This is a genomic window from Streptosporangium sp. LJ11 (genome assembly GCF_051918945.1).
Lineage (GTDB): Bacteria > Actinomycetota > Actinomycetes > Streptosporangiales > Streptosporangiaceae > Streptosporangium.
This window is the reverse complement of the sequence record NZ_JBPXMB010000046.1, coordinates 1-49,920: the sequence shown is the minus strand read 5'-3', so window position 1 is coordinate 49,920 and position 49,920 is coordinate 1. Positions and strand designations below refer to the sequence as shown.

Below are 49,920 nucleotides of genomic sequence, written 5' to 3'. Positions count from 1 at the left end.
GGACCCGCAGGACCTGAAGGACCGGCAGGACCGGCAGGCGCCGACGGCGCACCCGGACCTGAAGGACCCGCAGGACCCGCAGGCGCCGACGGCGCACCCGGACCCGAGGGACCCGCAGGACCTGAAGGACCCGAGGGGCCCGAAGGACCCGCAGGACCTGAAGGACCCGAGGGGCCCGAAGGACCCGAGGGGCCCGAAGGACCCGCAGGACCTGAAGGACCGGCAGGACCGGCAGGCGCCGACGGCGCACCCGGACCCGAGGGACCCGCAGGACCTGAAGGACCGGCAGGACCGGCAGGCGCCGACGGCGCACCCGGACCCGAGGGACCCGCAGGACCTGAAGGACCCGCAGGACCGGCAGGACCGGCAGGACCGGCAGGACCCATAGGACCTCAAGGCCCGGTCGGACCGCAGGGTCCCATCGGACCGCAAGGCCCTAGTGGGGGGACGACAGCCGGTACCCAGGTCGTCAGTTACCCGGTCGTCTCCGCCCACATTGTCAGGGCGCCGATTGTCAGGGCGCCGATTGTTGTCAGCGCCCCGTTCACCTGGGCTACTCCTCCGGGTATCTGCACGGCGGTGAGGGCCTGCTGAGGTTTTCCAGGGGCCTCGTGGAAACAGGTCGATTGACGCGCCCCGGCCCGGCGGTTTACTCCGAAGGTCCATAGGACCGGGAAAGTAAAACTCGGGAACGGCCGTGCGGGGCAGGTGGCCGTCAACTGAAATACGGAGAGGTGCGGGGCATTACGCCCCGCACCTCTTCGCCTGTCCCAGGCTCTCTGTCCGAGGCTCTCTGTCCGAAATCTTCTAATACGGATTTCACGACCACGCGAGCCGCCTCTCGCGTTCACCGGCCCGCGAAACGGTGAAACCGAGCAGCCGGACGCGCGCCTCCCCATCCATACCTCCGTCCATATCTCTGCCCCCAACCTCCGTCCACGCCGGTCACGCAACATGACCCCTGGACAACAGAAAGTTTTCCTACATGATTAGTTGGATACCGGTTCCGGCTACGAGTTCAGGAGTTCACCGTGGCGCTCATCCAGCCTGACCCCACCTTCTACCCGTCGGCCCGCGAGGCCATGGCTGCCCCGAAGGAGGAGCTCGCCTACGTCGCGTTGCTCGCCACGACCGGTGACGACCGGCCCGACGGGCTCGCCACGATCGACCTGTCGAACGGGTCGATCGCCGACGTGCACGACATGTCCGTCCCCGGCGACGAGCTCCACCACTTCGGCTGGAACGTGTGCAGCGCGGCACTGTGCCCGTACGCGCCACATCCACACGTGGAGCGGCGCTACCTGGTCCTTCCCGGTCTGAGGTCCAGCAGGATCTACATTTTCGACGTCAAGGACGATCCCTGGTCCCCCAAGCTCGTCAAGACGATCGAGCCAGAGACGATCTTCGAGAAGACCGGGTACAGCCGCCCGCACACCGTCCACTGCGGCACCGACGCCATCTACGTCAGCGCGCTCGGCAACGTGGACGGCGACGCGCCCGGCGGTGTGTTCACGCTCGACCACGACACCTTCGAACCCAAGGGCCGCTGGGAGGCCGACCGGGGTTCGCAGCGGCTGCACTACGACTTCTGGTGGCACCTCGGACACGACACGATGATCACCAGCGAGTGGGGAACGCCCAACCAGATCGAGCCGGGGCCCTCGCTGGAGCTTCTGGTCGGCCGGCAGTACGGTCACAAACTGCACGTCTGGGACCTGGCCAAGCGCAGGCACCTCCAGGAGATCGACCTGGGCGACCAGCACCAGATGGCCCTGGAGCTCCGGCCCGCCCACGACCCGACCAAGACCTACGGCTTCGTCAACAGCGTGATCAACGTCGAGGACCTGTCGGCCAACATCTTCACCTGGTACCTGGAGAACGGCGTCTGGAAGGCCCGTAAGACGATCACGATCCCGGCCGAGCCCGCCGACCCCGACCTGCTGCCCGAGCCGCTCAAGCAGTTCGGCGCGGTACCGCCGCTGGTCAGCGACATCTCGCTGACCCTCGACGACCGGATCCTGCTCGTCTCCGCCTGGGGCACCGGCGAGCTCAAGGCGTACGACGTCTCCGACCCGTTCGCGCCGCGCGAGACCGGCTCGGTCCGGATCGGCGGGATCGCCGGACGCGGCGGTCACCCGGCCGCTCCGGGCCGGACGCTGAACGGGGGGCCGCAGATGGTCGAGGCCAGCAGGGACGGACGGCGCGTCTATTTCACCAACTCGCTCTACCGCTCCTGGGACGACGTCTTCTACCCCGACGGCATCTCGGGCTGGATGGCGAAGGTGGACGTCGCCGACGACGGTTCGATCGCCCTCGATCCGGGTTTCTTCGTCGACTTCGCCTCCGACGGCCGGCGCGCGCACCAGGTCCGCCTGCAGGGCGGCGACTCCTCCTCCGACTCCTACTGCTTCCCGTGACCCCGGCCGAGGGCCCACCGGCCACCGCCACCTTCCCACTCTTCCCAAGGTGTGCCCGATGGATCTGATGCCCCTGCTCATCCTGGCCGGGCTCGGTGCCTTCCACGGCCTGAACCCGGCCATGGGCTGGCTCTTCGCGGTCGCGCTCGGACTGCAGGAGCGCTCGCGCGACGGGGTGCTGCGCGCGCTGCCGCCCATCGTGCTCGGCCACGCGGGCTCGGTGCTGGTCACGCTCGGGCTGGTGTCGGTGGCCCGGCTGGCCGCCCCGCCCAAAGCGGTCTCGTACGGCGTGGCGGCCGTGGTGTGCGGGTTCGGCCTCTGGCGGCTGCTGAGGCGGCGCCATCCCCGCTGGGTCGGCATGAAGGTGACGAAGTGGCAGCTGGCCGGGTGGTCGTTCCTGATGGCCACCGCCCACGGAGCCGGGCTGATGGTGCTCCCGGTCACCCTGCACGGCGGGCACGGCGGGCACGGCGGACATGGGAGCCACGGTGGCCACGACGCCGCCGCGCTGGCCTCGCAGAGCCTGCTGGCGACCGGGGTGCACACGATGGCCATGCTGGTGACGACCACCGTGCTGGCCCTGGTCGTCTACGAGCGGCTGGGCGTGGCGGTGCTCCGCAAGGCGTGGTTCAACCTCGATCTCGCCTGGGCCGTCGCCCTCATCGGGGCGGGCGCCTTCGCCGCGCTCACCTGATGCCGCCCGTCGGGCGAACCGGACGCCGCGCGAACCGGGTGAACCGCCCGGTGGCGGCGTACGTCTCAGGAGCATGCGCCGACTGTTACCCGCACTGCTGGCCGTCGCCGCCCTTTCGGCGTGTGCCATGACCGAGTCCAGCGCGATCACCGCGAAGGGGGTGAAGCGGGAGGTCCCGAAGGACCCCCCGGTCGCGGAGACCGTACGCGGTCTGACCTCCTTCGGGCACGCCCTGTTCGCCGCGACCGCGAAACCCGGGGCCAACACCGTCCTGTCGCCTCTGAGCATCGGTTACGCCTTCGGCCTGGCGAGGGCGGGGGCCACCGGAGCCACCGCCACCGAACTCGACGCGGTCTTCGGCTTCCCCTCCGAGGGGCCGCACACCTCTCTCAACACGCTCACCCGGCAGATCGTCACGACCGACGACCCGCCTCCCCGCACCGAGCCGGACGCGGAACGGGACGCCCAGGAGCGCACCCCCGAGCCGCCGACCGTGGGCATCGCCAACGAGTTGTTCACCCAGGAGGGACTGAGCGTCAAGCCCGAGTTCCTCCGTACGCTCGCGGCGCAGTACGGCACGGGCGTGCGCCAGGTGGACTTCGCCGGGAACGCCACCGAGGTCATCGACGCCTGGGCCGAGGAACGGACGGCCGGGCGGATCAGGAAGGTGTTCGACAACCTGCCCGCGAGGACCAAACTGGTCATCGCCAACGCCGTCTACCTCAAGGCCGACTGGACGACGCCGTTCACCGACCCGCCGGAGGAGGGCGCCACCTTCACCCGCGCCGACGGTACGACGACACGCACGGCCCTGATGCGCCACGACGGTTTCCTCCCCTACGCGGCGGGGTCCGGCTGGCAGGCCGTGGAGCTGCACTACGCCGGAGACGAGCTGGCCATGTGGGTCCTCGTACCGCGAGCGGGCGGCTCCCCCGCCGACCTGCTCTCCCCCGCCGTGATGGCGGAGGTGGCCACCGGGCTCGCGGAGCGGCCGGTGCGGCTCGCCATGCCCCGATGGGACTTCTCCACGAGCCTGGACCTGGCCGAACCGCTCGCGAAGCTGGGGCTGCGGGGGAACGACTACTCGGGGATCACCGACGGGGCCCGTCTCGACCAGGCGATCCATCGCGCCAACATCGCCGTGGACGAGTGGGGTACCGAGGCCGCCGCCGTCACCGGCCTCGCGTTCACCGTGTCGGGCCCGCCCCCGCCGGAGGCCGAGGTCCGCGCCGACCACCCGTTCGCCTTCGCGATCGTCCACCGGCCGACGCTGACCCCGCTGTTCATCGGCCAGGTCGGCGACCCGTCCACGAGGAACTGAGCCGGGCCGCCCGGCGAGAGGTGACCGCGAAGGCCCGGCCGCCCGGCGAAGGCCGCGAAGACCCCGGTCCCGGCGGGCTCAGCCGGAGAGGGTGAGCAGGCCGTTGTCCACCACGGCCCGGCCGAAGGTGCGCGCGAGCTCGGCCAGGCGGGCCAGCTCGTCGTCGGAGAGCGCGGCGTACGCGGGCAGCGCCAGCTCGTCGGTGCGGTCCTCGATCCGCTGCCTGAGCGCCGCGCCCTCCTCGGTGAGCCCGTCACCGGACAGCAGGCCGCGCCCGCGCAGCCTCTCCTCGGCCGCGGTCCACTCCTCCTCGGGCCAGTCGCGGCTGAACTTGAGGAACACCGTGGGGACGTGCCCGGTCGCGGCGTGCAGGACCAGCGCGTCCAGCGGGCCGACGCCCTCGGTGAGCAGCGTCGCGACGTGCCCGTCACCCCGGAACTCGCGAAGCAGCGTCTGGGCGTGCCAGAGCCGCAGGAGCGGCTCCGAGGGCCAGGGCAGCGCGGCGTGCGCGGCGAACAGCGGGCGCCCCTGGGGGTGCTCGCAGGCCCTCTCCGCGGCGCGGACGGCCAGTTCCGTCGTCTCGGCGAGGGTGTCGATCTCGTGGATACCGGCCCGGCGCAGGGCTGCTCCGGCGGCTTCGAGACGGGCCGCGAGCAGCTTCTCCGGCGTCGTGACCTGCCACGCGGCGGGAAGCGCGCGCCGTACGAGGGCGGGGTGGAAGTTGTAGAAGGTCGCGATGACCAGCTCGGCGGAGGCCGTGCCGAAGGCCGCGGCGCGGGAGGCGAAGTAGCCCGCCCGGCTGTCGAGGCCGAGCGCGGCGTAGCGCTCGGTGGCCTCGGGCACGAAGTAGATCATTCCGTGGACGGGCTCCAGGCGGCGCCAGGATTGACGGGCCAGCTGGACGTCGGTCATCACGCCTCCGGGGAGTCAACGGAACGGCCGGCGGCCGGGGTCTCCGGTCTCGCGCCGGGCGAAGCCGATGTTCCCTTCGAACCGACCAGTTGGTATCTGAAAACCTATTCCTACCCGCCAGTAGCAGTCAACGACGACACCTGGTCGCGGTGACGGGACGGATGTTCGTCACGGGGCGCGAGCCGGAGCGCACGGGGGTGACCCGGCGGAGGCGAGGTCCGGAGGTTGCGGCTGACACGGTGTCAGCCCCTATACCTGGAAGCACCATGTTCAGTATCGGAGAGTTCTCCCAGCTCGGCCAGGTGTCGGTGCGCATGTTGCGCCACTACGACGCGATCGGCCTGCTCAGGCCCGCCCATGTCGACCCGGCCAGCGGACACCGCTTCTACCGGGCCGACCAGTTGTCGCGACTCAACCGCGTCATCGCCCTGAAGGACCTCGGTCTCACCCTGCGCCAGATCGGTTCGATCCTGGACGAGCGGGTCGACGCCGCGGAGCTGTACGGGATGCTGCGGCTGCGTCGTGCCGAGCTGGAGGAACGGATCGCGGCGGACACGGCCCGGCTCGTCCGGGTGGAGGTACGGCTCACGACGATCACCAAGGAAGGCCACATGCACCCCGAAGAGGTTCTTCTCAAGTCGATCCCCTCGACGCGCGTGGCGGAGCTCACCGCCGTCGCGGCCAGCTACGACGGCGAGGACATCGGCCCCGTCATCCAGCCGCTCTTCGCCGACCTGTGCCGGCGCGTCGACGCCGCCGGGGTGAAGATCACCGGATACGGCATCGCCCGCTACGAGGCCGAGGCCGACGGCCGGGTGACCGTGCGCGCCGGGCTGGAGGTCGCCGCGGAGACGAGCGACGGGTACGACTTCGCGGTCGTGGACCTGCCGAAGGTCGAGCAGGCCGCCACGATCATCCACCGCGGTCCGATGGAGCAGGTGGGACCGACGTTCCAGACGCTGGCCCACTGGATCGACGAGCACGGCTACCGCGGTGTCGGGCTGGCCAGGGAGGTCTCCATCGACTGTCCCGAGGGCGACCACGACAACTGGGTGACCGAACTGCAGATGACGGTCACGCGGGTGTGACGACCAGGCGGGCGAAGACGCCACGGGCCGCGTCCGCACGAACGCGCTCGCCGCGGTGACCACGAACGACGAACGCGGGGGCGGTCACCACCCGCGGACGACGTCACGCGTCCGTGGTGACCAGGTCGCCGAGGCGGCGGACGTTCTGCTGGAGCCTGCGCCTGAGCATGCGTTCGAGCATGGGAGCGCGCAGGCGCAGCAGGCCGGGGAGCTTGAGCCGGAACCACACGGTCACCCGGCACCGGTCGTCGCTCAGGGGCACGACCGACCTGCCGCCCCCGACGTCTATCCCCGACGTCCCCTGCCAGAGGAACTCCCTGCCGGGCACCACCGAGGTCACCAGGCCGCTGATGTAGAAGCCGCGTCCGGCGAAACGCATGGCCTCGTCGGTGGTGGTGCCCGGGACGACGAGACCCGGCGGGTCGGGCGCCATCGTGGTCACACCCGCACGCCACCGGGGATCCTGACCGAAGTCGGCGACGATCCGCCATATCTCGGCCGCGGGACGGTCTATGTCGATCGACGCCCTCACCTCGATCACCGGCCGTACACGATCCCTGTCAGCCGCTCGAACCTCGCCCGCGGGCGGGCCTGGACGGCGGGCGCCCGGGCGGTCTCCGGACCGGGACCGGTGCCGGCGCCGATGGCGGGCACGCCCCGCCGCGACCGGCCGGGAACGTCGGCCTCGGTCCAGCGATCACCGGCCATCGACCTGCTCTTTTCTATCAAGCGAAATTAGTCGACAAACCATATCCAATCCATATTTGTCACGAATGTTAACTAAAAGGGGTTTTCGTGGTCGGCCCGGCGGCCGTGCCCGCACCCGGCGTACCGGCCGTGCGCGGTGACCCGCGATCACGGCCGGCCAGAGCCGGCGGGCCGGGATCACGCCTGGTCGGAGCCGGTGGCGTCGGGAACACGAATGGTGATGCCGCCGGGCACGACCTTGGCCTTGAGTTCGGTGACGGTGCCCTTGGCGCCGCCGTCCAGTTCGTAGGTCATGGGGGTGGCGAACGTGGCGCTCACCTTGCGCGCCCGGGACATCCGGACGAACGGCGACTCGTCGGACCGTCCCACGCTCATCCGGCCGAGCACGCGGGCCCACTGGATCGGCCCCTCGGCGGTGGTCACGCCGATCTCCAGCCACCCGTCGTCGGGACGCGCGTCGTCGAACGCCTCGATGCCACCGGTGATGGTGCCGACGTTGCCCAGCAGCAGGCAGCTCGCCTCACCCTCGAACCACGTCACACCGTCGATCTTGACCTCCATCTGCACGAGCTCCCCCCGGACGTGGCGCAGCCCCGTCCAGACGTACGCCACGCGCCCCAGGCGGTCCTTCAGCCCCCGGTCGGCGTCCTCGATCATCGCCGCGTCGAATCCGACCCCGGCCATGACGGCGAAGTGCTCCCCGTTGACCTTGCCGAGGTCCAGCTTCCGGCTCTCGCCGTGGAAGGCGATGTGCACAGCCTTGGGCAGATCCTCGGGAATGCCTAGATTCTGCGCGAAGAGGTTCGCCGTCCCCGCGGGAAGGATGCCGACCGTGACACCGGAGCCCGCGAGCGTGTCCACGCAGCGCTGCACCATGCCGTCGCCACCCCACACCAGAACCAGGTCCGCCCCTTCCTCCAGCGCCTTCTTCGCCTTCTTCGGCGCCTTCTTGCTCTTGGGCACCTCGTACCAGAGCAGCTTGCCGACCCCCTCGTCGGCGAGGAGCCTGCGCAGCTCGTCCAGCCCTCCGCCGAACGTCTTCTTCTGGTGGGCGATCACCGCGACCGTGCCGACCTTCTGCTTCCGGGGCAGCATCTGACCTCCTGTAACACCGCGTCGGATACGTCGAACAGCACCGCGTCGGATACCTCGACGGCTGCCCTCACCCCGGAGCGGCAAACGTCGCACCCCCGCTCCGGGAACGGGGGTCCGCACCGCGCGCGCCCAGCTCGCGCCCCGTTTCCTCCGTTTACCGAGCGCTCTCCCAGTTCGGCCAATCGGTGAGGAACAGATCCCAGGAGTCACTATCGTCACAACTATGGAGCAACTGGCGTTCGCCTCGACCACCCTGGTCAACTTCAAGGACGGGACCTACCGCTGGGTGGATGTGAAGCACTTCCGCCTCGCCACCCCGCAGGACGACGAACCGCTGCTCACCGAGCTGCTCTCCCACCAGCTGTACCGGGACGACTACCTGGGATCCGACTCGTGGAAGGACGGCGGGCCGGTGCACGGCCCCTACCGCCTCGACGCGCTCTCCGCCGCCTCGTTCGAGGAGGTCGACCAGGAGTCCGCCTGCGCCACGATCCGCACCTGGGCAGGCAGGTACGCCGACCTCCCCGAGACGATCGCCCACGACCTGGAGGCCGAGGTCTACCCGCTGATCCGCGCGGCCACCTCCCGCTACCGCCTCCGCGACCTCGACGAGGCGGCCCGCGACGACGACCTGGGATGGATTCTCGGCGAGTTCCACGAACTCGTCCTGATCGACCGGGACGAGGACTCCCTGACCGTCATCGTCGCCTCCGACGACTGACCCGACCCCCGGGCGGTGGATCCTGCCCACCGCTCCGCCCTGTACCGGCAGGATCACCGTCCGGCCGGATCGCTCCAGACGGATGAGATGCCTGTCGGCGGTTCTGTCACCCGTGAGATACGGGACACGGCCGACGTACTGGATTCACGATCCAGGAGATCGCAGGGTTCCGAAGCCGCCCAACCGGCGAGACCAAGCCCCTGAGCGAAGCGAAGCGGGGGGCGTGGGGGCGAAGCCCCCACACCGGGGGGCCCGGGGGGTCGCCCCCCCGTGTGAACGACGAAGGGGCCCGCGGGAAGCAGGCTATGCCTGCGAACAGCGGACCCCAGTCACCGAAGTGGAGCTATGGGGATTCGAACCCCAGACCTCCTCCATGCCATGGAGGCGCGCTACCAGCTGCGCCATAGCCCCTTGCGATGCAGATGAAATCCTAACCGACTCGGGACAGTCCTCGCGCCTTCATTCCGGTCACGAGCGCGACGGCGGCGGAGCCCACGGCGCTCGCGGTGATGACGCCGAAGGAGATCACGTACGCGTCGCGGGAGGGGACGGAGGTCCCGGCGATGGTGACGGAGGTGAGGAGGGCCGAGGTCGCGGCCCCGGAGACGCTGCCGCCGATGGAGCGGACCAGGGAGTTGATGCCGCTGGCGATGCCGCTCTGGTCCATGGGCACGTGCTGCACGGCGAGCGCCCCCAGCGCGGCGTAGCCGATGCCGAATCCCAGTCCCTGCACGGCGTTGGAGCCGATCAGATGGAGCACCGAGTCGTTGAAGACGGTGAACCAGCCGAATCCGGCCGCGCACAGGCCCGCGCCGAGGGCGAGGGAGTAGGCGGGGCCGAGCCGGGTGGAGAGGCGGCCCGCCATGAAGGAGGCGAGCAGCATGGTCACGGTGCTGGGCAGGGCGTAGATGCCGACGTCGAGGACCGACCCGCCGAAGCCGTACCCGGCGGACGGAGGCGTCTGGATGAAGCTGGAGATCAGGGTGAAGGAGCCGAACATGGCGAAGCCCAGGAGCATCGAGGCCAGGTTGGCCGGCAGGGACCGGCGGCCGACGAGCAGGTGCAGCCGGATCATCGGCGCCCGGAGCCGCATCTGGCTGAAGACCCACGCGGCGCAGAACAGGATCGCGCCCGCGAACAGCCCGACGACGGTTCCCGAGCCCCAGCCCCAGTCGTTGCCCTTGGAGATCGCCAGCAGCAGGCAGACGAGCCAGACCGACAGCAGCGCCGCGCCGACGAGGTCGGGGCGGCCGCCGGCGCCGACCCCGCCGTCGTGGGCGCTGAGCGCGATGAGGACGACCGCGGACGCCGCGAGTCCCGCGGTGATCCAGAAGACCGGGTGGTGGCTGGGGGTGCGGTCGGCGATCAGGCCGGTGACGATCATGCCGAGGCTGCCGCCGACGCCCATGGTGGCGCTGACCACCCCGATGGCCGTCATCACCCTGGCGGGCGGGAAACCGTCCTTGATCATGCCGATGGCCAGCGGGATCAGCGCGGCCGACGCCCCCTGCAGAGCTCGCCCGGCGATCAGCACGGGGAGGGTGTCGGACAGCGCGCAGACCACCGAGCCCAGGACGAGCAGGCCGACGGTGAACAGGATCATCCGCTTCTTGCCGTACATGTCGCCGAGGCGCGACAGCAGTGGCGTGGCCACCGCGGCGGCGAGCAGCGAGGCGGTGAAGACCCAGGTGACCTCGGCCACCGACGCGCCGAAGGTGACCATCAGCCGGGGCAGCAGCGGGATGACCACGGTCTGCTGGACGGACACGACCATCCCGGCCATGGAGAGCGCCACCAGGGTCAGCCAGAGGCTCCTGCCCTGCCGCGTGGCGCCCGGTTCGGCGAGGGTCGTTCCCGTCACTGCCCGCTCCTCCGCTGTCGACTTCCGCCCTCGCATGGTAGAGGGTCGCTGTAAACAACCGTTTACCGGGTCGTGTCACATCGGGGTGCCGTGATACGTCTGTCTCCCTATGGCCGTTGAGCGTTTCGAAGAGCACCGCGACCTGCTCACCGGGGTCGCCTACCGGATCCTGGGCAGCGTGACCGACGCCGAGGACGTCGTCCAGGAGGCGTGGCTGCGCTGGTCGGCGGTGGACGTCTCCCGGGTGGAGGACGACCGGGCGTACCTGGTCAAGGTCGTGACGCGACTCTCCATCGACCGGCTGCGGCGGGTGAGGGCCCGGCGTGAGGCCTACGTCGGGTCGTGGCTGCCGGAGCTGATCGTCACCCCGGACGTGGCCGAGCACGCCGAGCTGGCCGACTCGGTGGAGCTGGCGCTCCTCGTGGTGCTGGAGACCCTGTCCCCGCTGGAGCGCGCGGTGTTCGTGCTACGGGAGGCGTTCGGCATGCCGTACGCGGAGATCGGCGAGATGATCGAGCGCAGCGAGGCGGCGACCCGGCAGCTCGCCCGGCGCGGCAGGGAGCACGTCCAGGAGGGCAGACCGAGGTTCGAGGTGGACCGGGGGCTGCGGCGCAGGCTCACCGAGCGGTTCGCCGAGGCGGCCGCGGGCGGTGACCTGGGGGCGCTGACCGCGATGCTCGCCGAGGACGTGTCGCTGGTCAGCGACAGCGGCGGCAGGGCGAAGGCCCCGCTGCGGACCATCGTCGGCGCGGGCAGGGTGGCGCGTTTCCTGTCCTCGATCACGTCCGGGGGCCGCCCGCGGGCCTTCATGGAGAGCATCGGCGCCGAACCGGTCTCCGGCTTCGGCGTGGAGGTCGCGGAGGTGAACGGCGGGCCGGCCGTGGTGGTGACCGCGGACGGCCGGCCGGTCACGGTGTTCTCCCTGGTCGTCGAGGACGGCCTGATCAGGACCATCTTCCTGGTGACGAACCCGGAGAAGCTCTCCCATCTCTGACGTTCCCCTCGGGGAAGACCGGGCGGGGATGTCACGAACGGCGTTCTTCGATCCGTCGTACGGGCATGACACGAGAGACGCGACAGATCAGCATCGTCGGCGGCGGGCTCGCCGGCCTCACCGCGGCCATCGCGTGCGCCGAGGGCGGCGCACGGGTCACCCTCCGCGAGGCGCACCGGGAGCCGGGCGGCCGGGCCCGCAGCACCACCGCGCCGTACGTCGCCAACGAGGGCACCCACGTCTTCTACTCCGACGGCGAGCCATGGCGCTGGCTGGCGGCCAGAGGGCTGGTCCGGCCGTACACCAGGCTCACGCCGGGCATGCTCGCCAGGAGCAGGTTCCGCCACGGCGGCCGGCTGTCGGGCATGCCGCCCTGGTCGCTGGCGAAGGCGCTCGCCAGGCGGCGGCTGCGGGCACCGGTGGACGAGGACTTCGGAACCTGGGCCACCCGCCATCTCGGCGAGGAGGGCATGCGGGCCGCCGCCGGGCTGGTCGGGGTGATCACCTATGACGCGGACCCCGGGCGGCTGTCGGCGGCGTTCGTCTGGGAGCGGGTGCTGCGGGCGACCGCGCCGAGGTATCCGGCCCCGCGCTACGTCACCGGCGGCTGGGGGCAGGTGATCGACCGGATGGCCGTCCACGCGCGCGGCCTGGGCGTGCGGATCGAGACCGGTTCGCGGGTGGACCGCCTGCCCGAGGGCGCCCCCGTGATCGTGGCGACCTCGCTGGACGCCGCCAGGACACTGCTCGGCGACGAGTCGCTGCGCTGGGAGAGCGGTAAGGCCGTCCTGCTCGACCTCGGCGTCCGCGCGAGCGCCGGCGACCTCTTCCTCGTCTCCGACCTGGACGAGGGAGGCTTCATGGAGCGGTACAGCCTGCCGGACCCCTCGCTCGCCCCGGACGGGCACAGCCTCTGCCAGCTGCAGATGCCGGTCAGGCCGGGTGAGACGAAGGCGGAGGCGATCTCCAGGGCGGAGCGGGTGGCCGATCTCGGGCTTCCCGGCTGGCGGGAGCGGACGACCTGGCGGCGGGAGGCCATGTGCAACGGCCGCACCGGCGCCCTGGACCTGCCGGGGGCCACCTGGCGGGATCGGCCCGCGATCGACCGGGGGGACGGCGTCTGGCTGATCGGTGACGCGGTGGCGGCTCCCGGCCTGCTCAGCGAGGTCTCCTCGCACAGCGCCCTGATCGCGGCGGAGGCCGCCCTGCGGGCCGTCTCCGGGGCGGGCCGCTCGAAGCCGCGCCTGACCGCGTGACCGCGTGACCGGCCGGTCGGCCGACCGGCCGTTCACCGGGAACGGTGAGAGCGGTGAGAGCGGCCGCCCGATGCCCCGTGTCCTAAGGACTACGAACCGCCGGCGTACGGACCGGCGGTGGTGCGCATGGTCAGCTCGGAGCCGTCGGCGGACAGGTCCAGGGCCACGGCGATCGTGCCGAGCTCGGCGGTGCTCGACAGGTGCGTCCCCCCGCACGGGATGGAGACCTCGGCCTCGGGCAGGGCGCAGTGCCAGGTGCGCCGGGCGGTCAGCTCCGGACCCGGGGTGTCGATCCTGACGGCGGCGTCGGCCGCGATCCACGCCGTGAGCCGGTCGCCGACCAGGCGGGCGATCTCCGGGAGCTCCTCGGCCAGCCCCTCGGTGCCGAAACCCTTGCGGCGCAGCGACCTGCCCAGCCGGTAGACGTCGTGGCTGCCGCCGGGAAGGATCCGCGAGGAGGCGATGGCCGTCTGGTCGAAGTCGGGGTGGCCCAGCCCGTCGGCGGGCACCTCCTTGCGCCACCGTCCGGCCAGCGCCGCGTTGAGCGCGAGCGCGGCGAGGTGGCAGGCGGTGTGCCCCGCCGAGAGCGCGCGGCGGCCCGCGGCGTCGACCACCAGCTCGACCTCACCGCCGGGCCCGGCGCCGCCGGACCCGGGGGCTGTGAAACCGTCGCCGGCGAGCTCGCCGTCCGCGACGGGTTCGGCGGTGACGTGGACGACCAGCCAGTGCCAGCCGGGGGTACCCCGGCGCACCGGGATGTCCGCGCCCAGATGGACGGTCTCCTCGCCCTCGGCCACGGCTCCGGTGACGCAGCCGGTCACCGCGAGCCCGCCGATGGTGCCCGCGTCGGCCGGCTGGTCGGGCCAGGTGTGGTCCAGCGGGTGGAAAGGGGTCTCGGCCACGATGGTCCCGTACCCGTCCCCGACCGGCACGGTGGCGACGACGGCCGAACGCCCCCTGACCGCTCCGCCCGGGTAGGTGACCCGCGTCGAGTCCGTGATGGGCATCGCCCCATTATGCCGGTACGGCTTGCGCCGCCCCCGCAGGGGCGCAAGCCGTACCGGTCCACGGTGGATCAGCGCGCGAAGGACGGCTCGTCCTCCAGGTAGCCCGGACGGCCCGCGTACCAGCCGGCCACGAACTGGGCGGCGACCACCGCGAACAGCAGCAGGAACGGCAGCGTCCAGCCACCGGTCGACTCGTGCATGACGCCGACGACCAGGGGCCCGGCACCCGCGATGAGGTACCCGGTGCTCTGCCCGAAGGCCGACAGCGCGGCCGTCGCCTCGGAGGTGCGGGTGCGCATGGCGAGCATGGTCAGCGCGAGCGGGAACGATCCCATGCCGATGCCGACCAGGCTGGCGAAGGCCCAGGCCAGAGCGGAGGGCCCGAGCCAGAGGCCGAGGAAACCGGCTGCGTAGAAGAGGACGAAGACGGCCACCGCGGGCCTCTGGTCGGAGAACCTCGACGTGATCGAGGGCACGACGAGCGAGACCGGGATGCCGATCGCGGTGAAGACGCCCAGCACCAGACCCGCCTGCGCGGTGGTGTAGCCGCCGTCGGTGAGCATCTTCGGCAGGAAGCCGAACATGATGTAGGCGACCATGCTCTGGGTGCCGAAGTAGGCGGCGACCGCCCAGGCCAGCCTGCTGCGGAGCAGGGCGCGGGCACCCGTTCCCGCGCTCGCGCCGTGCCGCTCCGGCTCACTGCGCGAGAGCGCAAGCCACGGAATGGCGGCGACGGCGGCGAACGCCCCCCACACCCCCAGGGCAACGTGCCAGTTGCCGTCGGTGGCCCGCTGGATGGGCACGGTCGCGGCGGCCGCGAGCATCGTGCCCACCGCCAGGGCGGTGGTGTAGACGGTGGTCATGGCCCCGGCCCGGCCCGGGAAGTGACGCTTGATCAGGCTGGGGATGAGCACGTTGCCCACCGCGCCGCCCGACAGCGCGAGGGCGCTGCTGTAGAGGAAGACCTCGGCCGAGCCCACCATCGATCGGACGAGCAGGCCCGCGCCGAGGACGATGAGGGCGAAGAGCAGCAGGCGGTGCTCTCCGACCTTCCTGGCCAGCGCGGGGGTGACCGCGCCGACCGAGGCGAAGATGAGCACGGGGAGCGTTGTGAGCAGCCCGGCTCCGACGGCGGTCATGCCGAGACCAGAGGTGATCTGGTCGAGAACCGGCCCGACGCTCGTGACGGCGGTACGCAGGTTCAGCGCCGCGAGAACGATTCCCAGCACGAGCAACCAGGCGAGAGAGCCTGTCGTTCCACCGGTGCGGCCCCTGGTCTGATGGGTGAGCACGCTCATGCTGGTTCCAGTCCTCCTCAGTAATTTCATCCAATCGTAGGATGATTGGCTGACCCCGACTGTAACAGGAGCGAAACCTTGATTTGTTCCTGACCGCATGCACCGGATCCGAACGGGCGCGAATCGCTGACAACATGAAAGCCGGGCCACGTCCCTGTTTACAGAACGTGACCCGGCTCTCTTACGCACCGGTACGGCTCCCCGGCTTCCGGATGCCCGGAATCCCGGACGGTTCGGGCACCGGACGCCGGAGCGACGCCACCGGGCGCGCCTGCGCCGGGCGCGCGGCCCGGGGCCGGCCGGCGCCGGACGCGCGTCTCGAACGAGGATCCACCGCCCGGTCAGGGCGGCGGGGCTTCAGGTGGGCGACCCCGGCGGGCGGGCGTCAGATGCGCGGCCCCGGGGAGGGCGGCGGCTCCTCGCCGAGCCCACGACCGGCCGGGGGCAGCGGCGTGCCACCGGGCGGGGGAAGCCCCGGGTCCGACGGGTAGGACTGGCCCGCCGTGCGCGGGGGCGGCGAGGGCACGGCGTCGTCGGATCCGTAGCCGCCTCCCGTACCGGTGCCGCCGTACTCGCCCGGCCTCCGGTCACCGGCACCACCGGTGCCGGCGTCGCCGTGCTCGTGCGGGCCGGGCACGTCGCCGCGCCACGCGCCGGTCTCGCCGCCGCGCGACTCGATGAAGGTCTTGAAACGCTCCATGTCGCCGCGGACGCGCAGGCGGACGATCTGCAGCCAGTCTCCGACGGTCTCGACGAACCCCTCGGGGTCGTACTCCATCTGCAACGTGACCCGGGTGGTGTCGGGGCCGAGGCGGTGGAAGGTCACCACGCCCGCCTGGTGCGGCCGCTCGACCGACTTCCAGGCCACCCGCTCGTCGGGGTGCTGCTCGGTGATCTCCGCCTCGAACTCCCGGCGGACCCCCGCGATCTCGACGACCCACGCCGTGCGCGTGTCGCTCAACTGCTTGATCGTCTCGACGCCTTCCATGAACTCGGGAAAGCTCTCGAACTGGGTCCACTGGTTGTACGCGGTCCGAATCGGAACGTTGACGTCGACGGACTGTTCGATCGAACTCATGACCGTGTCCTCCCTTGTGGTTCGGTCGGTACGGGAGGCACACATGCCCGATGAGATGCGGGCCTAACTAGCGGCGCCGCAAAAGCCAGTAGAGCCCCAGGATAGGCAGAACAAATGGGATGAATAGGTATCCGCTTCCATAGCCCGACCAAACTGTGGCGCGCGGGAAGGCCTCGGGGTCGGCCATGCTGAGCGTGCCCACGACGAGCACCCCGGCCAGCTCGACACCGCAGGCGACCAGTGCCAGGGTCCTGTTCCCCCTGGCCAGCGCCACGGTGAGCACGACGTAGACGGCGGCGGCGAACGCCGACAGCGAGTAGGCCAGCGGGGCCTCCGAGAACCGGGTGGCGATCTGCACGGCGGCGCGGGCTCCCGCGGCGAGGGCGAACACCCCGTAGAGCGCCACCAGCGCGCGTCCGGGCCCGGTGCCGATCGCCGGCTCGCTCACGGCAGTCCCTGCCAGACCTGGAGCATCCGCCCGACCATGCCGGGAATCGCGAAGCCCGCCACCGCGATCACCGCAGGACCCCAGCGCGAGCGCTCGCCGACCCCCCAGAACGCCGCCGCCGGCGGGATCACCAGGCTGCCCGCCAGATAGCCGATGAGCGTGGCCGTCTCCGCGGGCCCCTCGCCCCTCACCAGCGCGGCGATCACGAACCCGGCCTGGACGAGCAGGCCGAGTTCCAACACCCCGAGCGCGACGAGGAGCGTTCTCCCCATCGCCCTGTTCCTCGCCGTGCTGACGAGGCCGAAGATCCCGATCACCAGCGACAGCAGGATCAGGCCGGTCGCGAGCGGGCCGATCATCGCGACCTCAGGACATCGAGAAGCATGGGCAGAAGGGTACTGCCCGGCCCCCTCGCCCCCCGCGCCGCGCCACGTACTCTGGGGCCGTGGAGAGGATCCTGGTCAGTGCCTGCCTGATGGGGCGGAGGGTCCGTTACGACGGGGCCGCCAAGACGAGCGGCGACGCGCTGCTGGCCGCGTGGCGGCGGGAGGGACGGCTCGTCCCGTTCTGCCCCGAGGTCGAGGGCGGCCTGCCCGTCCCGCGCCCGGCCGCGGAGATCGAGGGCGGAGCCGGGGGCGAGGCGGTGCTGGCCGGGACGGCCCGGGTGCTGACCGCCGGGGGCGCCGACGTCACGGAGGCCTTCCTGGCCGGCGCGCGGGCGGCGCTCGCCGCCGCGCGGGCCCACGGTGTGAGGGTGGCGATCCTGAAGGAGGGCAGCCCTTCCTGCGGCAGCCTGACCGTTCACGACGGCGCCTTCGGCGGCCGGCGGGTGCCCGGCCACGGGGTCACCACCGCCCTGCTGGAACGGCACGGCGTCGCGGTCTTCGGCGAGGACCGCGTCGCCGAGGCCGCCGCGCGCCTGCGCGATCTCGGCGACCGGCCCCCGGACCCGCGCGAGGAACACCCCCGCGACCTCGGCGACCGGCACTCCGGTCGTCCTTCCGAAGAGCACCCCCGCGATCCCGGCGCTCCCGCGGACCGGTCCTAGTACTCCCACAGGTCGGTGCGGTTCTCCCCTCCGATGCAGAAGACCGCCGAGCCGTGCTGTCCCTGGACGAGGTCGACCCGGATCCAGCCGGTGGCCGAGGCGACCTTGGCCTCGTAGCCCGCGTTGGGAGCGGCGGCGATCAGGCGGCACACGCCGTCCTCGATGGCGAACGAGACCGAACCGCCCTTGACGTTCACCACGCGCAGGTTCTCGGTGGAGATCGACTGCGTCCTGGTGGCCGTCGCCTTGGGCGCGGCGGACGACGAGGGGGCGGGGGCGGCCTGGGTCGCGGCGGGCCTGGACGGAGACCGGGACGGCGACGCCGACGGCCCGGGACGGGAGAGCCCGGTCTCCCGCGCGCGTACCGGCATCGCGGCGGTCCTCGACGGGGAGCGGCCCGGGCGCGGCCCGGCGGTCTCCCGCCCGGACGGGGTGGTACGGGGCGCGGAGGTCCGGCCGGGCGCGGCGGAGGAGGCGGTCGGCGTGCCGAGGACCTGCGGCCCCGTGGGCGCTCCCGGCGGGAGCGTCGAGTCTCCCGTACGGCCGATGGCGGCGTTCAGCGGTTCGATGCTCGCGTCGTCGAAGACCTCGCTGCGGAGCACGTCACGGACGCCGAACCAGGCGACCGAGATCGCCAGGACGGTGGCCCCGCACCACACCGCTATGAATCCCAGCGTCTGCCGCATGTCGTGAATTATTACGCCATACGTCTCACCGTTCACTACCGTTACATGGCATGGCGACGGTTCTAGTGGTCGAAGACGACGAGTACGTACGATCCGCGATCATCCAGGAACTCAGCAGGCGCCAGCACGCCGTGCGCAGCGCGGGGCGCGCCCTCGACGCGCTGAGGGAGATCACCCAGAACCCTCCGGACGCGGTGGTCCTCGACCTCGGGCTGCCCGACCTGGACGGGGCGGAGGCGCTCAAGATGGTCCGCAGCGTCTCCAGCGTGCCGGTCATCGTGGCCACGGCCAGGGACAACGAGGCGGAGATCGTCCGCCTGCTCCAGGCGGGGGCCGACGACTACCTGGTCAAACCGTTCTCCGGCGACCATCTGAACGCCCGTCTGGACGCCGTGCTGCGCCGGGCGCGGAGCGCGGCCCCACCCGCGGTACTGTGCGTCGGCGCGCTGTCGGTGGACCTCAACCGGCGCGAGGCCGGGCTGGACGGCGCCGCGCTCACCCTCACCAGGCGCGAGTTCGACCTGCTCGCCTACCTCGCCGCCCGCGCCGACCGGGTGGTCTCCCGCAAGGAACTGCTCACCGAGGTGTGGCAGCAGTCCTACGGGGACGACCAGACGATCGACGTCCACCTGTCCTGGCTGCGGCGCAAACTCGGCGAGAGCGCCTCCTCCCCCCGCTACCTGCACACCGTACGCGGCGTGGGGGTCATGCTGATCACACCGCCGTGAGGCGGACCCTGGCCCTGCTCACCGTCGCGGGAACCTCGATGGTCGCCCTGGCCTTCCTGATACCGCTCGGGCTCATCGTCAGGGAGATCGCCCACGGCCGGGCCATGGCCGAGGCGGAGCGGCAGGCGTCGGCGCTGGTCCCGGTGCTGGCCATCACCGTCGATCCCGACCGGCTGACCCACGCGCTGCTCAGCACCGGCGCGCGGGACCGGATCGCGGTCCACCTGCCCGGCGGCGGCTCGGCCGGCACCGTCAGGGCCCCCGCCGAGACCGTGGCCGCGGCCTCCCGGCTCACCCGGGCCATCACCGCGGAGATGGACACCGGCTACCTCCTGCTGCGCCCCGTCGCCCTGGACGGCGGCAGGACCGTGGTCATCGAGATCTTCATCCCGTCGGCGGACCTCACCCGGGGCGTCGCCTCGTCGTGGGCGGTGCTGAGCGGGGTGGCGGCGGTGCTCGTCGCCGGATCGCTGCTGGTCGGCGACCGGCTGGGCGTGCGCGTGGTGCGCTCGGCCCGGCGGCTGGGCCGGGCGGCGAGCGCCCTGGGCGCCGGGGACCTCAGCGTCCGCATCGAGCCCGAGGGCCCGCCCGAGCTGGTCGCGGCCGGCGAGGCGTTCAACAGCATGGCCGACCGCGTGACCCAGTTGCTGGCCGCCGAGCGGGAGATGGCCGCCGACCTGTCGCACCGCCTGCGCACCCCCCTCACCGCGCTCCGGCTCAGCCTGGACCACCTGGGACCCGAGGCCGAGCAGAGCAGGAGCGCGCTGGGCCGCCTGGAGGCCGAGGTGGACCAGATCATCGCGGCGGCCAGGCAGCCCTCCCGCGCGCCGGAACTCGTCCACTGCGACGCCGCCGAGGTGCTGCGCGAACGGCTGACCTTCTGGTCCGCGCTCGCCGAGGACCAGCGGCGTCCCTGGGAGCTGATCGGCGCCTCGGCCCCCGCGCGGGTCCCGGTCGCGGCCACCGAGCTCAGCGCCGTGCTGGACGCCCTGCTCGGCAACGTCTTCCGGCACACCCCCGAGGGCACGGCGTTCACGGTGACCCTGCACCAGGGCGCGGGCACCGTCGGCATGCTGATCGCCGACGCCGGCCCCGGCATCCCCGACCCCGAGGCGGCGCTGCGGCGCGGGGCCAGCGGGGCGGGATCGACCGGGCTCGGCCTGGACATCGCCCGCAGGCTCGCGGAGTCCTCGGGCGGCACGCTGCGGATCGACGCCTCCTCCCTCGGCGGCGCCAGGGTCCAGCTCTGGTTCCGCACCGACCGGCACGACCGGCCCCCGCGTACCGCCCGGCGCCTGGTCGGCGACCGCTGGCCGCGCAGGAACGCGACGCGCTGAGAGACCTGTCCCGGGCCGCCGGGGAACAACGCCGTACGCCGGTACGGGGCGGCCCACGGGAGGGACCCCGGCGTTGGTTAGGTCACCCGTAAACCCACCTTAAGTAAGGCTAAAACGCGCTGTTTCACCGCTCCGACTGGCCGATCATGGAGAGGAGCGCGGACGTCACCCGCGTCCACGGTTTCCGGCTCGCCCTACCGTGCCGGCCTCGTATCCAGACGGAGGAGGCGCGGCCGGCGCGGCAAGGGCGAGCCGGGAATCCGTTTTCACGCCCTCGCCGGATAATTCGTGACATGCGCGCGAGCCGTCTCATCTCCCTGCTGATGCTCCTGCAGACCCGCGGCAGGATGACCGCCCGGGAACTGGCGGCCGAACTCGAGGTCTCGGTCCGGACCGTCTACCGCGACGTGGACTCGCTCCACTCCGCCGGCGTGCCGCTGTACGGCGACGCTGGGCCCTCCGGCGGTTACCGGCTGCTCGACGGTTACCGTACCCGGCTCACCGGGCTGACCGCGGGCGAGGCGGAGTCGCTGTTCCTGGCGGGGATGCCGGGTCCCGCCGCGGAGCTCGGCCTGGGCTCGGTGGTGACGGCCGCGGGGCTCAAGCTGATGGCGGCGCTCCCGGTCGAGCTCAGGGACAGGGCCGGGCGGATCCGCGAGCGCTTCCACCTCGACGCGCCCGGCTGGTACCACGGCGCCGACGAGACCCCGCACCTGGCGGCGGTGGCCGACGCCGTCTGGAACGAGCGCCGCCTGGAGATCCGCTACCACCGCTGGAAGGCCCCCCAGGACGTGGTCCGCACGCTGGAGCCGTACGGGCTGGTCCTCAAGGCGGGACGCTGGTATCTCGTCGCGCGCGGCGGCGAGCACGTGCGCACCTACCGGGTCTCGCAGATCCTGGAACTGCGCGCGCTCCGGGAGTCGTTCGAGCGGCCCGCCGGTTTCGACCTCGCCGCGCACTGGAACGGCGCCCTGGAGGAGTTCGAGGCGCGGCTCCTGCGGGGCGAGGCCGTCATCCGGCTCTCGCCGTTCGGCATGGAGCGGCTGCCGGACATGGTCCGCCCGGCCGTCCTGCGAGCCGCCGAGGCCACCGCGGAGGCCCCGGACCACGAGGGCTGGACGCGGCTCACGGTCCCGGTCAAGTCCCCGCGGCACGCGCTGGCGGAGTTCCTGCGCTTCGGCGCGGATCTGGAGGTCGTCGCCCCGGCGGAGCTGCGCGACCTCGTCGCGGAGACCGCGCGGGCGGTGGCCGGGATCTACGGCCGGCCCGGGACCGGGTGACCACGGCCGTTCCCGGGCCTCAGAACGACCGGCGCCGTTCCCAGGCCCCGGAAGACGACCGCCGCCGTTCCCGAGGCCGGAAACGCCGAGATCCCGCCCGATCGTGGTGATCGGACGGGATCTCGGCGACGTCTTCGCGGCCCGTCCGGAGAACGGCCCGACGTGGAGCTATGGGGATTCGAACCCCAGACCTCCTCCATGCCATGGAGGCGCGCTACCAGCTGCGCCATAGCCCCTGGTCACCGCTTCGAGTGCTCTCGTCGCGGCGCTCGGGAAGCATATAAGGACACCCGCGTGTTCACCTAATCGACGACCACACGGCCCGCGCCCGCCACCGGGGCGCAAGCCGCGCCGCTCGAAGGTCACTCCTGGGTGACCTCGGGGTTGTCGTCGCTGCTGACCGGCTCGGGCAGAGTCCCGGCGTTGTGCTCCAGCAGGCGCCAGCCCTTGCGCGCCTCCTCCAGCACCGACCACGAGCAGTTTCCGAGGCCGCCCAGGGCGGGCCAGAGCTCCTGCGGCAGGTTCATGAGCCTGGCGATGCCGAGCCGGATCGCCGCCCCGTGCGAGACGACGACCAGCAGGCCGTCGGAGTCGACCTCCGCCGCCCAGCGGCGCACGGCCGAGGAGACCCGGTCGGCGACGTCGCCGACCGCCTCACCGCCCGGTGCCTCCCAGCTGGTGAACTCCCGGGGCCACCTCTCGGAGATCTCCTCCCGGGTGAGCCCCTCCCACTGGCCTCCGCCCCGCTCGCGCAGGTCCTTGTCGACGGTGACGTCCAGGCCGGTGACGCGTCCCAGCGCCGAGGCGGTGTCGAAGGCCCGCTGGAGATCGGAGGAGACGATCATGGTGGGGCGGAGCGCGGCGAGCAGCGAGGCCGCGCGGGTGGCCTGCGCGACCCCGGTCTCGTCAAGGGGGATGTCGCTGTGACCCTGGAAGCGGTGCTCGACGTTCCACAGCGTCTGGCCATGCCTGAGGCAGACGACGCGACGACTCACTCAGCTACCGCCCCGCGGGCGCGCTGGGCGGCGACCTGGGTCACGCTGTCCGGCAGCGCGATGGAGGGGCAGTCCTTCCACAGGCGCTCCAGCGCGTAGAAGGTGCGGTCCTCCTCGTGCTGGACGTGCACGACGATGTCGATGTAGTCCAGCAGGACCCAGCGGCCCTCGCGCTCGCCCTCGCGGCGGACGGGCTTGGCGTCGGCCTCGATCCGCAGCCGGTCCTCGATCTCGTCGACGATGGCGCGGACCTGACGGTCGTTGGTGGCGGAGCAGAGCACGAACGCGTCGGTGATGACGAGCTGGTCGCTCACGTCGTAGGCAAGGATGTCATCGGCCAGTTTGTCCGCCGCCGCCTCGGCGGCGAGCCTGACGAGCTGGACGGATCTGTCGGTTGCTGTCACGGTGTGGGTCAGTCCTCCTGCTAGTCGGCGCTGTCACCTATCAGGGTGCCCGATTCGGCGCTCGTTGAAGAGCCACCTTTTGAACAACGCCTATCGTGTGCCACCCGATTCCGCGCCGCAAACGAATTGGCGGCCTGATCAGGGGCGTCCTCCGCGGTCGGGACCGCGCTTGTCGATCTCGGGTGGGACGGGCACCGGCCGGGCCGTTCGACGGTCATGCCGGGTGAGCTGCGGATACTCGTCCCACGCAAACTTCCCAAATCATAGCGAATTTCATCGGAACACGTTCTCACCTGCGGCATTTCACCAGATCATCGTGATTCACCGGATTTTTCACCATCCGCCGCTCCGGCCACTCTCCGCGCCGGCCCTCGGCCACCGCCCGGCCCTGCCGGCCCGCCCGGCACCCGGCCTGCCGGCCCGCCCGGCGAGAACACCGATCGGGCCCGCCCAGGCCCGCTCGCAGAGGTCCGGAGGTCACGAGGACGTACCGCCGTAGAGATGCCGCTTGTTGATGTACTGGACGATGCCGTCGGGGACGAGATACCAGATGGGCTCCCCCGAGGCCACCCGCTGGCGGCACTCCGACGACGAGATGGCCAGCGCCGGGATCTCCACCAGGCTGACCTTGCCCTCCGGCAGGCCGGGGTCGTGCAGGACGTGGCCGGGCCTGGTGGCCCCCACGAAGTGCGCGATGGTGAACAGCTCGTCGACGTCGCGCCAGCTCAGGATCTGGGCGAGGGCGTCGGCGCCGGTGATGAAGTAGAGATCCACGTCGGGTCCCCAGGCGGCGGAGATCTCCCGGAGCGTGTCGATCGTGAAGGTGGGCCCCGGGCGGTCGATGTCGACGCGGCTCACCGAGAACCGGGGGTTGGAGGCGGTCGCGATGACCGTCATGAGATAGCGGTCCTCGGCGGCTGAGACGATCTTGTCCGCCTTCTGCCACGGCTGGCCCGTCGGCACGAAGACCACCTCGTCGAGATCGAAGTAGTGGGCGACCTCGCTGGCCGCGACCAGATGGCCGTGGTGGATCGGGTCGAAGGTCCCGCCCATGACGCCCAGACGTCGCTTCCCCTTGCCGGTAGGCGCGTTCATCATGAAACGGACCATACGTGCAAGCCGTGCACAGCTTTTAACCACCCCCCGCGCGGGGCAGGCGGACCCGACGTAGCATGCCGGACATGACCACCACCCCGGATCGCCACCGCGTGCAGCTTCCCGGCATCAGCTCGCGCGCCTACGAACATCCTGCCGATCGGTCCGCGCTGGTCGCCCTCCGGTCGCTCAGCGGGTTCGACACGGTGCTCAAGCAGATGTCCGGCCTGGTCAGCGAGCGCCGCCTGCGCCTGATCTACCTCGCCTCGGCCGTGCGGACCAGCGACACCCAGTTCCGAGCCCTGCACGACATGGGCCGCGACGCGGCCTACACGCTCGACCTCCACCGCATTCCCGAGGTCTACGTGCAGCAGAGCCCGCTGGTGCAGGCGAAGGCGATCGGCTTCGACGACCCGTTCATCGTCGTCACGACCGGCCTCCTCGACCTGATGGACGAGGAGGAGCAGCGCTTCGTCATCGGCCACGAGACCGCCCACATCCTGTCGGGCCACGCGGTCTACCGCACCATGCTCGACATCCTGACCCGGCTGGCCACCCGCGTGGCCTGGATTCCGCTCGGCTACATCGGCCTGCGCGCGATCGTGGCCGGCCTGGAGGAGTGGCACCGCAAGTCCGAGCTCTCCGCCGACCGTGGCGGCCTGCTCTGCGGCCAGGACTCCGACGCGGCGCTGCGCGCCCTGATGAAGCTCGCCGGCGGCTCGCGCCTGCACGAGATGAACATCGAGGCCTTCCTCGACCAGGCGCGGGAGTACGACACCGCGGGCGACGTCCGTGACGGCCTGCTCAAGGTCCTCAACCTGCTGGGCACCACCCACCCGTTCGCCGTCTCCCGCGTCGCCGAGCTCGACAAGTGGCGCCGCGGCGGCGAGTACGACACGATCATCGCCGGGGAGTACCCCCGCCGCACCGACGACGCCAACGCGAAGATCTCCGAAGAGATCAGGGCCGCCGCCCGCTCCTACCGCGACTCCTGGTCGCAGTCCCAGGACCCGTTCATCGGCGTCCTGCGCGACGTGGCCGAAGGCGCCGTCAACGCCGGGGAGCGCATCTTCAATCGCTTCTCCCGCCGCGATGGAAATTAACGGAGAGTTCCACCGAAAGGGTCCGGGCAGCTGTTCTCGGGCCCTTTTCCATGCGAGTCATCCATACGCCGGATTGCCCTGTTGCCGCGTCACAAGAATTGACGAAGCCGGATAACCGCACCGGCGCCTCGCCCTCCCGCGGCACCTGGATCGCCACACCGGCCGGGGTCGCCCGGCCTCCGCCGATCCCGCCGCGGGGAGGTCCCTCCCCCGCGCCGCTCCCGGACCGGATTCCCTACACGAGGAGGGCGATCGCGCGTACGGCCGCGGAGCACAGGGCGACGAACCCGCCCAGCACGGCCAGCGCGCGCAGACCCTCCTTGCGGAGCTCGACGAGCTCGGCGCCGATCCGCTCGATCTCCCTGCCGAGGATGCCTCCGCAGACGACGCCGAACACGACGCCGGCGACGGCGACCGGGGCGGGATGCGCCCACCAGTCGGGCGGCAGCGAGCCGCCGAGGGTCAGCCAGAGCGCGCACCCGGCGAGGGTCGCCGCCGGCAGCCCCGGCCACACGAGGGCGGCCAGCAGCGAGACGGCGAAGGTCAGCGGGAACCCCAGCACCCGCAGGATCACCCGGGTCCTGACCGACTTGCGCTTCCTGACCAGCCAGTGACCGACCCACAGCGTACGGGCCAGCGTGGCGAACAACCCGGTGACGGCGAAGGTGGCCGGCGGCCAGATGGCCGTGGCCACGACGCACGGGACGGCCAGGACGGCCAGCAGGAGCAGCGCCGCGTTGCCCGCGGGCAGCGGCCCCGCCCTGCCCTCGCCCCTGAGCTCTCCGGCCGCACCGCCCCGCCCCCTACCCGCCTGACGCCGGACGGTCCTGGACGCGGCGGCCGGGCGCCCGCCGCGCGACGTCTCGGCGGCCGTGGAGACCCGGCCGGTCCTGGACGTCTCACCGACCGTGGCGGCCGGACGTCCGCCACGGGACGTCTCACCCGCCACCGGGAGCGCCCGCGCCGCACGGGCCGCCTCACCGGCGGGCACCGCCCGCCCACCGCGTGGCGTGCCGTCAGCACCGGCCGGGAGGCGGGACGCCCGCACCGCGCCGTCCGCCGGGGCGGGCGGCCGTCCCCTGCCGGTCTCCGCCCTGGCCGCCCTGCCACCCCTGGCGGGATCCTCACCCTTGGCGGCGGGCTTGGGGCGGCTCTCCTGCCTTCTGGCCGGGCCGGTCTTCTCCCCCGCCGGAGCCGGCGACTTCCGGACCGCCCCCACCTCGGACGGGATCACGCGGGCCAGGCGGCCCAGGCGGCCGGTGAGGAGCGCCGCGGTGGGGCGCTTGGCCGGCTCGCGGTGGAGGGCGGCGCGGATCAGCGGCAGCAGGGCGGCCGGGACGCCCTCGAGGTCGGCCTGGCCGTTGAGGATCGCGTACATCTGCGCCTCGACGGTGCCCCCGCCGAAGGTGGGGCGGCCGGTCGCGGCGAAGGCCACGGTGGCCGCCCAGGCGTGCACGTCGGCGGGCTCGCCCACGTGCTCGTCGGCGAACAGCTCGGGGGCGGCGTAGCCGGGGGTGCCCAGGAAGGTGCCGGTCAGGGTGAGCCGGGTGGCGTCCAGGACGTGGGCGATGCCGAAGTCGATGAGGACGGGCTCGTCGTCTCCGTCGACCACCACGTTGGCCGGTTTGAGGTCGCGGTGCACGACCCCTGCCGCGTGGATGATCGACAGGGCGACGGCCAGCCCCTGCGCGACACTGAGCAGGGCGCCGTCCCGCAGGGGGCCGTCACGGCGCACCCGCTCCAGGAGGGTGTCTCCCTCGATGTGCTCCATGACCAGGTAGGGCCGGTCACCGTCGAGATCGGCGTCGACGACGCGGGCGACGTAGGGGCTCTCCACCCTGCGAAGGGCGCGGACCTCTCGCTCCAGGCGCACCCGGGCCTCGGAGCCGGCGTCGTGGACGTCGTGGAGCACCTTGAGCGCGACGTTGTCACCCCGGCGGCTGGAGGCGAGGTAGACCTCGCCCATTCCCCCACGGCCGAGACGTTCCAGCAACGTGTAGGGACCGACCCGCCCGAGACGACCCACGTGACCTCCTGCGTCGGCCACATGGGTCAGGGACCGCTGCGCCTATCGGGTCGCTCACTCCCGCTCGCTTCCCTGCTCTCCAGCCATAGGAGACCACACCATAGCGGGCGAGTGTGACGTTTTCCCGATGGCACGCCGGACTCCCGGAAAGATCCGGGAAAGCGGGACGCTTCGCGGGCACGGGGCCGGCCGGGCTCGGGTCACGCCACGGGCGAGACGTCTCAGGGCCGGCGCACCGGCCCTCGGTCCGGGTCTTCCAGCAGGCTGTCGAGCTTCGCGGTGGGTTCCGCCGACAGGTCCCGGCGTCCGGTACGGCGCCAGTTGACGTGCCCGCGACTCTCCAGCAGCAACAGCAACCGGTCAGCACCGAAGAGGACAAGAGCTATGAAAAGGAACGCAACGACGATTTCCATAGAATCCAGTCAAACCACTAGCCACCGCGATTACACGGAGCGACACGCCGTAACGCTCGGCAACCAGAAGGAGACGCCCGAACGAGACCCCCGATGAACCTCTGGAGTACCGGCTACACCATAGGGCCCGGACAGGACCCCCGCGTGCCGAACCGGGGCATCGGCGGCCCGCGTCACCCCGGACTCCGGCGAAACCGGTGCCCGGGGCACCCCGGGTGCCGGCGGCCCGCGGCACACGCGACACCCGGGAGACCTCCACCGCGAGGGACTATCGGGAGGCGGCCTCGGGCGAGGCGAGGACCGTACCCTCGGCCGTGCGCAGGTGACCCTCGCCGGTGTAGACCCACTTGGTCGAGGTCAGCTCCGGCAGGCCCATGGGACCGCGCGCGTGCAGCTTCTGGGTGGAGATGCCGATCTCCGCGCCGAAGCCGAACTCCCCGCCGTCGGTGAACCGGGTCGAGGCGTTGACCGCCACGGCCGCGGAGTCGACCAGCGCGACGAACCTGCGGGAGGCGCTGACCGAGCGCGTGACGATCGCGTCGGTGTGGGCCGAGCCGTACTTCCTGATGTGCGCCACCGCGTCCTCCAGCGAGTCGACCACGGCGGCGGCGATGTCCAGCGAGAGGTACTCCATCCGGAAGTCCTCCTCCTCGGCGGGCACCACGTCGCCGTACGCCGCGACGCGCGCGTCGCCGTGCACCGTGACGCCCTCCGCCGCCAGCGCCGCCAGCGCGCGCGGCACGAAGGCGTCGGCCACGGCCGCGTGCACCAGGAGCGTCTCGGCGGAGTTGCACACCGAGGGCCGCTGGACCTTGGAGTTGATCAGGATCTGGATCGCGAGGTCCTGGTCGGCGTCGGCGTCGACGTAGACGTGGCAGTTGCCCACGCCGGTCTCGATCACCGGGACGGTGGACTCCTCCACCACCGAGTTGATCAGCGAGGCGCCGCCGCGCGGGATCAGCACGTCGACCAGGCCGCGGGCCCGCATGAGTTCCTTGACCGAGTCGCGGCTCTGCCCGGGGACCAGCTGGACGGCCCCGGCGGGCACCTGGGTGCCCGCCAGCGCCTCCTGCATGATCCTGACGAGGACCGTGTTCGACGCGTACGCGCTGGACGAGCCGCGCAGCAGGGTGGCGTTGCCGCTCTTGAGGCAGAGCGCCGCGGCGTCCACGGTCACGTTGGGGCGGCCCTCGTAGATGATGCCGATCACGCCGATCGGGACCCGGAGCTGGCGCAGCTCCAGCCCGTTGGGCAGCGTGTTGCCCCGGATCACCTCGCCGACGGGGTCGGGAAGGTCGGCGACCTGGCGGACCGCCTCGGCGATCGCCCCGATCCTGGCCTCGTCGAGGCGGAGGCGGTCGATCATGTACTCGGAGATCCCGCTCTCCCTGGCCCTCTCCACGTCGAGCGCGTTGGCCGCGACGATCTCGGCGGAGGCGGCCACGAGCGCGTCGGCCATCACGCGGAGCGCGGCGTCCTTCGGCGCCCTCGGCAGCGGGGCCAGCTCGGCGGCGGCCTCTTTCGCCGCCAGGGCAACCTTCAGGAAGTCCTCGGACATCTCGCGCTCCAAAAGAACTAGTTGTGGGATTCCAGTATGACGATGTCGTCGCGGTGGATCAGCTCTCGTTCGTACTCGGGCCCCAGGGTGGCCGCCAGCTCCCGGGTGGAGCGTCCCAGCAGCTCGGGAATCTCCCCCGCGTCGAAGTTGACCAGGCCGCGCGCGACCACCCGGCCGAGCGGCCCGCACAGGTCCACCGGATCGCCCGCCGCGAACTCGCCCTCGACGGAGGTGACCCCGGCCGGCAACAGCGACTTGCGGCGGCTCACCACCGCCTCGACGGCGCCGGAGTCCAGGTGGAGACGGCCGCGGCCGGTGGTGGCGTGGGCCAGCCAGAGCAGGCGGGTGCCCGGGTGGCGCCCGCCGGGGTGGAAGTAGGTGCCGACGTCGGTTCCCGCGAGGGCCTGGGCGGCGTGCGCGGCGGCGGTCAGCACCACGGGCACACCCGCCCCTGTGGCGATCTTGGCGGCCTGGACCTTGGTGATCATGCCTCCGGTGCCGACCGCGCCGCCCTTGCCGAGCTCGACCCCGACGAGGTCCTCCGGCCCGCGTACGTCGGCGAGCCTGCGGGCACCGGGACGGCGGGGATCGCCGTCGTAGAGGGCGTCCACGTCCGACAGCAGCACCAGCGCGTCGGCCCGGGTCAGGTGGGCGACCAGCGCGGCGAGCCGGTCGTTGTCGCCGAAGCGGATCTCGTCGGTGGCCACGGTGTCGTTCTCGTTGACCACCGGGACGATGCCCAGTTCCAGCAGCCGGGCCAGCGTGCGCTCGGCGTTGACGTGGTGCGAGCGGCGCATCATGTCGTCGGCGGTGAGCAGCACCTGGCCGACCCGCAGGCCGTACCGGGCGAAGGAGGAGGTGTAGCGGGCCACCAGCACGCCCTGGCCGACCGAGGCGGCGGCCTGCTGGGTGGCGAGGTCGCGCGGCCTGGCGGGCAGGCCCAGCGGGCCGAGCCCCGCCGCGATCGCACCGGAGGAGACCAGCACGATCTGGGTGCCCGCCTTCCGCCGGGCGCCGAGCACATCGACCAGGGCGTCCACCCGGTCGACGTCGATCATTCCCTGCGGGGTGGTGAGCGAGGACGAACCCACCTTCACGACGAGGCGTGAAGCCGTACGGATCCGTTCGCGCGCAGAGTCCACGACACGCACCTCTCGAAGATGATCACTTGGAAGGTCAGACTATCCGAGCCGCCCGTCCGGACCGCCTGTTCGGACGCTCCGCCCGGAGGGGACCTCCCAGGCGGCCCGGCCCGGGGCGGCACCGCCGGGACGATCCCGCTAACCGAGCCGGTTGTCGGAGCCGCGCGGCCCCTGGCGCACGGCCTCCGCGTTGAGCGTCGGCTGCCAGTCGAAGATGTAGCCACTCTCCATGGAACCGATGATCACTTCGGCCCCGGCCTTCGCGCCGGCCTTGGTGAGCTCCTCCTCGACACCGAGCCGCTCCAGCCGGTCCGCCAGGTAGCCCACGGCCTCGTCGTTGGTGAAGTCGGTCTGGCGGATCCACCGCTCCGGCTTGACTCCGGTGACCTGGAAGGTGCGCTCGTCGACCCTGCGGACGGCGAATCCCGCGTCGCCGTGCTGCTTGGGCCTGATGACCAGGCGGGTCGGCTCCAGGACGGGAGCGGCGGCCCTGGCGGCGGCGACCATCTCGCCCATGGCGTAGGTCAGCTCCTTGAGCCCGTCGTGGGTGGCCGCGGAGATCGTGAAGACCCGCAGGCCCCGCTCCTCGAGCATCGGCCTCACGATGTCGGACAGCTCGCGGGCGTCGGGTACGTCGGACTTGTTGAGCACCGCCAGGCGCGGCCGGTCCTCCAGCTTGCCGTACGCCGCCAGCTCGGCCTCGATGGCCTCGTAGTCGCTGATCGGGTCGCGGCCCGGCTCCATCGTGGCGCAGTCGATCACGTGCACGAGCGTGTTGCAGCGCTCGACGTGACGCAGGAACTCGTGCCCCAGGCCCTTGCCCTGCGAGGCGCCGGGAATCAGGCCGGGCACGTCGGCGACGGTGAAGATGGTCTCGCCCGCGGTGACCACCCCGAGGTTGGGGACCAGGGTGGTGAACGGGTAGTCGGCGATCTTCGGGCGGGCGGCGGAGAGCGCGGCGATCAGGGAGGACTTGCCCGCACTGGGGAAGCCGACGAGCGCCACGTCGGCGACGCTCTTCATCTCCAGCATGACGTCGACCTCGTCGCCGGGCTCGCCGAGCAGCGCGAAGCCGGGGGCCTTGCGCTTGGCGGAGGCCAGGGCGGCGTTGCCGAGCCCGCCGTGCCCGCCCTCGGCGATCACGTAGCGGGTGCCCGCGCCGATCAGGTCGATCAGGACCTCGCCGGTGTCGGCGTTCTTGACCACGGTGCCGTCGGGCACCGGGATGATGATGTCGCCGCCGTTGGCGCCGTCACGGTTGGCGCCCTGCCCCTGCTTGCCGTTGTCGGCCTTGCGGTGCGGGCGGCGGTGATACTCCAGGAGGGTCGCCGTGTTGGCGTCGACCTCCAGGATCACGTCACCGCCCCGGCCGCCGTTGCCCCCGTCGGGGCCCCCCAGCGGCTTGAACTTCTCCCGATGGACAGAGGCGCAGCCGTTTCCCCCGTCACCGGCCTTGATGTGCAGGACCACCTGGTCCACAAAGTCCGGCATGTCTACTTTCCTACCTCTATCTACGGGAACTTCTGCTGAAAACACGAACAGGGGTGGACCGCATGAATGCGATCCACCCCTGCCGTAACGTCTGTCGGCGCGAATCTACTCCGCGACCGGGACGATGCTCACCGCGCGGCGCCCGCGCTTGACACCGAACAGAACGTGGCCCGCGGCCAGCGCGAACAGCGTGTCGTCACTTCCACGGCCGACGTTGTCGCCGGGGTGGAAGTGGGTGCCGCGCTGACGAACGATGATCTCGCCGGCGTTGACCAGCTGACCGCCGAAGCGCTTCACACCGAGCCGCTGGGCGTTGGAGTCGCGGCCGTTCCGAGTGGACGACGCGCCCTTCTTGTGTGCCATCTCGCAAAACTCCCGAAACTCAGGCCTGGTCGATGCCGGTGATCTTCACCTGGGTGTACCGCTGGCGGTGACCCTGGCGCTTCTTGTACCCCGACTTGTTCTTGTACTTCAGAATCCGGATCTTCGGACCCTTGGTCTCACCGAGAATCTCGGCGGCAACCGTGAACTTGCCCGCCTCGGTGGTCACGTCGCCGTCGTTGACGACGAGGACCGTCGGCAGCGAAACCGTGGAACCGACCTCGCCGGCGACCTTGTCCACTTCAAGGACGTCACCGACGGAGACCTTCTGCTGCCTGCCGCCGCAACGAACGATCGCGTACACCGCGGAACCCTTCTTCTGACTGCTTGCTCGCTGGATGCTGCGCCCCGCATCCGGCTGTGGTCATTGATGACGTACCGGGTAGGCGCGCGAACAGGGCGCGCCATGAGCGCACCGGTTCACCAGGGTACCGGATTGACGGTGTCCTGGTCGAACCGGGCGGAACGTCGGGGGTGCCGGTCTTCGGCCCCGTCCCTGTGCGGGACGGGGTCTAATCGGCCGGCCTGGCCTTGCGGGAGCGTCTCCGCCCCCGGCCAGAAGCCTGTGCTGCCTGACCGTCCTCATGCTGGACTCCGTCAAGCGCATCGGTCACCGTATCACGGCCTGAGGGGTCACCGGCCGCCACCGCGTGGTTACCGTCCTTGCCGAGCTTCTCCGCGACGGCCTTCTCCACGGCCATCTTGCCCTGGGTGCCGCGCGGCTCGGGCTTACCCTCGACCGGTTCGGACGAGACGTGCAGGCCACGGCCGTTGCAGCACTCACAGACGGTGGAGAAGGCCTCCAGGAGGCCCTGGCCGACCCGCTTGCGCGTCATCTGGACCAGGCCCAGGGAGGTCACCTCGGCCACCTGGTGCTTGGTACGGTCGCGGGCCAGGCACTCCAGCAGCCGCCGCAGCACCAGGTCCCGGTTGTTCTCCAGCACCATGTCGATGAAGTCGATGACGATGATGCCGCCGATGTCGCGCAACCTGAGCTGGCGGACGATCTCCTCGGCCGCCTCCAGGTTGTTGCGGGTGACGGTCTCCTCGAGGTTGCCGCCCTGGCCGGTGAACTTGCCGGTGTTGACGTCGACCACGGTCATGGCCTCGGTCCTGTCGATCACCAGCGAGCCGCCGCTGGGCAGCCAGACCTTGCGCTCCATCGCCTTGGCGATCTGCTCGTCGATCCGGTACGCGGCGAAGACGTCGCCGCCCTCCTCCCACCTGCTGAGGCGGTCGACCAGGTGCGGGGCGACGTAGCGGACGTACTCGTCGACCGTCTCCCACACGTCGCCCGCGACGACCAGCGAGGCGAAGTCCTCGTTGAAGACGTCGCGGACCACCCGGACGGTGAGGTCGGGCTCGGAGGAGAGCAGCTCGGGCGCACTGGCCGACTTGGCCTTGCGCTGGATGTTCTCCCACTGCGCCGACAGCCTGGCCACGTCGCGGGCCAGCTCGTCCTCCGACGCGCCCTCGGCGGCCGTACGGACGATGACCCCCGCGTTCTCCGGCATGACCTTCTTCAGGATGCTCTTGAGGCGGGTGCGCTCCTTGTCGGGGAGCTTGCGGCTGATGCCGGTCATCGAGCCGTCGGGCACGTAGACCAGGTAACGTCCCGGCAGGCTGATCTGGCTCGTCAGGCGTGCGCCCTTGTGGCCCATCGGGTCCTTGGTGACCTGCACCAGCACCGACTGGCCCGACTTCAGCGCCACCTCGATCCGCTTGGGCTGTCCTTCCAGCCCGGCGGTGTCGAAGTTCACCTCGCCGGCGTACAGGACCGCGTTGCGGCCCTTGCCGATGTCGACGAACGCCGCCTCCATGCTCGGCAGGACGTTCTGCACCTTGCCGAGGTAGACGTTGCCCACGTACGACTGGCTCGCCTCGCGGTTGACGTAGTGCTCGACGAGGACGCCGTCCTCCAGCACCGCGATCTGGGTGCGCCCGCCGGTGCGGCGGACCACCATCATGCGCTCGACGGACTCCCTGCGGGCCAGGAACTCCGACTCGGTGATGATCGGCGGACGCCTGCGGCCGAGCTCGCGGCCCTCGCGGCGGCGCTGCTTCTTGGCCTCCAGGCGGGTCGAGCCGCGCACGCTCTGCACCTCGTCCACCGAGGTGCTGCGCCCGGCGCGGGGCGCGCGGATGCGCACCACCGTGTTCGGCGGGTCGTCCGGGACGTCGCCGGGCTCGTCGGTGCCCCTGCGCCGCCTGCGGCGACGCCGGCGAGAGCTGCCGCTCTCCGAGTCGTCGTCCTGCTCGGCCTCGGGCCGCTCCTCGTCGTCCTGCTCGGCCTCGGTCTCCTCGGACTCGTCGAGGTCGCGCGCCTTGCCGCGGCCCCGGCCGCCCCTGCGGCGCCGCCGCCGGCGGCCGCTGCCGTCGTCGTCACCGTCGGAGTCGTCGTCCTCGATCTCCTCGGCGAGCTCGGCCTTCTCGGCCCTGTCGACCTTCTCGGCCTTCGTCTCGGCGGGCTCGGGCTCCGGCGCGGCGGGCTGGACCGGCGCGGGACGCGTGGCGGCCTGAGCGGCCCGCTGCGGGTCGGGGGCCTGGAACAGCGGCTGGAACACCGCGGCGGGCGCCTGGAAGGTCACCGAGGGCACCTCGGAACGTTCCTGGCCGGCCAGCCCGAAGGGGTCGGCGAACAGGACGGACCGCTCCTCGACGATGTCCTCGCCCGCGGGCTCGTCGTCGAGCGGCTCGTCGGCGGGCAGGTCGAGCAGCAGCTCCGCCTCGGCCTCCTCCTCCGCCTCGGCCGGTGACACGTCGGGGACGCTCCGCTCGGCCTGCGGCGCCTCGCGCGGGGCGGCCTTCTTGCGCGTACGGGTGCGCTTGGCGGGAGCGGCGGGCGCCTCCTGGGGCGCGGGCTCGGCTCCGGTCTCGGCCTCGGTCTCGGCCTTGGCGAAAGGCTGGGGGACGGCGAAGGGATCCGGCACGGCGGGTGGCGCCACCGCGGGCGCCGCGGGCGCCGTCGTCTCCGCGACCGGCGCGGGCTCCGCCTCGGCGGACTCGGCGGGCTCGACGGTCTCGGCGGTCTCGGCGACCGGCTTCTTCGCACGGCTACGCCGCGTGGTGGTGGTCGTACCGTCCGCCACGGCCGTCTTGCGCCTGCTGGCGCGCTTGGGGGCCGCCACCGCGGGCTCCGGCGCCTCGGCCGGTGGCTCCGCCGCGGGTGCGGGGGCCGCGGGCGGCGCGGCAGGCGCGGTCTGCGCGACCGGCGCGGTCTGCGCGACCGGCGCGGGTGGGGCCGTGACCGCGGGGGCCGGCTCCGGCTCCTCCGGCGGAGGTCCGGCGGGCCGGCTCGCCGCCCTGCGGCGGGTCGCCGGCGGCCGGGTGTCTTCTGTTGTCGTATCCCCGCCAGGGGTGTTCACCCCGGCGATGGGCTCGTTGTCGAGCATGCGGGCGCTCTCCCGTTCAGCTCCCGGGCGCGTCTCCGCGCCGCGCGGGAGCTCTCGTCTCTCACTGTCCGCCAGGCCTGGGGCCCGGCGCCAAGTCCTATATGTCGCCGCCGACGTGCCTGCCCACCGGTTCCGCTTCGCCGCCGCGCGTGATGTCGCGGTCCAGGCCGAACGGATCGGCGGGCTCACCGGTGTGAACGTCCAGCGGGCCCTGCGCCAGCCTGGTCACCTCGGGGGGCACCGGCGGCGCGAAGTCAGCCACAAGACGCAGTCCAGTGAGAACGTCGTCGGGTCGAACGGCAGGAGTTTCGTGCCGTACAACCATGCGAAGTATGACACATGGCTGACTGGACGCCTGACCTGCTGTTGTCTCAGTTCTCTCAAATACCCCGAGGCTCAGCACCGCTTCACGTGCGTCGAAGCGTCGCATCCCCTTCTTCGTAAGGCGTTCGACCTCGATGTGGTCCGTGGCGACGAATTTCTCGGCCGCGGCCCCGGCGAGGGCGAGATCGGCTCCTGGCAGCCGCAGCTCCCACGCCGAGCACTCCATCTGGTCGGCCAGGCTCGCGGAGCCCGCCTCGACGACGTCGAGCACGTCGAGACCGGGCGGCAGCGAGGCGTCCAGGGCGGCTCGCAGCCGCTCGGGGTCACACTCGCGCGTCACGCTGATCTCGAAGTATTCGGCCTCGCTGGCGACCCCGGTGGGGGCGGCCGCTCCCACGTAGGAGATCTTCGGGTGGGGCGAGAAGCCCGCGCTGAACGCCACCGGGACGTCGGCTCTCCGGACCGCCCGTTCGAGGGCCCTGGTGATGTCGCGGTGACTGGTGAAGCGCAGGCGGCCGCGCTTGGCGTAGCGCACGCGCAGGCGCTGCACCACGGGCGCGGGCGGCGGCCCGTCGGGAGCGGGTTTCAGGGTGGTGTCGTCCTTCCCAAGTCGTGGTCGTCGTTTCGGGAGCGGTGCTCACGCACCGCCCACCTCAGACAACCGTCAGTGGCAGCAGCTTCTTCCCGGTGGGCCCGATCTGGATCTCGGTCCCCATCGTGGGGCAGACGCCGCAGTCGTAACACGGGGTCCAGCGGCAGTCCTCGACCTCGACGTCGTTGACCGCGTCCTGCCAGTCCTGCCAGAGCCACTCGCGGTCGAGACCGGCGTCGAGGTGGTCCCAGGGCAGGACCTCGTTCTCCTCGCGCTCGCGCGTGGTGTACCAGTCGACGTCGACGCCGACCTCGGCGGCGGCGTCCATCCAGCGCTGGTAGGAGAAGTGCTCGCTCCAGCCGTCGAACCGGCCGCCCCCCGCCCACACCGCGCGGATGACCTTCCCGACCCGGCGGTCTCCCCGGGAGAGCAGGCCCTCCACGATCGAGGGCTTGCCGTCGTGGTAGCGAAGGCCGATGGCACGTCCGTAGTCCCGGTCGCCGCGCAGGGCGTCCTTCAAGGCCTTGAGCCTGCGGTCGACCGTCTCGTGGTCGGCCTGGCCGGCCCACTGGAACGGGGTGTGCGGCTTGGGAACGAAACCGCCGATGGAGACCGTGCAGCGGACGTCGCGCGACCCGGTGGCCTCGCGGCCCGCCTTGATGACCTTCTTGGCCAGGTCGGCGATGCCCTGGACGTCGGCGTCCTCCTCGGTGGGCAGGCCGCACATGAAGTAGAGCTTCACCTGCCGCCAGCCCTGGGTGTACGCGGTGGTGACCGTCCTGATCAGGTCTTCCTCGGTGACCATCTTGTTGATCACCTTGCGCATCCGCTCGGAACCGCCCTCCGGGGCGAACGTCAGGCCCGAGCGGCGGCCGTTGCGGGAGAACTCGTTCGCCAGGTCGATGTTGAAGGCGTCGACCCGGGTCGAGGGCAGCGACAGGGAGGTGTTGGTGCCCTCGTAGCGGTCGGCCAGCCCCTTGGCGACCTCGCCGATCTCGGAGTGGTCGGCCGAGGAGAGCGACAGCAGGCCGACCTCGTTGAAGCCGGACGCCTTGACGCCCGCCTCGACCATGTCGCCGATCGTGGTGATCGAGCGCTCCCGCACCGGACGGGTGATCATGCCGGCCTGGCAGAACCGGCACCCCCGGGTGCACCCGCGGAAGATCTCCACGCTGAACCGCTCGTGCACGGTCTCGGCCAGCGGGACAAGCGGCTTCTTGGGATAGGGCCACTCGTCCAGGTCCATCACGGTGTGCTTGTGGATCCGCCACGGCACGCCCGACCTGTTGGGCGCGACGCGCTGGATCCGGCCGTCGGCGTGGTAGTCGACGTCGTAGAACTTCGGCACGTAGACCCCGCCGGACTCGGCCAGCCGCATCAGCAGCCCGTCGCGCCCGCCGGGCCTGCCCTCGGCCTTCCACTCGCGGATGACCTCGGTGATCGCGATGGCGATCTGCTCCCCGTCGCCCAGCACGGCGGCGTCGAGGAAGTCGGCGATCGGCTCGGGGTTGAACGCCGCGTGACCGCCGGCCAGCACGATCGGGTCGTCCTCGCCCCGGTCGGCCGCCTCCAGCGGGATGCCCGCCAGATCCAGCGCGGTCAGCATGTTGGTGTAGCCGAGCTCGGTCGAGAAGGAGAGCCCGAGCACGTCGAACGCCCGTACGGGCCGGTGCGCGTCGACCGTGAACTGGGGCACGCCCTCGGAGCGCATGAGCGCCTCGAGGTCGGGCCAGACCGCGTAGGTCCGCTCGGCCAGCGTCTCCGGCAGCTCGTTGAGGATCTCGTAGAGAATCTGGACGCCCTGGTTGGGCAGCCCGACCTCGTAGGCGTCCGGATACATCAGCGCCCAGCGGACCGTGGCCTCGTCCCAGTCCTTGACGGTCGAGTTGAGCTCACCTCCGACATACTGGATCGGCTTCTGCACCCTGGGCAGGAGCGCTTCCAGGCGGGGAAACAGCGACTCGACAGACATGCCTTCAAGAATATCCGCCTGGAGAGGGTGCCACAGGCGGTCGTCGCCCGCTCACGGCGAGCCGGGCCGGTGACGCGGCTCCTCACGGGCGGTGCGAACGCGGAAAGGGCGCCGAAACGGTCACCGGAGCGGCTGCCTGCGCATGTGGATCGCCTGGAGCAGGCCGAAGGCGATCATGTTGGCGAAGGTGGCGGTGCCGCCGTAGGAGACGAACGGCAGGGGAAGACCGGTGATGGGCATGATCCCGATGGTCATCCCGATGTTGACGAACGACTGGAAGGCCAGCCAGCACACGATCGAACCGGCCACCAGCGCGCCGAACCGGTCGTCACACTCGCGCGCGATCCGCACCCCGCGCACCAGGATCACCCCGAGCAGCGCCACCACGGTGACCGAGCCGAGGAAACCGAACTCCTCCCCCGCCACCGTGAAGATGAAGTCGGTGTGCTGCTCGGGCACGAAACGGCCGGTGGTCTGGCCACCCCCGAACAGCCCCTTGCCGAACACCTCCCCCGACCCGATCGCGATCAGCGACTGGGTGCTGTTGTAGCCGACGCCGCGCGGATCGCTGGCCGGGTTGAGGAACGCGGTGAACCGGGCGATCTGGTACGGCTCCAGGACGTCGAGGAACCACACGGCCACCCCCGCGCCGACCACGCTGAGGGTGAGCCCGGCGATCCAGCGCTTGCGGACCCCCGCCACGACGATCGTGCCGGCAGTGATCACCCCGATGACCATCGTGGTGCCCAGGTCGGGCTGGAGCATCACCAGGCCCATGGTGAACATGGACACCACCAGCGCGATCACGACGTCGAAACCGCGCGGCCGGTCGGTGCCCCTGACGGGTTGTGCCAGCAGCATGGCGAGCATCAGCACCAGTCCGAGCTTGGCGAACTCCGACGGCTGGAACGCGAAACCGCCGCCCAGCATGATCCACGAGTGGGCGCCGTTCACGGTGCTGCCGAGCGGCGTGATCACCAGGATCAGCCCGACCAGCGTCGCGCCGTAGATCAGCGGCGCGAAGACCCGCAGCGCCCGGTGGTCCACCATCGCGGCCGTACCGGCCAGCACGGCACCGATGACGAGGTTGAGGATGTGCTTCTTGACCAGCCCCGTGGAGCCGGCCGCCCACGTCCTGGTCGACGACCAGACCAGCATCGTGCCGATCACCGCCAGCGCGGCGACGGCGACCAGCATCAGCCCGTCCATCCGGCCCACCGTGGAGGCGGCCGCCACCGTCCGGCCGGCCAGGGACGCCCTCGGCGGCGCGGCCGCCCGGTTCACGCCGCCTCCCCGGCGGACGTCACCGCCGACGCCGTCGCGACGGTCACCACCGGCACCCCCGCGAGCCCCACCGCGGACACCATGACAGACATCGCGGCGGGCACCGCGGCGGGCACGCCCGTGGACGTCCGCGCGAATGTTCCCTCCCGCGCAGGCGCCGGCGCCGCCGGCGTCATCGAGGTCGTCATCGCGACACCGTCCCGTCCTTGGCGATCACCGGGAGCGCCCTCGCCGGGCGCCCGCCCGGCAGGACCGAGGAGGACGGCTTCCCGTCGGGCTTGAAGCCGTAGATGCCCTCGTAGATCTTCCGTACCGCCGGAGCCGCGGTCTGACCGCCCATCCCGCCCTGGGACACCATGACGACGATCACGAACCGCGGCTTGTCCGTCGGGGCGAACGAGGCGAACCAGGACGTGTCGGCCTTGCCGTAGACCTCGGCGGTGCCGGTCTTCCCACCAATCTTGATCTTGTCCATGGGGAACCCCGAGAAGGCCCCGGCCGCGGTGCCGTCGGAGGCGACCTCGCTCAGCGCGCCCTTGATGTAGGCCCGCTCCTCCCGCGTGATCGGCAGCTTTCCCACGACCGGCACCTTGATCTCCTTGACCTTGGTGCCGTCGGGACGCACCAGCGCCCAGCCCACCCTGGGGCTGCGCAGCTTGCCGTCCCCGACCAGCGCCGCGTAGGCCGCCGCCAGCTGCAGCGGCGTCACCAGCACGTCGCCCTGCCCGATGGAGAAGTTGGCGGCGTCACCCGGCCGCCACTGGAATCCCTCCAGGCAGTTCTCGTACGCCAGCCGCTTGAGGAACGCGGCCCTGCTGGGACTGCTCTTGGCCACCTCCGGATAGCCGGTCTTGGACCGCCTGCAGTTGTCCTCCTTGGTCACCGCCCAGAGCGCCTTCTTCCACGCCCGGTCGGGGATCCTGCCCGGTGACTCGCCCGGCAGGTCGATGCCCGTGGGGCGGCCGAACCCGTAGGCGCGCGCCATGTTCGCCATCGGCTCCTTGGGCCTCCCCTTGGGATTGAGCCCGCCGTCGCGCAGCCACTGCTCGTACGCCGCCCGGTAGAAGATCGTGTCGCACGACTTCACCAGCGCCATGTGCAGGTTGAGGACGCCCAGCCCGATGCCGCGGAAGTTGTTGAACGGCCGGTCGCCCACCATGAAGGACCCCGGGCAGTCGTACTTGCCGTGCAGCGGGTAGCCGTCCCTGAGCATCGCCGACACCGACGACACCTTGAACGTCGAACCGGGCGCGAACTCGCCCTTGATCGCCCTCGACACCAGCGGCTTGCCGGTCTTGCCGGACAGCAGGCGCTGGTACTCCGTCTCGGAGATGCCCCCGCTCCAGACCGCCGGATCGTACGTCGGCGCGCTGGCCAGCGCGATCACCCGGCTGGTCCTCGCGTCCAGCACCACCGCCGCCGCCCCGTCGGCCTTGGGCGCGCCCTTCATCGCCTCGGCCAGCGCCTTCTCGGCCAGGGTCTGCACCCTGGCGTCGATGCTGGTGATGAGCGTGTCGCCCGGGATCGGCGACACGTGCCGCTCCACCCCGATGACCTTGCCGAGCCGGTCGACCTGCACCCGCCGCATCCCCGGCGTCCCCCGCAGCGGCACGTCGTAGACCGACTCCAGGCCGTCCCTGCCCACCAGGTCGACCCCGGAGAACGCCGCCCTGAGCCCGTCGCGCCTGTCCAGCTCCTCCTGCGTGATCGGCTGCAGGTAGCCGAGCGCCTGCGCGCCCGCGCCCTTGCGCGGATACTCCCGCACCGCCTGCACCTCGGCCGTGACCCCGGGGAACTCCTCCTGCCGCTCCAGGATCTGCAGGGCCTCGCGCGTGGTGACGTCGACGTCGATGGGGATCGGCTGGTACGGGGACCCCGGCCAGCAGGGGCGGGCGATCCCGGGGCCGCACGCCCTGATCCGCTCCCGCAGCTCGGTGGGACGGCGGCCGAGCACGCCGGCCAGCCTCTGGAGCACCTCCTCACCGTTGCCCGCCATCCGGTTCAGGCGCGTACGGTCGACCGAGACCACCAGCGTGGTCCGGTTGCGCACCAGCGGACGGCCCGTCGCGTCGAGGATCTGCCCGCGCACCGCGGGAACGACGACGTCACGCGTGCGCGTCTCGGTCGCGGCCTTCACGTACTCCGTACCGCGCACCACCTGCACCTGCCAGAGCCTTACGGCGAGCAGCGCCAGAATCGACACCACCAGCACCTGCACCACGACCAGCCGCCCCCGCATCAGGCCCATGCCCCATCCTCCCCGCGCACCCGGCCGGAACCCCCGACCCCCGACCCGCCCGGCCTCCCGCTCCCCCCGCGGCGAGACCCGCCGCGACCCCACGGCGTGCGAGGCCGCGTACGTGGCCTCATAGGCGACTCCGCATGACGTGCCGGGGCACCCGGATGGGGCGCGACTCCGGCCCTCGGACGAGCCTTCGCACCATCCACACCACGGGTGGCGCGGCGAGCAGGTTGTAGGCCATCGCCTGTGGCAACACCGTCGTCAGCATGGAGACCCCGGTCCGCGGATCCCCCACCAGCGCGCCTGTCACCAGGGCGACCACGGGGCCGGCGACCGCGCAGGCCATCGCCGCGAGGGGCTCCGCGCCCGGCCGGCTCTCCACCGCGCGTCCCGCCATGAAGCCCATGAGGCAGAGCACGAGCGCGTTGTGCCCGAGCAGGTGCGCCGCCGGTGGCAGCAGGTCGCTGACGAGCCCGGTGGCGAAGCCCATGACCGCCCCCGCGGCGGCCCCGCGCGCCAGCGCGTACCCCACCACGGCGAGCAGCACCAGATCCGGTGCGGCATGCCCGGGCAGCGGCAGCCTGTTGACGACGGTCACCTGGACGATCATGATCCCCAGGAGCAGCAGCCCGAAGGCCGCGTTGCGGCCCATCCCGTCAGGCCCCCTCTCGCCGGCCGCGAGGAGCCTCCGCCTCACGCGGGCCGGAGTCGGGTGAGCGTGGCGTGGACCGCTCCGGCGTCGATGCCCTCGTCTCGCGCGGACCGGGCGGGAGCACCGCGTCACGCGGGTCGCGGTGCGGCGCCCGTACCACCACGCCGACCACGTCCAGCGCGGTGAGATCGGCGGACGGCCGCGCGTACGCGATGCGGGTCAGCTCACCCGGCGTGGCCTCCACCCGCTCCACCACCCCGATCGGCACCCCCGCCACGTACGGCGCGCCACGCTGGGAGCCGAAACTCACGATGCGGTGGCCCGGGGTGATCGGCGCGGTCGAGTCGAGCAGCCGGAAGCGGACCAGGCGGCCGTGCTCCCCCACGCCGTGCACCACCCCGATCTCGTTGCTGCCCTCCAGCCGGGCCCCCGCCGCCGAGGCGGGGTCGCTGAGCAGGACCACCGTCGAAGTGGACGGGCCCACCTGGACCACCCTGCCGACCAGGCCGTCGGCGTTCAGCACGGTCATCTCCGGGCGCACCCCGTCGGCGCGTCCCACGTCGAGTTCGACGGCATCCTCGAAACCGGGGGCGCCGCGCCGGGCGATCACCTGGGTGGGCAGGATCCGGTATCCGCCGGTCCCCGCGACACCGAGCAGCCTGCGAAGCTCCCGGGATCGCCCCCGATCGAGGCTCTGCGCCGCCAGGTCGTGCCTGAGCCGCTGGTTCTCCGCGCGCAGCCGCTCGATACGAGCGCGCGCCGAGGGAGCCCCGGCCATCGTCTCGAAGAACTCGCCGACCGGCCGCACGAGGCCCGCCCCCGCGCTCTCCGCGGCGCCGAACAGCGTCGTGCCCGCCGTCCTGAGCGGACCGAACGGCGACTCCGTGACCGAACGGTGGTCGATGGTCACGAGCACGAGCGCGGCGGCCAGCAGCAGCCCCAGGTTGACCCGTGCCCGGCGGGTGTCCTTCATCAGTGCCGCGGCTCGGGAACCAGGACCTGCTGCAAGGCGTCGAAGTCCTCGACGCACTTGCCCGAGCCGAGCGCGACGGAGTCGAGGGCGTTGTCGACGAGGTGGATCGGCATGCCGGTCTCGGCCTTCAGCCGCTCGTCCATGCCCTTGAGGAGCGCCCCGCCCCCGGTGAGGGCGATCCCGCGGTCCATCAGGTCTCCGGAAAGCTCGGGCGGGCACTTGTCGAGCGTCGTCTTGACCGCGTCGACGATCACGTTCAACGGCTCCTCGATGGCCTTGCGGATCTCCGCTGCCGACACCACGATCGTCTTGGGCAGGCCGCTGACCAGGTCGCGGCCCCGGATCTCGGCGTGACTCTCCTCGGGGAGCATGCACGCGGAGCCGATGGCCATCTTGATCTCCTCGGCGGTGCGCTCGCCGAGCATGAGCGAGTGCTCCTTCTTGGCGAAGGCGATGATCGCCTGGTCCATCTCGTCGCCGCCCACCCTGATCGACTGGCTGGTGACCACGCCACCCATCGAGATGATCGCCACCTCGGTGGTGCCACCGCCTATGTCGATCACCATGTTGCCGGTGGGCTCGTGCACCGGGAGCCCGGCGCCGATCGCGGCGGCCATGGGCTCCTCGACGATGTAGACCCTGCGCGCGCCCGCCTGGTAACCGGCCTCCTTGACCGCTCGCTGCTCGACCCCGGTGATCCCGCTCGGCACGGCGATGATGATGCGCGGCTTGGCGAAGTGGCGGCGCTTGTGCACCCGCTGGATGAAATAGCGCAGCATGCGCTCGGTGACGTCGAAGTCGGCGATGACGCCGTCCTTGAGCGGGCGGATGGCCACGATGTTGCCAGGAGTGCGGCCTATCATCCGCTTGGCCTCGATGCCAACAGCCACGATCTTCCCCGTCGCGGTGTTGATCGCCACGACGGACGGCTCGTTGAGCACGATCCCGCGGCCTCGCACGTACACGAGGGTGTTCGCGGTGCCGAGGTCGACCGCCATGTCACGGCCCAGAAAAGCAAGATTGCTGCCCATGAGGAAGGCCGGCCTCCTTCCGTCAGGTCGTCGGCGAAAACTACGGAACGCACTCGAATCGTAACGTGACGTACCCACCATTGAGCGCAATGAGGCGGCCTGCCGCAGCAAAATCTTGGGTTGGCCGAATACACCGGGCCCCGCCGTCCACAAGGACGGCGGGGCCCGGCAAACGCGGCGAAAGCGTGCGTCTAGAAGCGATCCGGGAAGAAGATCTTGATCTCCCTTGCGGCGGACTCGGGAGAGTCGGAACCGTGGACGACGTTCTCGCCGATCTCCAGGGCGTGATCGCCGCGGATGGTGCCGGGCGCGGACTTGACGGGGTCGGTGAGGCCGGCGAGACCGCGGAAGGCCTCGATGGCGCGCGGCCCCTCGAGCACCAGCGCGACCAGCGGGCCGGAGGTGATGAACTCCACCAGCTCGCCGAAGAACGGCCGCTCGGAGTGCTCGGCGTAGTGCGCCTTGGCGGTGTCGACGTCCAGGGTGCGCAGCTCCAGCGCCACGACCTTCAGACCCTTGCGCTCGACACGGGCGATCACATCGCCGATGAGACCACGTGCCACACCGTCGGGCTTGATCAGGACAAGGGTGCGCTCGGACACTGAAGTTCTCCTTTGAACATGTATGGGTCGCGGACTGCGGTAATCGCGCGAAGTTTACCGTCCTTCGCGCGATTCCCCGTGGTCGGCGAGGTCACTGGAGGGCGGGCCCGTTCCCCGGGCCGTCCTCGGGCGAGGGCGCGGGCGGTGGCACCACCACGGGCGGCGCGACGACCTTCTCCTGCTCGGTCTCCGTCTCCGGCTCAGGGTCGCGCTCGGGGACGCGGTCGGGCTCGTGCCGGGGCCTGGGCCTGCCGCCCTTGCCCGCCCCGTGCCCGCCCCCGCTGACGGCCATGGACCCGCTCATGGATTCGGTCGCCGCCATGGGTCCGGCCTCGAGATCCGGGCTGACCTGCGGCTGCGGTGCGGCCGCGGCCTCGGAGCGCGGCCGCACCACCGCGTGTCTCACCTGCTCGGCCTGCCCGTCCCGTTCCGACTGCCCGCTCTGCCCGCCCTGCTTGGGCTGCCCGGTCCGCCCGGTCTGGTTGGCGGGTCCGGCCTGCTTGGGAGGTCCTGACGCCGTCGCGGCCGGCCACGCGCCGCCGGCGAGATCGACCTCCCCCGCCGGGGAGGGCACCAGCCCGGAGGCGGAACCCGCGCCGGAGGAGACGCCAGCCGTACCGGCCGGGGTGTCTCGCGCATCTCTCCCATCCCTCCCGTCCCTCATATCCCAGGTGCTCACCGGGGTGCCGGGCAGGAGACGGGCCAGGACGGCGCCGAGCACGATCACCACGAGCACCAGGCCGCCCCCGATCAGCGCCCACAGATGCAGGGCGTCCACGAACCCGTCGACCAGCGCCTGCGGGGTCGTGGCCTCCTCCAGGCGGGTGACCTGGACACCGCTGCCCAGCAGGAAGCCCACGAGCACCGCGGGAAAGAACAACGACAGCGCCAGGAGCGCGGCCCCCTCGCCACAGGAGCGCAGCGCGCCGGTGAGCGCCACCGAGGCACCGCCCGCGAGCAGCGCGAACGGGAGGATCAGCGGGAGCCCGCCCGGGGCGGGAAGGAACAGCCGCACGGCGCACAGGCCCGCGACCATCACCACGAGCCCGCCCGCGGTGACCATGGGCATGGCCGGGTGACCCAACCGGTTCGCCAGCGCGGCGGACAGGAGGCCCACCAGCGCGGCGATCGCGAAAGCCGGCCACAGACCGGACAGGCCGGGGCCTCCCAGCCCGCCGAGTTCGACGTAGGTGATCTGAGCGGCGGTCGGCAGGGCGACGACGCCGACCGCGACCATCACGTGGGCCGGCGCCCGGCCGACAGCGCCCTTCGAGGCGCCGGAGGAGGCCAGGGCCAGCAGGACGACGACGGATACCAGCGCCGCGCGGATCACCAGGCTCGGCGACCAGTCGAACGTGCTGCCCAGGGCGAGGGCCGCGACGCCCGCGGCGGGCACCACCACCCACAGCGTGCGCCCGCGTTCCGCGACGACCCGCACGGGACCGGCACCCTCGCCTTCCTTCAGCCACAGCACCAGGTAGAGCGCGGCGAGCACGAGCGCGACCCCGGTGAGCATCGGGTACGGCTGGAGGGTGACCCGCCAGGAGTCGACCTGGTCGAGGGGCCACAGGGCGAGCGCCTGGGCGGCCAGGAGGCTCGCCGTCAACGCGGCCGCCCACACGGCCCTCAGGAGCACCGAACGCCCCCACACGGCCATCAAGGTGGCCGGGACCAGCAGGCCCGCACCGACCCCGTGCAGGACCCGCAGGACCCCCACCAGCGCCGTGGACCCGGCGTACCCGCCGGCCGCGTCGGCGAAGGCGAGCAGGGTCAGCCCCGCGACCATCATCGGGGCCGCCCTCATCCGGTGCACGGCCACCGCCGCCACCGGCACGGTCAGGACCATCGCGGGAAGCGCCAGCCCGTGCGCCCTGATCATCGCTATCTGCGAGATGTCCGGCGGCAGGAGGGCGGCGACCACCGAGATGGTGTTGGGGATGGCGACGATCGCCAGCGGCAGCACTACCGCGACGAGCAGTCCGAGGACGACGTCGAGCATCAGGGAGACACGGAGTGCGCGCACCAGGCCCGTGGGCCCGGTGGACACCGCCCGAGTCGGTTGGATGGGAGGGACGGCCATGTTGGCCGACTTTAGCGAGAAGTCACGCCCTCGACACGGCGAGCGACGAATATCGCTGTGATCCACAGCGCGGCGAAGAGCGCTCCGAGGAAGAACATGGTCGGGACCATGAGGCCGGACGCGATGGCGAGCACCTGGATCACGCTCCCCGCGACATAGGCGAAAGGCCGCTTGAGCAGACCTATCACCACCACGCAAAGGAACGCCAGGCCAAGGCCGACGGTGGCCGCGACGGCCGGTTCGATCCCCTGCGTGTTGATGGCGACCGGCGTGAACAGGCCAACGACTATCGCCTCCATACCGAGCACGCTGGCGCAGAGACGTCTCATCCCCGGAGTGACCGTGATCATTTTCCGCTCCTCCAGAGTCGCCTCGGCCATGTCCCACCCGCCGTGCCCGGCCGGCTCGTCCTGCTGTGTCGTCCCACTGCGTCTCGTTCTTTCACCGCGTCGCGTCCACCCGGCGCGCTCTGCCCGGGTACCGCGTCTCGTCGCTCACCCTGACCCGGCCGCTCACTGCGCTTCGTCCGCCTTGAGCAGGAGCCGTGCGTCACCGGCGGTCACCACCGACCCGGTGATCAGCACCCCCGCCCCGCTGAACTCGCCCATGGCGTCGACCAGGCCGATCGCCCGGTCGATCGCGCTGTCCAGCCGCTCGACCTGGTACACCCGGTCAAGACCGAAGATCTCCTCGGCCAGCGCGGCGAGATCGTCCACGTCCATGGACCTCGGCGAGGAGTTCCTGGTCACCACGATCTCGTCCATCATCGGTTCCAGCAGTTCCAGGATGCCCTGGACGTCCTTGTCCTCGAACACCGCCACCACGCCGATGAGCTTCGCGAAGTCGAAGGACTCCTGCACGGCGTCCAGGCTGGCCCGCATCCCCGCCGGGTTGTGCGCGGCGTCGACGACCACCGTTGGCCCCCGGCGAACCACCTCGAGCCTGCCGGGCGAACGCACCTGCAGGAACGCCTGCCGCACCAGCTCCGCGTCCAGAGGCTCGTCCCCGCCGGTCAGCGCCTCCACCGCGGCCAGCGCGCAGGCGGCGTTGCTCGCCTGGTGGGCACCGTACAGGGGAAGCAGGATGTCCTCGTACGTTCCCTTGAGCCCCTTGAGCCGGAGCAGTTGCCCACCGATGGCGAGCTCCCTGCTCAGCACGCCGAACTCCAGCCCCTCACGTGCCACGGTGGCACCGGTGTCGGCCGCCTGCCTCATCAGCACCGAGGCCGCGGGAAGCTCCTGCTGCGCGAGCACCGCGGTCGCACCGGGTTTGATGATGCCGGCCTTCTCCCCGGCGATCGTCTCGACGTCGGGCCCGAGGTAGTCGACGTGGTCGAGGGAGATGGGCGTGATGACCGCCACGGCACCGTCGGCGACGTTGGTGGCGTCGGTGATGCCCCCCATTCCCGTCTCGATGACCGCGACGTCCACCGGAGCGTCGGCGAAGGCGGCGAACGCCATCGCGGTGAGGGTCTCGAAGAAGGAGAGCCGCCGCCCCTGGGCGTCCACCATCTCCAGGTAGGGCGCGATGTCCTCGTACACCTCGACGAAGCGCTCCTCGCTGAGCGGGGCGCCGTCCACGCTGATGCGTTCGCGCATGGAAACGAGGTGAGGGCTGGTGAAGCGGCCGACCCGCAGGTTGCGCTCACGCAGAAGTGCTTCGATCATCCGGGTCGTACTCGACTTGCCGTTCGTACCGGCCACGTGCACCACGGGATAGGAGTGCTGCGGAGAGCCGAGCAGATCCACGAGCGCGGCGATCCTGTCGAGGCTGGGCTCGAAGTTCCACTCGACGCCACGCTGCATGATCGCTTGTTCAACCGCTCGATATTCCACGTCTCCAGCCTACTGACGTTCCGGGCGGGTCCCGGACAGGGCTGTAAAGGCTGGTGCAACGCGGACCCCGTGTCACATAAAACTCCACAGGCCGAGAAATCCAAGCGCAAGACCATACCTGGGCGGAGGCCGCTGGGAAGGTGTCGCACAGGGCCCCGAGCAGACCCCGCAACAGTCCCGAACAGGCCCCGGAACGGGTCGCCGGCAGGCCCCCGAAAGCGGTGGCGGGCAGGCCCCGGAAAAAGTCACCGGCAGGTCCCGGAGAGGGCCGCGGGAAAGAGGCCGGAAAAAGGGTCCGGACATGCCTGAGGGCCCCCACCAACGGTGGAGGCCCTCAAAAGATTGTCCGGCGGTGA

General features: G+C 71.5%; 44 protein-coding genes, 2 tRNA genes and 2 pseudogenes. 13 read left to right on the top strand and 35 right to left on the bottom strand.

Annotation, left to right across the window (positions count from 1 at the left end; genetic code table 11):
* From ACTOQ3_RS41050 to ACTOQ3_RS41035, 4 genes and pseudogenes are all read left to right on the top strand, one after another.
* Window positions 1–388 (top strand): annotated as a pseudogene (locus tag ACTOQ3_RS41050) (hypothetical protein); the annotation flags it as partial.
* Window positions 389–1,031: 643 nt separating this feature from the next.
* Window positions 1,032–2,417, top strand: a complete 1,386-nt coding sequence (locus ACTOQ3_RS41045) for a selenium-binding protein SBP56-related protein (RefSeq protein WP_440089288.1) — start codon at window positions 1,032–1,034, stop codon at window positions 2,415–2,417.
* Between the two features lie 58 nt (window positions 2,418–2,475).
* Window positions 2,476–3,111 (top strand): hypothetical protein, encoded by a 636-nt coding sequence (locus tag ACTOQ3_RS41040; protein ID WP_440089286.1) that lies wholly within the window; start codon window positions 2,476–2,478, stop codon window positions 3,109–3,111.
* Window positions 3,112–3,184: 73 nt separating this feature from the next.
* Window positions 3,185–4,432 carry a serpin family protein gene (locus ACTOQ3_RS41035; RefSeq protein ID WP_440089284.1) on the top strand — a complete coding sequence of 416 codons (1,248 nt, stop codon included), beginning with the start codon at window positions 3,185–3,187 and terminating at the stop codon, window positions 4,430–4,432.
* A gap of 78 nt (window positions 4,433–4,510) precedes the next feature.
* Here the strand turns inward: ACTOQ3_RS41035 and ACTOQ3_RS41030 are convergent, their stop codons facing one another.
* The gene (locus ACTOQ3_RS41030) at window positions 4,511–5,344 is read right to left on the bottom strand and encodes an SCO6745 family protein (RefSeq protein ID WP_440089283.1); all 834 of its coding nucleotides are present in this window, start codon (window positions 5,342–5,344) and stop codon (window positions 4,511–4,513) included.
* A 266-nt stretch (window positions 5,345–5,610) separates the two neighbouring features.
* Between ACTOQ3_RS41030 and ACTOQ3_RS41025 the strand changes: the two genes are divergently transcribed.
* Window positions 5,611–6,432 (top strand): MerR family transcriptional regulator, encoded by an 822-nt coding sequence (locus ACTOQ3_RS41025; RefSeq protein ID WP_440089282.1) that lies wholly within the window; start codon window positions 5,611–5,613, stop codon window positions 6,430–6,432.
* A 103-nt stretch (window positions 6,433–6,535) separates the two neighbouring features.
* On the opposite strand, the gene ACTOQ3_RS41020 is transcribed toward ACTOQ3_RS41025, so the two are convergent.
* The 3 genes from ACTOQ3_RS41020 to ACTOQ3_RS41010 all read right to left on the bottom strand — a co-directional run bounded on the left by ACTOQ3_RS41020 (window position 6,536) and on the right by ACTOQ3_RS41010 (window position 8,235).
* Window positions 6,536–6,973 carry an SRPBCC family protein gene (locus ACTOQ3_RS41020; protein WP_440089280.1) on the bottom strand — a complete coding sequence of 146 codons (438 nt, stop codon included), beginning with the start codon at window positions 6,971–6,973 and terminating at the stop codon, window positions 6,536–6,538.
* A complete protein-coding gene (locus ACTOQ3_RS41015) occupies window positions 6,970–7,140 on the bottom strand; it encodes a hypothetical protein (protein WP_440089279.1) in 171 nt (56 codons plus the stop codon). The genes ACTOQ3_RS41020 and ACTOQ3_RS41015 overlap by 4 nt, the downstream gene beginning before the upstream one ends.
* A 177-nt stretch (window positions 7,141–7,317) precedes the next feature.
* Window positions 7,318–8,235: a diacylglycerol/lipid kinase family protein gene (locus tag ACTOQ3_RS41010; RefSeq protein ID WP_440089277.1), complete on the bottom strand. Its 918-nt coding sequence runs from the start codon at window positions 8,233–8,235 to the stop codon at window positions 7,318–7,320.
* Between the two features lie 223 nt (window positions 8,236–8,458).
* Between ACTOQ3_RS41010 and ACTOQ3_RS41005 the strand changes: the two genes are divergently transcribed.
* A complete protein-coding gene (locus ACTOQ3_RS41005) occupies window positions 8,459–8,956 on the top strand; it encodes a hypothetical protein (protein WP_440089276.1) in 498 nt (165 codons plus the stop codon).
* 338 nt (window positions 8,957–9,294) lie between these two features.
* Here ACTOQ3_RS41005 and ACTOQ3_RS41000 read toward each other — a convergent pair.
* A tRNA-Ala gene (locus tag ACTOQ3_RS41000) sits at window positions 9,295–9,367 on the bottom strand.
* 19 nt (window positions 9,368–9,386) lie between these two features.
* Entirely contained in the window at window positions 9,387–10,817 is a 1,431-nt protein-coding gene (locus ACTOQ3_RS40995; protein WP_440089274.1) for an MFS transporter, read from the bottom strand.
* Window positions 10,818–10,926: 109 nt separating this feature from the next.
* On the opposite strand from ACTOQ3_RS40995, the gene ACTOQ3_RS40990 reads away from it, so the two are divergent.
* The gene (locus ACTOQ3_RS40990; protein ID WP_440089273.1) at window positions 10,927–11,811 is read left to right on the top strand and encodes an RNA polymerase sigma-70 factor; all 885 of its coding nucleotides are present in this window, start codon (window positions 10,927–10,929) and stop codon (window positions 11,809–11,811) included.
* Between the two features lie 65 nt (window positions 11,812–11,876).
* The gene (locus ACTOQ3_RS40985; protein ID WP_440089271.1) at window positions 11,877–13,067 is read left to right on the top strand and encodes a phytoene desaturase family protein; all 1,191 of its coding nucleotides are present in this window, start codon (window positions 11,877–11,879) and stop codon (window positions 13,065–13,067) included.
* An 89-nt stretch (window positions 13,068–13,156) separates the two neighbouring features.
* Here the strand turns inward: ACTOQ3_RS40985 and ACTOQ3_RS40980 are convergent, their stop codons facing one another.
* The 5 genes from ACTOQ3_RS40980 to ACTOQ3_RS40960 all read right to left on the bottom strand — a co-directional run bounded on the left by ACTOQ3_RS40980 (window position 13,157) and on the right by ACTOQ3_RS40960 (window position 17,257).
* On the bottom strand, window positions 13,157–14,074 hold the full coding sequence (locus ACTOQ3_RS40980; RefSeq protein ID WP_440089270.1) for a metal-dependent hydrolase: 918 nt from the start codon (window positions 14,072–14,074) through the stop codon (window positions 13,157–13,159).
* A 68-nt stretch (window positions 14,075–14,142) separates the two neighbouring features.
* Complete coding sequence (locus tag ACTOQ3_RS40975; RefSeq protein ID WP_440089269.1) at window positions 14,143–15,372, bottom strand: CynX/NimT family MFS transporter; 1,230 nt, start codon at window positions 15,370–15,372, stop codon at window positions 14,143–14,145.
* Window positions 15,373–15,757: 385 nt separating this feature from the next.
* Complete coding sequence (locus ACTOQ3_RS40970) at window positions 15,758–16,450, bottom strand: SRPBCC family protein (RefSeq protein ID WP_440089267.1); 693 nt, start codon at window positions 16,448–16,450, stop codon at window positions 15,758–15,760.
* A gap of 67 nt (window positions 16,451–16,517) precedes the next feature.
* Window positions 16,518–16,898 (bottom strand): hypothetical protein, encoded by a 381-nt coding sequence (locus ACTOQ3_RS40965; RefSeq protein ID WP_440089266.1) that lies wholly within the window; start codon window positions 16,896–16,898, stop codon window positions 16,518–16,520.
* Window positions 16,895–17,257, bottom strand: a complete 363-nt coding sequence (locus ACTOQ3_RS40960) for a hypothetical protein (protein ID WP_440089264.1) — start codon at window positions 17,255–17,257, stop codon at window positions 16,895–16,897. Before ACTOQ3_RS40960 ends, ACTOQ3_RS40965 begins: the two co-directional genes overlap by 4 nt.
* A gap of 86 nt (window positions 17,258–17,343) precedes the next feature.
* Here ACTOQ3_RS40960 and ACTOQ3_RS40955 point away from each other — a divergent pair.
* Window positions 17,344–17,829 (top strand): annotated as a pseudogene (locus tag ACTOQ3_RS40955) (DUF523 domain-containing protein); the annotation flags it as partial.
* Window positions 17,830–17,942: 113 nt separating this feature from the next.
* On the opposite strand, the gene ACTOQ3_RS40950 reads toward ACTOQ3_RS40955, so the two are convergent.
* Entirely contained in the window at window positions 17,943–18,632 is a 690-nt protein-coding gene (locus ACTOQ3_RS40950) for a hypothetical protein (RefSeq protein ID WP_440089263.1), read from the bottom strand.
* Window positions 18,633–18,682: 50 nt separating this feature from the next.
* On the opposite strand from ACTOQ3_RS40950, the gene ACTOQ3_RS40945 reads away from it, so the two are divergent.
* The 3 genes from ACTOQ3_RS40945 (at window position 18,683) to ACTOQ3_RS40935 (ending at window position 21,977) form a co-directional block, all read left to right on the top strand.
* Window positions 18,683–19,360 carry a response regulator transcription factor gene (locus tag ACTOQ3_RS40945; RefSeq protein WP_440089261.1) on the top strand — a complete coding sequence of 226 codons (678 nt, stop codon included), beginning with the start codon at window positions 18,683–18,685 and terminating at the stop codon, window positions 19,358–19,360.
* The gene (locus ACTOQ3_RS40940; RefSeq protein WP_440072402.1) at window positions 19,357–20,697 is read left to right on the top strand and encodes a sensor histidine kinase; all 1,341 of its coding nucleotides are present in this window, start codon (window positions 19,357–19,359) and stop codon (window positions 20,695–20,697) included. Before ACTOQ3_RS40945 ends, ACTOQ3_RS40940 begins: the two co-directional genes overlap by 4 nt.
* Before the next feature lie 293 nt (window positions 20,698–20,990).
* Window positions 20,991–21,977, top strand: coding sequence for a helix-turn-helix transcriptional regulator (locus tag ACTOQ3_RS40935; RefSeq protein ID WP_440089260.1), 987 nt, complete (start codon window positions 20,991–20,993; stop codon window positions 21,975–21,977).
* Between the two features lie 163 nt (window positions 21,978–22,140).
* Here ACTOQ3_RS40935 and ACTOQ3_RS40930 read toward each other — a convergent pair.
* From ACTOQ3_RS40930 to nadD, 4 genes are all read right to left on the bottom strand, one after another.
* A tRNA-Ala gene (locus ACTOQ3_RS40930) sits at window positions 22,141–22,213 on the bottom strand.
* A 126-nt stretch (window positions 22,214–22,339) separates the two neighbouring features.
* Window positions 22,340–22,972, bottom strand: a complete 633-nt coding sequence (locus ACTOQ3_RS40925) for a histidine phosphatase family protein (protein WP_440089259.1) — start codon at window positions 22,970–22,972, stop codon at window positions 22,340–22,342.
* Entirely contained in the window at window positions 22,969–23,376 is a 408-nt protein-coding gene (rsfS, locus tag ACTOQ3_RS40920; protein WP_350973855.1) for a ribosome silencing factor, read from the bottom strand. The genes ACTOQ3_RS40925 and rsfS overlap by 4 nt, the downstream gene beginning before the upstream one ends.
* Before the next feature lie 477 nt (window positions 23,377–23,853).
* Entirely contained in the window at window positions 23,854–24,474 is a 621-nt protein-coding gene (gene nadD / locus ACTOQ3_RS40915; RefSeq protein ID WP_440089257.1) for a nicotinate-nucleotide adenylyltransferase, read from the bottom strand.
* A gap of 74 nt (window positions 24,475–24,548) precedes the next feature.
* Between nadD and ACTOQ3_RS40910 the strand changes: the two genes are divergently transcribed.
* The gene (locus ACTOQ3_RS40910; protein WP_440072398.1) at window positions 24,549–25,574 is read left to right on the top strand and encodes a M48 family metallopeptidase; all 1,026 of its coding nucleotides are present in this window, start codon (window positions 24,549–24,551) and stop codon (window positions 25,572–25,574) included.
* 235 nt (window positions 25,575–25,809) lie between these two features.
* Here ACTOQ3_RS40910 and ACTOQ3_RS40905 read toward each other — a convergent pair whose 3' ends face one another.
* The 19 genes from ACTOQ3_RS40905 to ACTOQ3_RS40815 all read right to left on the bottom strand — a co-directional run bounded on the left by ACTOQ3_RS40905 (window position 25,810) and on the right by ACTOQ3_RS40815 (window position 49,534).
* Entirely contained in the window at window positions 25,810–27,600 is a 1,791-nt protein-coding gene (locus ACTOQ3_RS40905) for a protein kinase domain-containing protein (RefSeq protein ID WP_440089256.1), read from the bottom strand.
* A gap of 221 nt (window positions 27,601–27,821) precedes the next feature.
* Window positions 27,822–28,013: a hypothetical protein gene (locus ACTOQ3_RS40900; protein WP_440089254.1), complete on the bottom strand. Its 192-nt coding sequence runs from the start codon at window positions 28,011–28,013 to the stop codon at window positions 27,822–27,824.
* A 268-nt stretch (window positions 28,014–28,281) separates the two neighbouring features.
* Window positions 28,282–29,571 carry a glutamate-5-semialdehyde dehydrogenase gene (locus ACTOQ3_RS40895; protein WP_440089252.1) on the bottom strand — a complete coding sequence of 430 codons (1,290 nt, stop codon included), beginning with the start codon at window positions 29,569–29,571 and terminating at the stop codon, window positions 28,282–28,284.
* Window positions 29,572–29,588: 17 nt separating this feature from the next.
* Window positions 29,589–30,713 (bottom strand): glutamate 5-kinase, encoded by a 1,125-nt coding sequence (proB, locus tag ACTOQ3_RS40890; protein WP_440089250.1) that lies wholly within the window; start codon window positions 30,711–30,713, stop codon window positions 29,589–29,591.
* A 138-nt stretch (window positions 30,714–30,851) separates the two neighbouring features.
* The gene (gene obgE, locus ACTOQ3_RS40885; RefSeq protein WP_440089249.1) at window positions 30,852–32,204 is read right to left on the bottom strand and encodes a GTPase ObgE; all 1,353 of its coding nucleotides are present in this window, start codon (window positions 32,202–32,204) and stop codon (window positions 30,852–30,854) included.
* Between the two features lie 105 nt (window positions 32,205–32,309).
* The gene (rpmA, locus tag ACTOQ3_RS40880; RefSeq protein WP_030924780.1) at window positions 32,310–32,567 is read right to left on the bottom strand and encodes a 50S ribosomal protein L27; all 258 of its coding nucleotides are present in this window, start codon (window positions 32,565–32,567) and stop codon (window positions 32,310–32,312) included.
* Window positions 32,568–32,586: 19 nt separating this feature from the next.
* Window positions 32,587–32,889 carry a 50S ribosomal protein L21 gene (gene rplU, locus ACTOQ3_RS40875; RefSeq protein WP_030924785.1) on the bottom strand — a complete coding sequence of 101 codons (303 nt, stop codon included), beginning with the start codon at window positions 32,887–32,889 and terminating at the stop codon, window positions 32,587–32,589.
* A gap of 208 nt (window positions 32,890–33,097) precedes the next feature.
* Window positions 33,098–35,977: an Rne/Rng family ribonuclease gene (locus ACTOQ3_RS40870; RefSeq protein WP_440089247.1), complete on the bottom strand. Its 2,880-nt coding sequence runs from the start codon at window positions 35,975–35,977 to the stop codon at window positions 33,098–33,100.
* A gap of 97 nt (window positions 35,978–36,074) precedes the next feature.
* On the bottom strand, window positions 36,075–36,854 hold the full coding sequence (locus ACTOQ3_RS40865) for a TIGR03936 family radical SAM-associated protein (protein WP_362847973.1): 780 nt from the start codon (window positions 36,852–36,854) through the stop codon (window positions 36,075–36,077).
* Window positions 36,855–36,954: 100 nt separating this feature from the next.
* Complete coding sequence (locus ACTOQ3_RS40860) at window positions 36,955–38,865, bottom strand: TIGR03960 family B12-binding radical SAM protein (protein WP_440089245.1); 1,911 nt, start codon at window positions 38,863–38,865, stop codon at window positions 36,955–36,957.
* Between the two features lie 120 nt (window positions 38,866–38,985).
* Entirely contained in the window at window positions 38,986–40,149 is a 1,164-nt protein-coding gene (gene rodA / locus ACTOQ3_RS40855; RefSeq protein ID WP_440089244.1) for a rod shape-determining protein RodA, read from the bottom strand.
* Window positions 40,150–40,333: 184 nt separating this feature from the next.
* Window positions 40,334–42,397, bottom strand: coding sequence for a penicillin-binding protein 2 (gene mrdA, locus ACTOQ3_RS40850; RefSeq protein ID WP_440089242.1), 2,064 nt, complete (start codon window positions 42,395–42,397; stop codon window positions 40,334–40,336).
* A gap of 118 nt (window positions 42,398–42,515) precedes the next feature.
* Entirely contained in the window at window positions 42,516–43,043 is a 528-nt protein-coding gene (mreD, locus tag ACTOQ3_RS40845) for a rod shape-determining protein MreD (protein ID WP_440089240.1), read from the bottom strand.
* Between the two features lie 4 nt (window positions 43,044–43,047).
* Complete coding sequence (gene mreC / locus ACTOQ3_RS40840) at window positions 43,048–44,016, bottom strand: rod shape-determining protein MreC (RefSeq protein ID WP_440089238.1); 969 nt, start codon at window positions 44,014–44,016, stop codon at window positions 43,048–43,050.
* Window positions 44,016–45,047, bottom strand: a complete 1,032-nt coding sequence (locus ACTOQ3_RS40835) for a rod shape-determining protein (RefSeq protein WP_436764047.1) — start codon at window positions 45,045–45,047, stop codon at window positions 44,016–44,018. Before ACTOQ3_RS40835 ends, mreC begins: the two co-directional genes overlap by 1 nt.
* A gap of 191 nt (window positions 45,048–45,238) precedes the next feature.
* The gene (gene ndk / locus ACTOQ3_RS40830) at window positions 45,239–45,649 is read right to left on the bottom strand and encodes a nucleoside-diphosphate kinase (RefSeq protein ID WP_362869443.1); all 411 of its coding nucleotides are present in this window, start codon (window positions 45,647–45,649) and stop codon (window positions 45,239–45,241) included.
* A 91-nt stretch (window positions 45,650–45,740) separates the two neighbouring features.
* A complete protein-coding gene (locus tag ACTOQ3_RS40825) occupies window positions 45,741–47,672 on the bottom strand; it encodes a hypothetical protein (protein ID WP_440089236.1) in 1,932 nt (643 codons plus the stop codon).
* A gap of 68 nt (window positions 47,673–47,740) precedes the next feature.
* Window positions 47,741–48,079: a DUF4233 domain-containing protein gene (locus ACTOQ3_RS40820; RefSeq protein WP_440089235.1), complete on the bottom strand. Its 339-nt coding sequence runs from the start codon at window positions 48,077–48,079 to the stop codon at window positions 47,741–47,743.
* Between the two features lie 162 nt (window positions 48,080–48,241).
* Window positions 48,242–49,534 carry a bifunctional folylpolyglutamate synthase/dihydrofolate synthase gene (locus ACTOQ3_RS40815; protein ID WP_440089233.1) on the bottom strand — a complete coding sequence of 431 codons (1,293 nt, stop codon included), beginning with the start codon at window positions 49,532–49,534 and terminating at the stop codon, window positions 48,242–48,244.
* Between the last annotated feature and the right edge of the window lie 386 nt (window positions 49,535–49,920).

What these genes read in the sequence shown, in the direction of transcription:
- ACTOQ3_RS41035 (WP_440089284.1), top strand. Translation starts at nt 3,185, where the DNA reads ATGCGCCGACTGTTACCCGCACTGCTGGCCGTCGCCGCCCTTTCGGCG.
- ACTOQ3_RS40975 (WP_440089269.1), bottom strand. Translation starts at nt 15,372, where the DNA reads ATGAGCGTGCTCACCCATCAGACCAGGGGCCGCACCGGTGGAACGACA.
- nadD (WP_440089257.1), bottom strand. Translation starts at nt 24,474, where the DNA reads ATGATGAACGCGCCTACCGGCAAGGGGAAGCGACGTCTGGGCGTCATG.
- ACTOQ3_RS40895 (WP_440089252.1), bottom strand. Translation starts at nt 29,571, where the DNA reads ATGTCCGAGGACTTCCTGAAGGTTGCCCTGGCGGCGAAAGAGGCCGCC.
- mreC (WP_440089238.1), bottom strand. Translation starts at nt 44,016, where the DNA reads ATGAAGGACACCCGCCGGGCACGGGTCAACCTGGGGCTGCTGCTGGCC.
- ACTOQ3_RS40985 (WP_440089271.1), top strand. Translation starts at nt 11,877, where the DNA reads ATGACACGAGAGACGCGACAGATCAGCATCGTCGGCGGCGGGCTCGCC.
- ACTOQ3_RS41040 (WP_440089286.1), top strand. Translation starts at nt 2,476, where the DNA reads ATGGATCTGATGCCCCTGCTCATCCTGGCCGGGCTCGGTGCCTTCCAC.
- obgE (WP_440089249.1), bottom strand. Translation starts at nt 32,204, where the DNA reads ATGCCGGACTTTGTGGACCAGGTGGTCCTGCACATCAAGGCCGGTGAC.
- ACTOQ3_RS40960 (WP_440089264.1), bottom strand. Translation starts at nt 17,257, where the DNA reads ATGATCGGCCCGCTCGCGACCGGCCTGATCCTGCTGTCGCTGGTGATC.
- ACTOQ3_RS41030 (WP_440089283.1), bottom strand. Translation starts at nt 5,344, where the DNA reads ATGACCGACGTCCAGCTGGCCCGTCAATCCTGGCGCCGCCTGGAGCCC.
- ACTOQ3_RS41015 (WP_440089279.1), bottom strand. Translation starts at nt 7,140, where the DNA reads ATGGCCGGTGATCGCTGGACCGAGGCCGACGTTCCCGGCCGGTCGCGG.
- rpmA (WP_030924780.1), bottom strand. Translation starts at nt 32,567, where the DNA reads ATGGCACACAAGAAGGGCGCGTCGTCCACTCGGAACGGCCGCGACTCC.
- ACTOQ3_RS41005 (WP_440089276.1), top strand. Translation starts at nt 8,459, where the DNA reads ATGGAGCAACTGGCGTTCGCCTCGACCACCCTGGTCAACTTCAAGGAC.
- ACTOQ3_RS40945 (WP_440089261.1), top strand. Translation starts at nt 18,683, where the DNA reads ATGGCGACGGTTCTAGTGGTCGAAGACGACGAGTACGTACGATCCGCG.
- ACTOQ3_RS41010 (WP_440089277.1), bottom strand. Translation starts at nt 8,235, where the DNA reads ATGCTGCCCCGGAAGCAGAAGGTCGGCACGGTCGCGGTGATCGCCCAC.
- ACTOQ3_RS40910 (WP_440072398.1), top strand. Translation starts at nt 24,549, where the DNA reads ATGCCGGACATGACCACCACCCCGGATCGCCACCGCGTGCAGCTTCCC.
- ACTOQ3_RS40970 (WP_440089267.1), bottom strand. Translation starts at nt 16,450, where the DNA reads ATGAGTTCGATCGAACAGTCCGTCGACGTCAACGTTCCGATTCGGACC.
- ACTOQ3_RS40990 (WP_440089273.1), top strand. Translation starts at nt 10,927, where the DNA reads ATGGCCGTTGAGCGTTTCGAAGAGCACCGCGACCTGCTCACCGGGGTC.
- ACTOQ3_RS40900 (WP_440089254.1), bottom strand. Translation starts at nt 28,013, where the DNA reads ATGGAAATCGTCGTTGCGTTCCTTTTCATAGCTCTTGTCCTCTTCGGT.
- ACTOQ3_RS40820 (WP_440089235.1), bottom strand. Translation starts at nt 48,079, where the DNA reads ATGATCACGGTCACTCCGGGGATGAGACGTCTCTGCGCCAGCGTGCTC.
- ACTOQ3_RS40835 (WP_436764047.1), bottom strand. Translation starts at nt 45,047, where the DNA reads ATGGGCAGCAATCTTGCTTTTCTGGGCCGTGACATGGCGGTCGACCTC.
- ACTOQ3_RS40860 (WP_440089245.1), bottom strand. Translation starts at nt 38,865, where the DNA reads ATGTCTGTCGAGTCGCTGTTTCCCCGCCTGGAAGCGCTCCTGCCCAGG.
- ACTOQ3_RS40870 (WP_440089247.1), bottom strand. Translation starts at nt 35,977, where the DNA reads ATGCTCGACAACGAGCCCATCGCCGGGGTGAACACCCCTGGCGGGGAT.
- ACTOQ3_RS40980 (WP_440089270.1), bottom strand. Translation starts at nt 14,074, where the DNA reads ATGCCCATCACGGACTCGACGCGGGTCACCTACCCGGGCGGAGCGGTC.
- mreD (WP_440089240.1), bottom strand. Translation starts at nt 43,043, where the DNA reads ATGGGCCGCAACGCGGCCTTCGGGCTGCTGCTCCTGGGGATCATGATC.
- mrdA (WP_440089242.1), bottom strand. Translation starts at nt 42,397, where the DNA reads ATGGGCCTGATGCGGGGGCGGCTGGTCGTGGTGCAGGTGCTGGTGGTG.
- ACTOQ3_RS40950 (WP_440089263.1), bottom strand. Translation starts at nt 18,632, where the DNA reads ATGCGGCAGACGCTGGGATTCATAGCGGTGTGGTGCGGGGCCACCGTC.
- ACTOQ3_RS41025 (WP_440089282.1), top strand. Translation starts at nt 5,611, where the DNA reads ATGTTCAGTATCGGAGAGTTCTCCCAGCTCGGCCAGGTGTCGGTGCGC.
- ACTOQ3_RS40935 (WP_440089260.1), top strand. Translation starts at nt 20,991, where the DNA reads ATGCGCGCGAGCCGTCTCATCTCCCTGCTGATGCTCCTGCAGACCCGC.
- ACTOQ3_RS40815 (WP_440089233.1), bottom strand. Translation starts at nt 49,534, where the DNA reads ATGCAGCGTGGCGTCGAGTGGAACTTCGAGCCCAGCCTCGACAGGATC.